Here is a 57,671-nt window from a genome sequence, read left to right as displayed (position 1 = left end):
TGCAGGCCTTCACACCGATCGGAGGACGCGCGTCCGTGTTCGACCTGATCTCGAGGTATGACAACCAAATCCTCGATGCGTTCTGGGTAACAATCAAACTCACCTTCTTCTCCGCGATCGGTGCGCTCGTCATCGGTACCGTCGTCGCCGGCATGCGCGTGTCCCCGATTCCGGTCGCGCGCGGGATCGGCGCGGCGTATGTAGCGGTCTTCCGCAACACCCCGCTCACCCTGATCCTGGTATTCACCTCGCTCGGCCTGTACAGCACCCTCGGGTGGACACTCGGCAGTGACGAGATCAAGATCATCAACTATCGCTGGGCCATCATCGGGCTGAGCGTCTACACCGCCGCCTTCGTCTGCGAATCGCTGCGCTCCGGCATCAACACCGTCGCGCTCGGCCAGTCCGAAGCGGGTCGATCGCTGGGCTTCGGATTCTCCCAGAACCTCCGTTTGATCGTGCTGCCGCAAGCCTTCCGGGCGGTCATCGCACCCCTGGGCAGTGTGCTGATCGCGCTGACCAAGAACTCGACGGTCGCCTCCGTCATCGGCGTCGCCGAAGCCGCGTACCTGATGGGCGAAATGATCGAGAACGAAGCCGCCATTCTCACTATCGGCGTGATCTTCGCACTCGGCTTCGTCGTCCTCACCCTGCCGACCGGGCTGTTCTTCGGCTGGCTGGCCAAGCGATACGAGGTGGCACGATGAGCGGCGCTTCGGTTCTGTTCGACGCTCCCGGGCCCCGCGCGCGGCTGCGTCACAACCTGTACTCGGTTCTGGTCGTCGTCGTGCTGGTCGGCGCGGGGTGGTGGCTCTACGACGCCTTCGCCGACAAGGGCCAGTTCACCGCGGCCAAGTGGAAACCGTTCCTCGAGTCCGAGATCTGGGAGACCTACCTCCTTCCCGGCTTGGAAGGCACTCTCACCGCCGCTGCGATCTCGATCGTCGGCTCGGTGTTCTTCGGCATGATCTTCGGGATCCTGCGCCTGTCCGACCATTCGTGGGTGCGCTGGGTGGCGGGCACGATCGTCGAGCTCGCCCGAGCCATCCCCGTGCTGATCCTGATGATCTTCCTGTTCGCGGTGTTCGGGGACTACGACCTGTTCCCGTCCGATCAGCTCGCACTGGCCGCGGTGGTCATCGCGCTGACCATCTACAACTCCGCGGTCATCGCCGAGATCGTGCGCGCCGGCATCAAGTCGCTGCCCAAGGGACAAACCGAAGCCGCCGTGGCGCTGGGTCTGCGCAAGAACCAGCTCATGCGGTTGATCCTGCTGCCGCAGGCCGTCACCGTGATGCTGCCCGCGCTGGTGTCACAGATGGTCGTTGTCCTCAAGGACACCGCGCTGGGCTACCAGATCACCTATGTGGAGCTGGTGCGGTCCGGTCAGCAAGAAGGCGCGTCGATGCAGAACACGATCCCCGCGCTGATCGTCGTCGCGCTGATCATGATCTCGCTCAACATGGCGCTGAGCTTCCTGGCCACCACGCTGGAGAAGCGGTTGCGGTCGCGGAAGAAGAGCGGGGGGACGGTGCTGGCCGCCGACTCGATCCTCGCCGACGCCACGCCCGGCGTGGACATCACCAAGAAGTAGTCGCACACAACGACAAGCGGGGCCCGATCCGTCTGGATCGGGCCCCGCTTGTTGTTTCCTGGTACATCCGACGCCACTGTCGGTCGAGTGGGACTACGCGCTGTAGCGGTAGAACCCCTCCCCTGTGGCGGCACCGAGCTTGCCCTTGTCGATGTAGTTCTCCTTCAGCCAAGCCGCGAGCTTCTTGTGGTCGTCGTCGCCGTTGATCAGGATGTTGTACGGGGTGGTCAGGCCGACGATGTCGAGGATCTGGAACGGGCCCATGGGGGCGCCGGTGGCGATGCGCCAGGTCTCGTCGACAGCGGCGGGTTCGGCGTATCCGCCTGCGGCGAGCTCGATTCCGGAGTTCAGGAACGGCACCAGCAGCGAGTTGAGGACGTAGCCCGCCTTCTCCTTGTGCAATTCGATCGGCACCATACCGATCGCCTTCGCGAACTCGGCCACCGCGGCGAACACCGCGGGATCGGTCTGCTCGGTGCCCATCACCTCGGCGGTGTTGAACTTCCAGACATGGTTGGCGAAGTGCAGCGCCAGGAAACGATCGGGGCGCCCGGTGTAGTCGACGATATCGCTGGGCAGCAGCGTCGAGGAGTTCGTCGCGAACACGGTGCGGTCGGGCGCGAGCGCACCGAGCTTGCCGTACAGGTCGCGCTTGATCTCGAGTACCTCCGGCACCGCCTCGATGATCAGGTCCGCCTCGGCCACCGCGGCGGCCAGGTCGGTGGTGAGGGTGATGCCCGCCGCGGTCGCTGTGGTGTTGCTCGCGTCGGCGCCTGCCACGTCCTGCTGATACACCGCGGCGAGGCCGTCGAATCGGGTGCGCGCGGTGGTGAGCGCCGCGTCGTCGATGTCGTAGGCGGTGACATCGAACCCGTGGAAGGCGGTCTGGAAGGCGATCTGGGATCCGAGCACCCCTGTCCCGAGGACGGTCACCTTGCGGAATTCGATGGTCATGCGTCAGCCTCCCAGTCTGGACGCGACCCCCCATCGTTGCGCGTCTCGGTTTCCGGTTGTCTCTACCGCCGTCCATCATGGCCCGCGAAGCTGAGTCAGTGGTGTGAGCGACCCACACGTTCCGGACATCTCGGGCAGACTCTGGTAACAGTTCGGCTAACCGACGCGGTAGATCAGCCCGCGGTGACGAGACCTTCGGCGACCATCCAGTCACGGGCGACGTCGGCAGGCTCGCGGCCGTCGATGTCGACCTGACGGTTGAGTTCGGTGATCACCTCGTTGGTGAGTCGCGCCGAGATCGGGGCCATGACCGTGACGACCTGGGGGTGCGCGTCGGCGAAGTCGCGGTGCATGACCAGCGACGCGTTGTACTTCGGGAAGAAGGCCTTGTCGTCTTCGAGCAGCACCAGTTCGAGGGCGGGAATGCGGCCGTCGGTGGCGGCGACCGAGCCGAATCGACACTGTTTCGCATCGGCGGTGGCCTGGTAGACCAGCGCGTCCTGGACGATCTGGCGTTGGGCCTTGCCGAGGTCGATTCCGTAGGCGCCGGCCAGGCCGGGATAGCCGTCCGGGCGGACGTTGAACTCGGTGCCGACGCAGGTGGTCGCGGCGCCGGGATCTTTCGCGACGAGGTTCGCGTAGTCCGACAGTGTGCGAACCCCGGTCTCCTCGGCGTAGCCCTTGCTGGTGACGAGGGCATAGGTGTTGTTCATCGGCGCCATCGCGGCCCAGACCATGTCGTGTTCGGCGAGATCGGCGTCGCGGACCGCCTCGAACTGGGCCGCCTCGGTCGGGATCGGCTTCTCCTTGCCGAGATAGTTGATCCAGCCGGTGCCGGTGTAGTCGTAGGCGATGTCGATCTGGCCGTTCAGTTGCGCGTCGCGCAGGCTGTTGGAGCCTTGGATATTGGTCAGGTCACGCACGTTCGCGCCCGCGGCCGTCAGCGCGAATTCGATCATGTAACCCAGGGTGTTGGCCTCGGTGAAGTCCTTGGAGCCCACCGTGACCGCGACACCGTCGAGTTCGGGCACCGGCGTGATGCTGCCCGGTCCGACAGACAGCGGCACCGAGCCACCCGACTCCAGTCCGCAACTCGCGAGGACCAGCACGCTCAGGACCGGGGCGAGCCCACGCAACCATCCGGCGATCCTCACCGCAACCCCCTCGGCCCGAGGAACTGTTCGGCCAGCGCACCGAGCCAGTCGATGAACAATGCCAGCGCGACAGCGAGTACGGCGCCGAGCGTCAATGTCACGGTGTCGCGCAGTTTGTAGCCGGTGTCGATGAGAATGCCGAGCCCGCCCGCGCTCACCATGAACGACAGGGTGGCGGTACCGACGGCCAGCACTAGGGAGGTTCGCAAACCCGCGAGGATGTAGGGCACCGCGAGGGGGAATTCGATGCGGCGCAACACCAGTGCGGCCGACATGCCCTGTCCCCTGCCCGCGTCGATCAGTGCGGGGTCGACCTGCTGGTAGCCCAGGATCGTATTGCGCAGGACCGGCAGCAGCGAGCAGAACGCGATCGGCGCGACACCCACCCAGAATCCGGTGGTGCGGGTGACCAGGTAGCACAGCACGATCAGCCCGATCGCCGGAGCGGACGCTCCGATATTGGCGATGCCGACGAAAAACGGGGCGAGACGGCGGAATCGGTGCCTGGTGAGCACGGTCCCGAGCGGCACGGCCACCGCGACCACGATGAGCACCACCGCCGCCGTGATCAGCACATGCTGCCAGGTCACCTGGGCGACATTGCTCACGCTGATACTGGCCTGCTGGGTGACGGTGAGATCGCGCCGGAACGCCCAGACGAGCACACCGACGGTAAGGATCAACACGATCACCGGCTGAGCGAGCAGGCGGAGGTATTCGGCGCGCCGGTGGGTGGCGGGAGCAGCGGTCGCGGCGGGGACGTCGACGATCGAACGCGAGGGAGCCGAAACAGTATTCGTCACTGTGGGGCCCTCCACGCATGGTGATGGCCCGGTACCGGTTCAGGATCTCGAGCGGCTTCGCCCCGGGACACCGCGGGTTCGGGGGTGGTCGCGCCGCGAGGCGGCTCGGGCATCATGCCGGTGCCGATTCGGTCGCGGCGAGGTGGTTGATGAGGGTGTCGACGGTGACTGTTCCGGCGTAGGCGCCGGTGTTGTCGACGACGACGGCGGAGGCGGTGCGTTCGGTGAGCAGCCCGGCGAGCGCGTCTTGAAGGGTCGCGTCGGCGGGCAGGGTGGCGCCGACCGGGGTACCGACGTCACGCAGCGAATCCGCGTGGGCGAGTTCGGCTGTCGTCACCCGCCGGAGTGGGCGCCGCCGCTGGTCGAGAACCAGTCCCCAGCTGCGGTCCGCGTCGCGCAGGGCGGTGGTGAGTGCCGCGGCGCCGGTGTCCTCGGTGGCGGTGACGCCCTGGTCGAGGTCCATCTCGGCAAGGACGGTGAGGCCGAGTCGGTCGATGGTGGCGGTGGCGCCGACGAAACCGGCGACCGTCTCGTCGGCGGGGGCCGCCAGGATCGCGGCGGGGGTGTCGTACTGCAGGATGCGGGAGCCGTCGCCGAGAACAGCGATACGGTCACCCAGCTTCACCGCCTCGCCGAAGTCGTGGGTGACGAAGACGATGGTCTTGCCGAGTTCGCTTTGCAGACGGAGCAATTCGTCCTGCAACAGCGCGCGGGTGATCGGGTCGACCGCACCGAAGGGTTCGTCCATCAGCAGGACCGGCGGGTCGGCGGCCAGAGCCCGCGCGACGCCGACGCGCTGCTGCTGTCCGCCGGAGAGCTGGCGGGGGTAGCGGTTGCGGTAGGTGTCGGGGTCGAGGCCGACGAGGGTGAGCATCTCGTCGGTGCGTTCGGCGACACGGCGGCGGTCCCAGCCGAGCAGGCCCGGCACCGTGGCGATGTTCTTGGCGACGGTCATGTGCGGGAACAGGCCGGCCTGCTGGATGGAATAGCCGATGCCGCGGCGCAATTCGTCGGCGTCGATCGCGCCCGCGTCGCGGCCGCCGATGGTGACGGTGCCCGAGGTGGGTTCGATCAGCCTGTTGATCATCCGCATGGTGGTGGTCTTGCCGCAACCGGACGGGCCGACCAGCACCACGATCTCCCCGGCCGGGATGGTCATGGAGACCTCGTCGACCGCTGGTTCGGGCTGTTCGGGATAGCGTTTGGTGACCCGGTCGAGCACGATCTCGACCCCGGACACCCCGGAATCCGCGGCCGCCTTGGTGGTTTCGATGTCAGTCACGAATTCCCCTCGGAATAGTGAGCCGTCCGAGCAGAACCAGGACGCCGTCGAGTGCGAGTGCGAGCACAACGATGAGGACGGTGCCGGTGAGTGCCTGCGGCACCGCGTTCGGGCTGCCGAGGCGGGAGAGTCCCGAGAAGATCACGTTGCCCAGGCCAGGGCCTTTCGCATAGGCCGCCAGGGCCAGGATGCCCATGATCATCTGAGTACTGACCCGCATTCCGGTGAGAATGGACGGCCAGGCAAGGGGCAGTTCGATCTTGGTCAGCAGGCGCAACCGGTTCATACCGACACCTCGCGCGGCATCGGTCACCGCCGGATCCACCGACGACAACCCGAGCACCGTATTACGCAGGATCGGCAACAGCGCGTAGAGCACCAGGGCCACGATCGTCGGCCCCACACCGAGCCCGAGGAACGGAATCAGCAAGCCGAGCAACGCGAACGAGGGCACCGTGAGAATCGCGCCCGCCATCGCGGTCGCGGCAGCGGACCCTAGCGGACTTCGATACACGAGTATCCCGAGCACCACCGCGATCACGGTCGCCAGCACCAGCGACTGCACCACGGCCGACACATGGAGGTAAGAATCGACCAGCAACTGCTCCCGCCGGTTCACCACGAACGACCACAACGCGTCCAGGGTCCACCTCCCCGTCGTTCGGCGGCCGCCTACGGCCCTGCTCCCCGGATTTCCCACCCGAATCAGGGTGAAACATCGACGTTCCCGCACGCCACCGCATCACGATGTGACGAATCAGCCTGCGCGAAAACATCTTTCACCAGCGCGATCATCCTACGCGTCACAGACAACCCCGGTGGGAATTTCGAACTCCCACCTGATCGAGCCACTGCCACCGTGCCAACTCCTCGGCATCAATCGGCGTATGCGGCCCGAGTGCTCATCGGTCTGCCGCCGCCAGTTCGGCTTTCACCACCGCGAACGCCGTCGCCGAGCCGTAGCCTCGGCGGGCGAGCATGTCGACCAGGCGGCGCGTGGCCTTGGTGCGGTCGAGATCGGCGGGCATGGCGCGGAGTTTGCGACGGACCAGGTCGATAGCGGCTTGTTCGTCGCCGGGCGTCGGCCGAGGTGATGTGTGGCCGACAGCCGCGTCCGGCGCCGCTGTGTCGCTGGAGGTTTCCCCGGCGTCGCGCTCCGAAGTCTTCGCGCGGGCCGCCCTGACCTCGGCAGACGTGCGATCGAAGCCCGCTTCGTCCAGTTCGGCGGTGACGACGGCGAAGGCGGTGGACTGGTCGTAGCCGCGGCGAGCGAGCATGCCCACGAGGCGGCGCACAGCCTTGTCACGGTCCAGGTCCGCAGGAAGGGTGCGGAGCTTGCGACGGACCAGATCGGCGGCGCGGGCGTGTTCTGCCTCGTCGGTGACGGTCGCGAGGGCATTCTCGGCGTCGGTGGGTGCGACGCCCTTGTCGCGGAGTTCGCGTTGCAGTGCCTTCTTGCCTTTGCCGGAATAGGTGTGCCGCTCGTGTACCCATTGTTCGGCGAAAGCGATGTCGTCGATGAGGCCGACTTCGGCGAGGCGGATGAGCGCGGCCTCTGTCACCTCGAGGCGGAACCCCTTCTCGCCGAGACGTTTCTCCAGTTCGGCACGGCTGCGAGCACGCACCGAGAGCAATCGCAGGCACACATCCTTGGCCTGTTCCAGGGTTGCGTCGGGCCGGTCGCCCGGGGCGAGCCGGCGTGTGCCGGCCCGCCTGTCGGGCTCTCCCGGCTGGGATCCGGCCGCCACCGGATCCGCCTGCCGTCCGTCGTCACCACCGACGACGGTCGACAGGGAGACTTCGTCGCGCCGCGCGGACCTACGTTCGCGTCGGGCGCCGCGGGGCCGTCGCCGACCCTCACTCCCCCACTCTTCATGATCATCGCCAACCTGCGCAGCGAAATGCGGTGGTTTGTCACCATCGGTGAATCCGGTCGGGTGCGCGCGCTGCGGATCGCCCGCACCCGACCGAATCCTCTTCGCATCCGAATCGGCTCGCTTGTCGCGAGCCGACCGGACGAGTTCATCGGCCGCACCCCTGCCGCGGCCCACCACGGGCATCACCGGCTCCGGCTCGACCTCGATTCCGAGGCGAGCCAGCTGCCTGCGCATCTGTTCGACCGGGTCGGCCGAATCGTGGTGGCCGCCGGGGCTCGGCGTGGTCATCGGCTCAGAAGTCGGCGGGCGCGTCGGCCTCGGCGGTCAGTACGGCGCCGATGCCCAGCTTCTCCTTGATCTTCTTCTCGATCTCGTCGCACACGTCCTTGTTCTCCAGCAGGAACTTGCGGGCGTTCTCCTTGCCCTGGCCCAGCTGATCGCCCTCGTAGGTGTACCAGGAACCGGACTTGCGGACGAAGCCGTGCTCGACGCCCATGTCGATGAGCGAGCCCTCCTTGGAGATACCGTGGCCGTAGAGGATGTCGAACTCGGCCTGCTTGAACGGCGGCGCGACCTTGTTCTTGACGACCTTCACGCGGGTACGGTTACCGACCGCGTCGGTGCCGTCCTTGAGGGTCTCGATGCGGCGCACGTCCAGGCGCACGGAGGCGTAGAACTTCAGCGCCTTACCACCGGTGGTGGTCTCGGGCGAGCCGAACATGACACCGATCTTCTCGCGCAGCTGGTTGATGAAGATGGCGGTGGTGCCGGAGTTGCTGAGCGCGCCGGTCATCTTGCGCAGCGCCTGGCTCATGAGGCGGGCCTGCAGGCCGACGTGGCTGTCGCCCATCTCGCCTTCGATTTCCGCGCGCGGCACCAGGGCGGCGACGGAGTCGATGACGAGGATGTCGATGGCGCCGGAGCGCACCAGCATGTCGGCGATCTCCAGGGCCTGCTCACCGGTATCGGGCTGGGAGACCAGCAGCGCGTCGGTGTCGACGCCCAGCTTGCGGGCGTAATCGGGGTCGAGAGCGTGCTCGGCGTCGATGAAGGCGGCGACACCGCCCGCGGCCTGGGCGTTGGCGACGGCGTGCAGCGCGACGGTGGTCTTACCCGAGGATTCCGGGCCGTAGATCTCCACGACGCGACCGCGCGGCAACCCGCCGATACCGAGCGCGACGTCGAGCGCGATGGAGCCGGTGGGGATGACAGCGATCGGCTGACGCGTCTCCTCACCGAGACGCATGACAGCGCCCTTGCCGAAGCTCTTCTCCACCTGCGCCAGTGCCAGTTCCAGCGCTTTGTCGCGATCGTAGGCCTGCGGTGCCATGATGTATGCCCCTTCTCGAGGTGAGTGTCTCTCTGGTTGGCGCCCACAGTAGAGGCCGGCACCGACAAGTTCTGGCGCCCAGGTTAGTCGAACACCCATTCGAGTCAAGCGACGCGCCCACCAACACGCGAAGCAGCCGTTCCGACCAGCAATCCGGGAGCGAAACCAGCCGTCAGCGCGGCGGCAGCACCGAGTCGTCGCCCTCGGCGCGTGGCCCGAAGATCCGCCGCTGCGACTGCTCGATGCGCACGTCGTTGATGCTGGCCTCGCGCCGAGCCATCCGCCCGTCCGCCGCGAACTCCCACTGCTCGTTGCCGTAGCTGCGCCACCACTGCCCCGACTCGTCGTGCCATTCGTACTGGAAGCGCACGGCGATGCGGTTGTCGTGGAAGGCCCACAGATCCTTGCGCAGCGCGTAGCCGTTCTCGGCCGACCATTTGCGGGTCAGGAACGCCACGATCGCGGCATGGCCGGTGAAGAATTCGTCGCGGTTGCGCCATACCGAATCCTCGGTGTACGCGGCGGCGACTCGTTCGGGGTCTCGGGTATTCCAGGCGTTTTCGGCGGCGAGCACCTTCGCGCGGGCGGAATCGAGGTCGAAGGGCGGCAGGGGTGGTCGCATGGGGAGAGTCCTTTTCGGTGTGATCAAGGGTTGTTCGGGGAGAGTTCGGGTGGTCCCCAGCGCACAGCGAGCGCACCGGGGCGTTCGATCACCTCGTCGACGGTGAAATCGACGGCGCACTGCGCACCGGCGGTGAATGCCGCCGCGTCCCAGACTAATTCGGCCCGGCCGGTGAGCTGGAGCAGCGCACCGGTCGACCAGTCGGCGACGAGCAGCCCGCACCGCGGTTGTACCGCGAGGTTGCCCAATGTCATGAACATCGAGTTGCCGCGGTAGTCCGGCCAGCGCAGCCGAGTCGGCGAAAGAACTTGCAGGAAGCCGGGATTGCCGCCGCGGTGCGAGGCGTCGGCATGCCCGGCACCGTCGGCGGTGGCGACGAAGAAGGTATCGGCGACACCGATCATCTCGACCGCGGCGGCGGTCAGCGTCGTACCGCGCCGCACCGGGCCGGCTGTTCCGAGTACGGAGGCCTCCCGAATCTGTCTGCGCGAGATGTACTTCGGACAGTTCGCGTAGACCTGCTCGGTGGTGATCCGTATCCCACCCGCGCGCACCGCCGACGTGCCGTTGACGCGCATCCGCCGCCGGCGCTGCGGTTGCAGCGCGATCAATCCGACCTCGACCTCACTCGACAGCGCCACCGCCAGCGGATCAGCACCCTCGGGCACCGTGTCGATGTCGATGGTCGCGTCGCCGACCGCGTGCACGAACCCGGCGGGACCGGTGAGCGGACTCACCCACAGGCGCCCCGCCGGATCCGCGGCGCCCAGCACCACCATCGACTGTTCGGCCAGGAAGGACGCGGCGACCGCCGGAATCCCGGTACGAATCGAGCGGCCGACCCTGGCAGCCGCCTCGGCCTGTCCCATGCGGGCCTGCACGGCCAGCTCTCCGGGGTGGAACATCCTCGTCAGAAGAATCCGCAGGTCGGGGCAGGACCGGCCGGTGCGGGTGCGGCATCGGCGCCCAGCGGGGCGAAGACCTCGAGCCGAATACCATCGGGATCAGCGAAGAAGATGCCACCGGAGGACGCCCCCTCACCGTGGGCGACCACACCGTCGTGGAAGAACTCTGCATCGAGCGCACGCAGCGTCGACTCGACGACGCGCACCGTGTCGACGTCGTCGACCTGGAACGACAGGTGATGCAGACCCGGTGTGCTGGTGGAGAATTCGCCGCTGCTCTGCTGCCACAGCGTGAGTACCAACGCACCGCCGCGGCCGAGGAAGGCCCAGCGCCGCTCGCCGTCGGCGCCGCTGCCGAGCACTTCGAAGCCGAGTCCTCGGCGATAGAAGTCGACGGAACGGTCGAGATCGGCGACGTTGAGTCCGATATGGCCGGTGGTGAGCGTAGGTGCGGCAACGGTGGTCATGGTTTCCTCCTGGAATTTTTAACCGTCTATCAATTGTTGAACAGTTAGAACATAGGATGAGTCCACCCACTTCGTCAACCCTTGAAATACTTTTAGACAGTTAGGAGGGTCGTGTTGATAACCTCGGGCATGCGCGATCCCCGTCCGCACACCGGCGAACCCCCTGCTCTCGACCTGCTCAACACTCGGTGGGCGGGCGCCGAGCCGGGCGATCTGCTCGCCGATCTCGACGGGCTGCGCACCTGGCTGGAGCTCATCGGGCTCGCCGGTCGCGTCCCCGTCGACGACCACGCCCTCACCGCGCTGCACGCCGCGCGCGCAGCCGTGCACGACGCCGTGACCCGCGCCGATCACACCGCGCTGAACCGGGTTCTCGACCACGGGCGCATCCGCCGCCAACTCACCGACGAGGGCCCCCGCGACATCCCCGAGGTCGATGACCCGGTGTGGTTACCCGGCTGGCTCGCCGCCGACAATCTGCTGCACCTGATCACCGAGGCACCGCATCGGATCCGCCAGTGCGCGCACCCCGACTGCGTGCTGTTCTTCTACGACACGTCCAAGAACGGCACCCGACGCTGGCATTCCATGGCGACCTGCGGCAATCGCACCAAGGCCGCGCGCCACTACGCCAAGAGCAGTTGAGCAGCGGTTCTCAGAACAGTTCGTCGAGCAGCCGGTAGTAGTCGAGTTTGGTGCGATCGGGTTCGGCCAGGCCGTAGGCGGTGTAGAACGCCGTGACCGCCTCCGTGCCGAAGTCCTCGGCCAGGTCGCGCTCGGCCAGTGCCAGGTCGCGATAACGATCGCCGCGACCGAGTGCCCCGACATCGATCAGCAGGCCACCGGTGAGCACATTGCCCGGCGTGAAGTCGCCGTGTGTCACGACGAGATCATCGGTGACCGGGCGCTGTTCCCGCAGTCGCGCGAGGATGAACGCGGGCGAGAGATGACGGTGATCGTCGTCGAAATCCGCTGCGTCGACAAAGCCTTCGACCACATTGCGGTGGGCCCGCGCCAGGCTGACGTCGAGACCACCGTCGAAGGGGCACTGCGCCACCGGAAGGTCGTGCAACGCACGTAAGGCCTTACCCATCTGCGTGCCGATCTCGGCGGCTTCGACCGAATCGGATTCTCCGGCAAGTGATCCGACCGCGGCATCGGCGAGCACGAGGACGTCCTCGGCGAACGCGGACACCTGCGGAACCGCGATCCCGTTGTCACGCAACCAGGTCAGCCGCTCGTACTCGGCCACCGCCCGCGGACCACGCTTGATCCAGTACCCGCCCGACCGGACAAGATTTCCGCCACGACCCTCGTGCTCCTGCGACCACACGGGCACCGGCCCGAGCAGGGTCTCGATGACCGGCGGGAGCGGCAGGGCCAGCTCGTCGAGGTGGTCGAGGGCCGCGCGGGTGGATTCGATGAGCTCGGAATCGCCGTCGACCACCCGCAGCCGCATGGCCTCCTTGAGCAGCTCACGCGCCTCCCGCGGCCGGTGCTGTTCGGCCAACGATTTGCCCAGGTGGTGGGCGGCGAAGGAGACGAGATCGGGATCGAGCGCGCGACTGGCGTGCAGGGCCCGGCGGTACAGGATCTCGGCGTGCGACGGTTCACCCTGGTACCGGTAGACATCGGCCAGATTGATCCAGACGGTGATCCGGCGCTGCTCGGAATCGGCCAGTTCGAGGGCCTGATCGAGCCGGTCGAGGGCCTCGTCGTAGCGCCCGAGCAGCATCAACGCGATGCCGAGCCTGCGCAGGCCGGGGAAATCATGGGGATCGGCGACGGCCACCCGGGCCGTGAGGGTCTCGGCGTCGACCGGGATCATCCGCAACCGCTCGTCGAACCGATACGGTCGCGTGTCCGAGTTCTGCGTTGTCACGGCCATTGCCTGATCACCACCGGTTCGGGGGGACGTCGAAGTCGACACACAACGCTCGCCACACGTCACGCGGGTCGACACCGTTGTCGATCGCCACCGCCCCCGTGTGCCCCAGTTGGGGTATCACGTGATCGGTCAGCATGGCGTCGGCGCGCGCCACGCCGAACTCGGTGTGCATCAGCTCCTGGAATTCGGTCAATCGCACGTTGCCCAAGATACTCGCGCTGGGCGAGCGCCGACAGGGCCCCGCTCAGTCCAGCAATGTTTGCGACGACCGGCGACTGTCGGCGACGGACTACCGCTTCGCGGCGTCGTGACAGACCTGAACCGGGTCCTCGACCTCCACCAGACCGGCGGCGGCGTGCCGAGCCGCTGCGGCGTAGGCGGGGTCGTCGAGCACCTGCCGCACCGCGGCGCCGACCGCCTCGGGCGTGAGCGGTCGCACGAGCACCGAACTTCCCTGCCGTACCGCACGATTGGCGAGCTCCCACTGGTCACCGCCGCCGGGGACGGTCACCACCGGCGCCCCCGCGGCCAGGGATTTGGCGAGCAGGCCGTGTCCGCCGCCGCCGACCACGACCGCGGCGTGGGTGAGCAATTCGTCTTGGCGGCCGAGGCCCGCGGTAGCCCAGTCGGGAAGTTCGGCGGGTGGGGTGTCGAGGGTCGAGATGGCAGCGCGCACACCGAGTCCGGCCAGGCTGGCCAGGACGATGTCGGCCATGTCGGCGACGCCGGTGTGCGCGGTCGAGGGCGCCACCATCACCAGCGGGGCGTCACCCGGGGGCAGTGGAAGTACCGCGTCGGTGGGTTCCCACAGCAGCGGTCCGACGACGTGGGTGTCGGCGGGCCAGTCGGGGCGGTCCATCTCCAGGGCGGGCAGGGTGGCGACCAGGCGCGCGGCGGGACCGGGATCCTCAGCGGGCAGGCCGATGGTTTCGCGAGCCGCGGAGCGCTGACGGTGGCCGGTGCGGACCGCGCGTGCGGTCATCGTGCGCAGGACACCGTCGCGCATGCGACCACGCACGCCCTCCCCCGGCGCCAGGCCACTGCCGATCGGCGGCAAGGCTTTCGACGGTAGGTAGAGCGGGTGCGGTGACAATTCGACCCACGGCAGTCCCAGTCGCTCGGCCGCCATCCCGCCGCCCGCGGTGAGGACGTCGGAGACGACCAGGTCCGGCAGCATCGCGCTGAGTTCGGGCAGGTTCTCGGTGGCGATGTGGGCGGCGCGATCGTGGATCCGGGCCCCCGCGTCGGTGTCGTCGTCCGTCGGGCGCGGCGCGAGGCCCTTGAGCCTGCGCACGCTGATCCCCGCGGAGCGGGCCTGATCGAGCCATCTCGGCCCGGTGAACAACACGGGTTCGTCCCCCGCGGCCAGCAATCGCAGACACAACGCGATCGCGGGAAACGCATGCCCTGGATCGGGCCCGGCCACCACAGCTATTCGCATCCGCCCACCCTGCCATATCCCCAGGCCGCACCCACCTCGGACAACCGAACTGCGGTTTCTGCGCTACCTTGACCGCCGCACCACAGCATCGAAACCGGCAGGAGCGATCACGTGCCACCCGACAGTCCCGACTCCACCGCGCCCGGCCGGTCGCACAGCCACTACCCCAGTGAATCCGGCAGCGGTGATCGTGTGCGGTCCGGTTCCTTCCCGGTCGAGCCAAGCGGGATCGAGGAAGCCGGTGGCTCTCCCGTCACTCCGATCGACACCGTCGACGACCTGTTCGTACTCCTCGAGCGGTGCGCCGACGCCTGGGACACCGCGGACCGCACCGGCGACCCCGTCGACATCCTCGATCACGATCGACAGTGCGCGCAACTGTTGCGCCGCGACCACCCCGACGACGAAGAACTCCAGGTCGCGGGCCTGATCCACGACATCGGCCACGTACTTGTCCCCGGCGACGACGCCGACCACGGCAGGCACGGAGCCGAAGCGGTCCGCGGCCTGCTCGGCGCACGCGTGGCACGACTGGTGGAACTCCATGTGGTCGCGAAACGCTTTCTGGCGGCGACAGATTCGACCCACGCCTGCGCATTGTCGGCGTCGAGTCGGCGCACACTGATCGCACAGGGTGGCCCGATGACCCCCACCGAGGTCGAAGCCTTCCGCGCCGACCCCGATTTCACCGCCGCGCTGGCGCTGCGCAGGGCTGACGACGCGGGCAAAGTGATCGGTTTACACGTTGCGCCCCTGCGGGATTGGCGCCCGGTCGTCGATCGCGTCGCCGCCCGCTGATCAGCCGCCGAAGGTGAACAGTTCGAAGCCGACGGCGTGTTCGGCGGGGAATCCTTGCTTGGGACCCGTGGCGAAGGTGACGATTTCGCGCACCTGCTCCTCCACCGGCACCGGGCTCAGAACCTGCAGATAACGCCGATGCGCCGACAACGACGCGCGCGCCTGCTCCAGATGAGCGCCCACATCCACCGCGTGCGTGGCGACCGGGCCGACCACGGCCGCCCAACGCGCCGACCACGGTGGCAGGTCGGCGAGTTCGGGGAAGATCCATTCGTTGCCCGCGTCGGAGATCGCGTCCATCGCCGATCGACCGACAGCCCGGTGATCGGCGCTGTTGACCACGCCCGGCGCCCAGGTGTCGCCGAAGTTGAACAGCACCACCATCTCCGGGCGATGCCTGCGCAGCGCGGCGGCCAGTTCGCGGCGCAGGGTGAGACCCTCCTCGATGCGGCCGTCGGGATGGTCGAGGAATTCGACGGTGTGCACGCCGACTTCGCGCGCTCCGGAGATCTCCTCGATCTCCCGCAGCGGCGCGGCCTGCGCGGGCGGCATCCCCGCGATCCCCGCCTCGCCGCGCGTGACGAGCAGATAGCGAATGTCCTTGCCCTGCCCCGTCCATCGCGCGACCGCCGCGGCGGCGCCGTATTCGATGTCGTCGGGATGGGCGACGATCACCAGTCCGCGCTGCCAGTCCTCGGGTACCTGTTCCACCCCGCCATGCTAACCACAGGCGACTAGCTGATCGGGGTCTTGTCGCTTCCCGACACCGCCTTGTACAGCAGGTACACACCGGTACCGATCGCCCCGATCACCAGGATGGGCATCAGCGCCTCGATCAGCGCGCCCAGAATCCAGAACGCGATCAGCGCGACCGCGACGATGCCGATAACTTTCAGAACCATGATGTGACTCCTCGCCAGCTCCGAGACCGCACTCGCGCGATCCGATATCTTCGATGCTGCCACCCCGTGGCCGAGAGATCACCAGGTCAGCACCGATATCCGGGTGTAGATCAGGGTTCACCCCGAGACCGGCGCCGCAGCGGTTACCCGGCTACCGTGTTCGGCATGGACTACTTGGCGTTGCTCTGTGCCAAGCTCACCGCCTTCGGTGAGCTCATCACTGTCGAGACCGATCTCGCCGCGCCGGTGCCGTCCTGCGGCGACTGGACCGTCTACGACCTCGTCGATCACGTCGGGCGCGGAAATCTGTGGGTGGTCACCGCGGTGGCCGAAATGCGCGGCGATTTCGAGGGCGAGCCCGCACCGAAGGATCCCGCGGCCCTGCAGGAGTGGTACGAGTCGACCGCCGACGCCCTGGCGACCTCGCTGTCCGCGGACGAGGACCAGGAGGCCTGGACCTTCACCAGGTCCATGCCGCGCACCGTCGGTTTCTGGCGTCGACGCCGCGCCCACGAGACGCTCATGCACCTGTGGGACGGTCAGAATGCCCTCGGCAAGGCCGACGCGTTCGACCCCGATCTCGCGGTCGACGGCATCGACGAGGTCTTCGAGCTGTTCGCGCCCCGGATGATCCACCGCGGCCTTGCGGTCGAACCGGAGGTGGCGCTGCGGGTCCGGGCCACCGACACCCCCAAGAGCTGGACCTACGGCCCCGGCGAGCCGGTCGCCGAACTCGCGGGCACCGCATCGGACCTGCTCCTGGCCCTGTGGGCCCGCAAGTCCGGCGTCGACCCCGAGTTCACCTGGGACGGCGACCGCGCGGGGGGCGAGCGAGTGCTGGCCGGGCCACTCGTTCCGTAGGCAAACGACTGACGGCAAGCCGGACAAGCGTCCATAATCGGGGCTCACTGCGCGTAGGAGGACTTTCATGGAACCCATCGTCACGATCACGAGCGGCGCGATACGCGGCTACACCGAGGCAGGCGTCACCCGCTTTCTCGGCGTGCCGTTCGCGGCGGCGCCGGTCGGGCCGAAACGATTCCAGCTGCCCGAGGCCGCACCGGCCTGGGAAGGCGTGCGAGAGGCGACCGAGATGGGCGCCACCTGCGCGCAGACGCCGTATCCCGCACCGATCCACGCCCTGCTCGGCAGCGACTACATCCCCGGCGACGAGTACCTCAACGCGAATATCTGGACGCCCGACCCTGCCGCCTCGGGTCTCCCGGTGCTGGTGTGGATTCACGGCGGCGCGTTCGTCCGTGGGTCCAACGCACGCGCGATCTACAACGGGACGGCCTTCGCCCGAGACGGTGTGGTCATGGTGGGGATCAACTATCGCCTCGGGGTGTCGGGATTCGCCGAGATCGAGGGCGCGCCGTCGAATCGTGGACTGCACGACCAGATCTTCGCCTTGCGCTGGGTGCGCGAGAACATCGCCGCGTTCGGTGGCGATCCCGACAACGTGACGATCTTCGGTGAGTCCGCGGGCGCGATGAGTGTGGCGGCGTTGATCGCCGCACCGCAGACGACCGGACTGTTCCGCCGCGCGATCATGCAGAGCGGCAACGGCGCGGTCGCCGCCGACGCCGAGGACGCGCGCAAGGTGTCCGCCGCACTCGCCGCCGAACTGGGAATCTCGCCCACCGCACAAGACTTCGGCACACTCGGCCCCGATGAGCTGCGCACCGCGCAGAACGCCGTCGCGCTGGCCCTGATGACCGATCCCGATCCGCAGCGGTGGGGCCGATCGGTGATCCAACTGGGCGGCGGCATCATGAGCCTGTTCCCGGTGATCGACAACGACATCGTGGAAGGCCCACCGACCGAGGTTCTTCTCGCACACCCGGACCGCGCGGTCCCCCTCATCGCGGGCACCACCTCCGACGAGTTCCGCTTCTTCACCGTCCCCGCAGGGCTCGCCGCCGCCATCACCGCCGACACGCTGCCCTTCGTCCTCACCCGCTACGGCATCGATCCCGCGGTCGCCCAGACGTATTCGACCGAGCGTCCCGATGCCACCCCCGCCGAGATCTTCAACGCCATCCTCACCGACATGAGTTTCCGCGCGGGCACCTACGACTTCGCCGAAGCGAGCGCCGCCACCGTCTCCACCCACGTCTACGAATTCGCCTGGCCCACAACCCTTCCCGGGCTCGGAGCCTGCCACGTGCTGGAAATCCCGTTCGTCTTCGACACCATCGACGAGGCACACTCCCTCACCGGCCCCACCCCGCCGCAGTCGCTTGCCGACGAAATGCACGCCGCGTGGGTCGCTTTCGCCACCGACGGCACCATCGATTGGGCCCCGTTCACCGCCGACGAGAAGAGCGTCCGCATCTTCGACGTCCCCGAATCAGCCACCGTCACCGACCCCCGCGCCGCGGAGCTCGCGGCCCTGCGTCAGGCCGTCGCCCCAGCCTGACCTCCGATCGGCACGCCGCGTCCTCGACCGGCGTGCCGATCGACATGGGGCGTGTCCGAGGGGTCCTAGCGGGCGGAATCCTTTCCGCCGGAGAACAAGTCGGTGCCCTGGTCTGCCATTTCGGTGAGAGCCTGGGCCCAACCGTCGAGGCGGTCGGCGGCTTCGCGCAGGTCGGCGACGATGCCGTTGAACTGGTAGGCGAGCACCGAGTCTTCCGGGACCGCGAGAATGCGGGCCGCGGCGGCGACCAGTTGTTCGTATTCGATCACGCCGGTTTCCAGGCGGGCGAGCACGCCGACGACGGTGGATTTCAGTGCCGCCACGGTGTCGGGGTTGGCGCGGCCGACGGTGTCGGCGGCCTGTTCCATCGCGATCACGTCGGCGGCGAGCGCGTGCAGGGCGCCCGCGCCGGAGCGGGCCGTCTCGAGCAGGTCGCGCAGTTCGTCTTCGGGGAGTCGGCGGGTGCGCGCGATCTGGGCGCCGAGGTCGTAGAGCGCCCGTTCGGCGCGGATCAGGCGCTGGATGGGAGCCCGCGCGGCCGAGCGCAGGCCGGGCGACTTGCGGGCGACGAACGCCGCCTGAGGCAGGGGTTTGCCACGCATCTCCAGATACCGGCGCGCGGTGAGCGCGGTTCCGGTGACGAAGGCGACGGCGCCACCGCCGATCACCACGACCGCCCAGGCGGGCGCCGAGATCACGGCCAGCCCGACCGCGCCGACCGTGGTGATGCCGGACACGGTGCCCAGCTGGAAACTGCGCCTGCGCACCCGGCGCCGGCGGCGCAATTCACGTTCACGCGGGTCGGCCCAGCGCCGCACCGCGACCAGGGCCTGCTCACCGACCCCACGCAGGGTGGCGGGCACCGAGCCCGCCATGGCGGCCTGCGTGATCGCCGCCGGTTCCACGATCTCGGCACGTTCGCGCCGTAGTTTCCCGCTCATCGGTGTCCTTCCCCCGGGTGCCGGTCGTCGCGGAAACCGTTGATGGCGCGGCCACCGGGCGTCACCGCCGGGTTTCCGCGCCCTCGCCGGACTCCACGTACTACTTACTGCTGAGCCGCTTGGCCCTTGTTGATGTTCGGCGCCGGTGCGGCCTGAGGCTGCGCCGGGTCGATCGCCGCGTTATTGTTGCCGGTGGGCAACGCGTCACCGCGCATGGAGGCGCGGATCTGCTCGAGCTTGCTGTGCCCGGCCATCTGGACGCTGGCCTGCTGCACCTCCATCATGCGACCCTGCACCGTGTTCTGCGCCAGCTCGGCCGAACCGAGCGCGTTGGCGTAGCGACGCTCGATCTTGTCGCGCACGGCGTCCAGGCTGGGCGTGGAGCCCGGCGCGGACAGGGTGGAGTCCATCTGCTGCAGCGAGGCCGAGACCTGCTCCTGCATCTTGGCCTGCTCGAGCTGGCTGAGCAGCTTGGTGCGCTCGGCGACCTTCTGCTGCAACATCATCGCGTTCTGCTCGACCGCCTTCTTGGCCTGTGCGGCGGCCTGCAGGGACTGATCGTGCAACACCTTGAGGTCTTCCACCGACTGCTCGGCGGTGACCAACTGGGCGGCGAACGCCTCGGCGGCGTTGGTGTACTGGATCGCCTTCTCGGTGTCGCCCGCCGCCTGCGCCTGATCGGCCAGGGTGACGGCCTGACGGGCGTTGGCGTTGAGCTTCTCGACCTCGTCGAGCTGGCGGTTCAGCTTCATCTCCAGCTGACGCTGGTTACCGATCACCGATGCCGCCTGCTGCGACAGCGCCTGATGCTGACGCTGCGCCTCCTCGATAGCCTGCTGAATCTGGACCTTCGGATCCGCATGCTCTTCGATCTTGGAGTCGAAGAGGGCCATCATGTACTTCCAGGCCTTCACGAACGGATTAGCCATCGATTGATCCCGCCTCCATCTGTGCGTCGCTCGTGCGACTGGTGGTACGCGACCGTCACGCACCAGATACGTGCTCATCCTTCACCATGCGGCACCCGAACCGGAATGACCGGACCGATCGACGCCTGATGAGAATCTATCCGTTCTCATCAGCGGTGTGCAGCGTCTCGCGCGCCGGGCGCAGGATTCGCCGCGTCACATTCCCTTCACCAGTACCAGCATCTCGGCCCTGGGGGCCGGGATGACGATGCGGGTGTCTTCGGCGATGCCGATGCGCGCGCCCTGCTCGGCCGCCGCGCTCGCGGAGGCGGATGCCTCGCCCGCGGCGGGTTCGGGCAGGGTGGCAGGCTCGGCCTCGGTCGGCTCGCGCTCGGCGGCGGGGCCGGTCAGCGCGGGTTCGCGCGGCGCGGAGCCGTCGGCGCCCGCCATCAGGGTGCTCACGTCCCACAGCACGCGCGAGAGCGGCACGTCGAGTGCCTCGCAGATGCTGGCGAGCAGTTCACTGGAGGCTTCCTTGCGGCCGCGCTCCACTTCCGACAGATAGCCGAGGCTCACGCGCGCGGAGGTCGACACCTCGCGCAGCGTTCGATGCTGGGCGAGACGCGCACGCCGCAGACTGTCCCCGATTGCCTCCCGCAGCAGCGTCATCTCGTTCTCCTCCACCTCGTGTCACCGCCGTAGCGGTGCTCACCTCTTTCTGGCACAACGTCGAGCATGGACCGGTGGTTCCCGAACCGACCTACTTCACACTGACACAGCGAAGCAACTCACGCACTGCACTGTGCACAGCGCCGAGTCTGATCGTCCACCGGTCACCGTGCAGTTTCAACCGAACCACTTCGCTGTGACGTGGACCGGCCAACCCGAGGTATACCGTGCCGACGGGATGCCCGTCCTGGGAATCGGGTCCGGCGACCCCGGTCAATCCGACACCCCAGTCCGCGCCGCACTGCGCCCGCGCCCCCACAGCGAGTTGTTCAGCGGTCGAGGCGGCAACCGGACCGTCGGTGCGAAGGAGGTGGTCGTCGACGCGGGCAAGGCGACTCTTGAGGTCGGTGGCGTAGACGATCAACCCGCCCCGCAGCACCGCGCTGGCACCGGGAACTCCCGCCACCGTGGCGGCCAGCAGACCCGCGGTGAGCGATTCGGCCGTGGCGACGGTCTGACCCGCCGCGTTCAGGGCCCTGACCAGTTCGGCGACCGGCGCACCGCCGACGAGCGGATCACTCACGCGCGCGACCGTCCACCCGCCAGCCACACTCTGGTCGCCTGCCCCACGTAATCCAGGCCGGTGATCACCGTCAGCGCCACGGCCAGATACATCAGCCACATGCCCGCGGTGGCGAACACACCCGACAGCGGCAGCACCAGCAGCGCGATCGCCACGGACTGCACCAGCGTCTTCAGCTTGCCGCCACGACCGGCCGGGATCACCCCGCGCCGCACCACCACCAGCCGCAGCAGCGTGATGCCGATTTCGCGGCCGCAGACGACCACGGTGATCCACCACGGCAGATCGCCGAGTACCGAGAGCCCGATCAGCGCCGATCCGATCAGCGCCTTGTCCGCGATGGGGTCGGCGAGCTTGCCGAAATCGGTGACCAACCCGTATTTGCGCGCCAGTTGCCCGTCGAAGCGGTCGGTGATCGCGGCCAGGCCGAAGACCGCCGCGGCGATGACTCGCCAGCGGGTGTCGTGCCCGCCCTCGGCGAACAACGCCAGCACGAACAGCGGCACCAATACGATGCGCGCGATGGTCAACACATTGGCGATATTGAGCAGCGGAACCTGAGTCTCCGGCACCGCGTGCATCGGTGTCGCCGCACTCGACCCACGATCGATCTCTTCGGGTCGCACGCTCATGCCCTGTCCTCGTGGCATGACCGGGCGCCTTCCGTGGCCACGCGAGCTACCGCCTCCAGGCGCTGACCGTTCATGCGCTGCCCTCTCGGCATTCACCGGCACTGCGCCGAAATCCAACGGTTTCGCGAGCTGTTTGCTCGCACGATCGGTGCCACGCGATCCGGTCGTCGAGCCCGGCGCGATGCGAGGAGCGGAACGACAGGATGTGCGGCACACGTTCAGACTATCGGTAACCGGTCCGACTACTCTGCACCCATGACCTCACGGGGACCCTCGAGCAGTCCGACCAGCGAAGCGCATGCTGTCGCGCCCACTGTGGCGCCTGTTTCCGGCGTGGTCGTGCGACGAGCGCGAACCTCCGATGTCCCCGAGATCAAGCGCCTGGTCGACGAGTACGCCGGCCGCATCCTGCTGGAGAAGAACCTGGTCACGCTGTACGAATCGGTGCAGGAATTCTGGGTCGCCGAGCTCGACGGACAGGTCGTGGGCTGTGGCGCGTTGCACGTGCTGTGGGCCGATCTGGGCGAAGTTCGCACTGTCGCAGTGGATCCCGTCGTCAAGGGCCGCGGCGTCGGCGGCGCGGTGGTCGAGCACCTGGTCACCGTCGCCCGCGAACTGCAGTTGCAGCGTGTGTTCGTGCTCACTTTCGAGGTGGACTTCTTCGGCAGGCACGGGTTCGTCGAGATCGACGGCACGCCCGTCACCGCCGAGGTGTACGCGGAGATGTGCCGCTCCTACGACACCGGTGTCGCCGAATTCCTCGACCTCAGCTTCGTCAAGCCCAACACCCTCGGCAACACCCGCATGCTGCTCACCCTCTAGAGAATCCATCGCGAGAAAGTGATCGACTGTGCCGATCTTCGCTGTCCACTACACCTACTCCGAGTCCACCGCGACCGACCGCGCGACCAACCGACCCGAGCACCGCGGCTGGTTGAACGCTCTGGTCGACGCGGGCACGGTGCTCAGTAGCGGCCCCTACCCCGACGGTACGGGCGCACTGCTGCTGTTCCGCGCCGACGACGGGCCCTCGCTGACCGATCTGCTGAGCAACGACCCGTTCGCGAAGCTCGGCCTGATCGATGCCGTCCGCGTGGTCGAGTGGCTGCCGGTGATGGGCGCCTTCGCCGAATAGTCGAGCCACACAGACAACACTGCCCGGAACCCCAGCGGTTCCGGGCAGCGTCGTTGTCGGTCGTGTCAGGCGTTGGTGTGGCGGGTGCGCAGCAAGCTCGCCACCGTCGCGATGACCAGAATGCCGATGATCACGCTCAATGAGACCGCCGTGGAGATCTCCGGGACGCTCACGTGCTCACCGCCGTTGATGAACGACAGCGTGTTCTCGTGCAGCGCGTGCAGCACCAGCTTCACGCCGATGAACGCCAGGATCGCGGCCAGGCCGTAGGACAGGTACACCAGGCGGTCGAGCAGCCCACCGATGAGGAAGTACAGCTGGCGCAGACCCATCAACGCGAAGGCGTTGGCGGTGAACACCAGGTACGGCTCTTCGGTGAGACCGTAGATCGCCGGAATCGAGTCCAGCGCGAACAGCAGGTCGGCGAAACCGATGGCCAGCAGCGCGAGCAGCAGCGGGGTCACCACGCGTTTGCCGTCGATCCGGGTGATGAGCTTGTCGCCGTCGTACTCGTCGGTGGTGGGCAGGACCCGTTTGGCCAGCGAGACGATGTAGCTGTCGCGTTTCTGCTCGTGTTCGGCCTCGTGCCCGCTCTCGCGCAGCAGGTTGATCGCGGTGTAGATCAGGAACGCGCCGAACAGGTAGAACACCCAGCTGTAGGCGCTGATCGCGGCCGCACCGACCGCGATGAACACACCGCGCATCGCCAGCGCCAGCACGATGCCGATCAGCAGCACCTTCTGCTGGTAGATCCGTGGCACGGCGAAGGTGCTCATGATGATGAGGAAGATGAACAGGTTGTCGACCGAGAGCGCTTTCTCGGTGACGAAGCCCGCGTAGTACTCCCCCGAGAATGTGCCGCCCCATTTCCAGGCGACGAACAGGCCGAACAGCAGCGCCAAACTGATGTAGACGGCTGACCAGATGCCCGATTCCTTGAAGGTGGGCTCGTGCGGGGTGCGCACGTGGGCGTAGAAGTCGAAGACGAACAGGCCGAGGATCACCAGTCCGGTGATCACCCACTCGAGCGTGGTCACCTGCATGTGGTGGTCCGATCGATGAAGTTCATGTCGTCCATCATGCCCGAATTGTCCGTTTCAGTTGGCTTGCAGAACGATTGCCCGCCATGATTTCACACACATCGGCGGCAGCGCACATGCCGCGCACACAAAAAAGCCCTATCGCCGCGTCCACGCCCGCTGCTACCGTCACCGCATCACCCGACGACACAGACCCGAGAGGAGCGAGCCGTGAACGAATCCACCGCGCAGATCAAGCGCCGAACCGCGATGCACCGGCTCTGCCCCGGTGTACTGATGTCGGGTACCCGCCTCGCGCGCGCCCGCTTCACCGCCTGAACAGGCGATCGCCGCCCGATCCACCTCCGGGCCTTTCGATGACCACGAGCCGTGCCAGGTCCCTCCTCGTTCGTCGCCGCCTGCTTCCGGCACGGTCAGAGCAAACCGGGAACGGCGTTACTCGTCGTCGGACGCACCCGGATCGCCGCCACGAATCGACCACAGTAAACCGTCCAGCTCATCGGGTTTGATCAACACGTCGCGGGCCTTGGAGCCCTCGCTGGGACCGACCACACCGCGGGTTTCCATCAGATCCATCAACCGGCCCGCCTTGGCGAAGCCGACCCGCAGCTTACGTTGCAGCATCGAGGTGGACCCGAACTGTGAGGTGACCACCAGCTCCACGGCCTGCAGCAACACGTCCATGTCGTCGCCGATATCGGGGTCGACGTCCTTGACCTCGCCGGCCTTGGCCGCGGTGACGCCCTCCTGGTATTCGGGTTCGGCCTGGGTCTTGCTGAACTCGACAACGGCCTGGATCTCCTCGTCGGAGATGAACGCGCCCTGTAGACGGGTCGGCTTGCCCTGACCCATCGGCAGGAACAGACCGTCGCCCATGCCGATGAGTTTCTCGGCACCCGGCTGGTCCAGGATGACGCGCGAGTCGGTGAGCGAGGAGGTGGCGAACGCCAGCCGCGAGGGCACATTGGTCTTGATCAGACCGGTCACCACGTCCACCGAGGGGCGCTGGGTGGCCAGCACCAGGTGGATACCGGCGGCCCGCGCCTTCTGGGTGATCCGCACGATCGCGTCCTCGACATCGCGCGGGGCGGTCATCATCAGGTCGGCGAGCTCGTCGACGATGGCCAGGATGTAGGGGTAGGGCCGGTAGACGCGCTCACTGCCCAGCGGGGCCGTGATCTTGCCCGATCGCACATTCTTGTTGAAGTCGTCGATGTGGCGGACCTTGTTGGCCTGCATGTCCTGGTAGCGCTGTTCCATCTCCTCGACCAGCCAGGCCAGCGCGGCGGCGGCCTTCTTCGGCTGGGTGATGATGGGCGTGATCAGGTGCGGAATGCCCTCGTACGGCGTGAGTTCCACCATCTTCGGGTCGATCAGGATCATCCTGACCTCTTCGGGGGTGGCCCGGTGCAGCAGCGAGATCAGCATCGAGTTCACGAAGCTCGACTTACCCGAGCCGGTGGAACCGGCTACCAACAGGTGCGGCATCTTGGCCAGGTTCGCCGAGACGAACTCGCCCTCGATGTTCTTGCCGAGACCGATCACCAGCGGATGGTGGTCGTTGCGGGTGTGCGGCGACTTCAGCACGTCGGCCAGGCGCACCAATTCGCGGTCGGCGTTGGGCACCTCGATGCCGACGGCCGATTTGCCGGGGATGGGCGCGAGCAGGCGCACGTTCTCGGTGGCGACGGCGTAGGCCAGGTTGCGGGCCAGCGCGGTGATTTTCTCGACCTTGACGCCGGGACCGAGTTCCACCTCGTAGCGGGTGACCGTCGGGCCGCGCACGAAGCCGGTGACCGCGGCGTCGATCTTGAACTGCACCAGCACCTCGGTGATCGCCTCGATCATCGATTCGTTGGCCGCCGAACGCTTCTTGGGCGGATCGCCGTCGAGCAGCAGGGTGAGCGGGGGCAGCGTGTAATCGCCGTCGACGACGCGGTCGGTGACGAACTCCGGTTCCGGTGGCGGCGGCGGGGTCTGGTCGACCGGCTTGACCACCGGACGCTTGCGCGCCGGTTTCGGCGCGGGCGCCGGCGGTTCCTCGATCGGCTTGGCATCGCGCAGCGGCGGTTCGCCCAGCGACTCGGTGACCGCGTCGGAGCCGCTGAACTCCTCGGGTGAGTAGTTGTCGTCGGGGTTGCCGCCGCGGCGACGGGTTCGGTTGCGGTGCACCGGGAATCCGTCGGCGTCGTAGTTGGCCGGATCGTAGGGGTCGCTGTCGTCGGCGTATTCGCCGAGACCGAAGTATTCGCGCAGCTTGGTGGGCACCTCGCGCACCGTGGTTCCGGTGAGCAGCAGCACGCCGAACATCATGGCCAGCAACAGGATCGGCAGCGCGAGCCAGGGCGTGAGGCCCTGGCCGAGCGGTCCACCGATCGCGTATCCCAACGCGCCCGCCGCCGTGGAGCGGCCGTCCGCATCGGTCGGGGACCCGGCCGCCAGATGCCACACACCCAGCGCGGGCAGCACCACGAGCAGCCCACCGAGGACCAGCCGCGGCCGGATCTCCGGATGCGGTTCGGTGCGCATCAATACCACCGCGAGCGCGACCAGCAGAATCGGCGCGAGCACGGCCGCCGAACCGGCGATCGCCCGCACGACGTCTTCGAGGAAACGGCCGACCGGTCCGCCCGCCGAGAGCCACATCGCGGCGGCGATGATCGCGCTCAACGCGATGAGTGCCAAGCCGATGCCGTCGCGACGGTGCCCGTGGTCCAGTTCGCCTGCCCGGCTCAGCGTGCGCGTGGTGGCGCCGACCCCGCGCGCCAGCATGGTCCAGCTACTGCCGATGCCGCGGCTGATCACGGCCAGCGGGGCGGTGTTGGAGGCGCGTTTGACCGGCCTGCGCACGGGTGTGGTGCGCCCACGTGGAGCCGCCGTCGCTCGCGGGGTCGCCGAACGAGACCGCGCCGCCGGCGTCTGCCCCCTGGTCGATCCCGCCCGCGCACGAGAGGTCGTGGTGCTGCGGGACTTACCTGCCATGACCTCAGGCTAGCCGCTCGAGCACCTCCGAGACCATCCGCAACACTGGTCCCACCCCGCTCGCCGGGGTGATCCAGGGTGGATGCGCAGGTCGCAGCGCCCCGGTCAGCGCGGGGAAATCTCGCCGTGAACCGCGTTTCGCCGGCCCGAACTTACGGAATCCTTATCGATCGCCACTGATTCGGGCGCGAGGGGGCTCTCCGTCGACGGCAATCTCGAGGCGAACGCCGATGTGACCATCGACGGCACCCCGGTGAAGGATGCCTTCGTCGACTTCGTCGCCGAGGACGATTCCTGGAAGGTCTCGCACGTGTTCGCGTGCAACATCGTGAAGTCGGCCCAGCTCGACTCCGCGGCCTGCCAGGCCTGAGAACCGGTCCGAATATCGTTTCGAACATCGGTCCGAATATCAAGAAAACCGCTGGGCGACTATGTCGCCCAGCGGTTTTCAGTTGATCAGTTGATCAGCCGATCAGTCGGATCAGACGATCAGACGGCGACGACCGTCGGCACGATCATCGGACGACGACGGTAGACGTCGGCGACCCAGCGGCCCACCACCCGGCGCACGCCCTGGGCGATGCGATGGGTGTCGGTGATGCCTTCACCGGCCAGGCGCAGCAGCTCCGCCTCGACCAGTTCGTTCGCGCCGTCGAGCGCGGTCCGGTCATCGGAGAAGCCGCGCCCGTTGAGCTCGGGCGTGCTGACCGCTTTTCCGGTGGTCGAGTCGATGACGATGGTGATCGAGATGAAACCTCCCTCGCCGAGGACCAGACGGTCCGACAGGGTGGACTCGCCGACGTCACCGACCGAGAGGCCGTCGACGTAGACGTGCCCGACCGGCACGCGGCCGACGATGGAGGCGATGCCGTCGACCAGGTCGACCACCACGCCGTCCTCGGCCAGCATGACCCGCTCCTCGGGCACACCGGTCGCCACGGCCAGTGCGGCGTTGGCGCGCAGGTGGCGCCATTCGCCGTGCACGGGCATGGCGTTGGTGGGGCGCACCGCGTTGTACAGGTACAGCAGCTCACCGGCGGAGGCGTGCCCGGAGACGTGCACCTTCGCGTTCTGCTGGGTGATCACGGTCGCGCCGAGCCGGGCCAGGCCGTTGACCACGGCGAACACCGAGTTCTCGTTACCGGGAATCAGCGAGGACGCCAGCACCACCAGGTCGTCGGCACGGATGTTGATCTGCCGGTGCTCGCCACGCGCCATCCGCGACAGCGCCGACAGCGGCTCGCCCTGCGAACCGGTGGAGATCAGCACCAGGCGGTTGCCGGGCAGGTTCGCGGCCTGGTCAAGGGTGACCACGACATTGTCGGGCACCGTCAGGTAGCCCAGGTCTTGCGCGATCTCCATGTTGCGCACCATCGAACGCCCGACGAAGCAGACCTTGCGGTTGTACTTCTGCGCGACGTCGACGACCTGCTGGATGCGGTGCACGTGGCTGGCGAACGAGGCCACGATGACGCGGTTGGTGGCCTTGCCGATGACATTGTCGAGCACGCCACCGATCTCGCGCTCGGGGGTGACGAAGCCGGGGACCTCGGCGTTGGTGGAGTCGACCAGGAACAGGTCGACGCCCTCGTCGCCCAGGCGCGAGAAGCCGGCCAGGTCGGTGAGGCGCCCATCCAGGGGCAGCTGGTCGAGCTTGATGTCACCGGTGTGCAGCACCACGCCCGCGCCGGTGCGGATCGCGACCGCCAGTGCGTCGGGGATCGAGTGGTTGACCGCGAAGTATTCGATCTCGAACGGGCCGTGCACGGTGGTCTCACCCTCGGCGACCTCGCGCAGCTTGGGCTGCAAGCGGTGCTCGCGAGCCTTCGCCGCCACCAGGGCGAGGGTGAACCTGGCGCCGATCACCGGGATGTCCTGGCGCAGACGCAGCAGGAACGGCACGGCACCGATGTGGTCCTCGTGGCCGTGGGTGAGCACGATGGCCTCGACGTCGGCCATCCGGTCCTCGATGGGCCCGAAGTCCGGCAGGATCAGGTCGACGCCGGGCTGCTGGTCCTCGGGGAACAGCACACCGCAGTCGACGATCAGCAGCTTGCCGCCGTATTCGAACACGGTCATGTTGCGGCCGATTTCGCCGATACCGCCCAGTGCGAACAGGCGAAGACCGTTCTTCGCCAGCTTCGGCGGCGGGCCAAGCTTGTCGTGGGCGGCCTTCTCGCGCGGCTCGGCGACCGGTGCCGCACCGCGACCGCGACCGCCGCCTTGCCTCCCACGACCGGCGCCGCGGGACTGCTCGGCGGGCTTGCTCTTGGCTTCGGCCTGCTTGCCCTTGGCTTCGGTGGCCGGCTTCGTCCTGGCACGGCGCGGCGCGGTCTTCTTCGCGGTGACGCCTTCCTCGGCGACGCCGCGCAGGTCGGTGCCCGCTTCGGCGGAACCCGCCAGGTTCGCCTCGGCGGCGACCTCGGCGATCGGTTCGGCGATAGCCGGAGCTTTCCTTGCGGGGGCTTCCTCGGTCGGAACCACCTTCTTCACCGCGGCCTGCGGACTCTCCACAGGTATCAGCTCGGGCGCACCGGCGGCGCGCGATGCCGAACGGCGACGGGGCTTACGGGCTACGGGTTCGGTCATGCCGACACCCCCGCTGCCTGCAGGTCGAGCATCAGTTCCTCCAGTTGTGCCTGCGTCGGCATCAGCTGGGGCAAACGGGGCTCACCTACGTCGATGCCGAGCAATCGGAGTCCTCCCTTACACATCGCCACACCTCCCAGGCGGGTCATGGCCGCGTACAGCGGCAGTAGTGTCGCGTTGATCTCTCGCGCCCTGGCCACGTCACCGGTCGTGTAGGCCTGGTGGATCTCGCGCAGTCGTTCCGGCACGAGGTGGCCGATGACGCTGATGAATCCGATCGCACCGACCGAGAGCCAGGGCAGATTCAGTCCATCGTCACCGGAGTAGAAATCCAGATCGGTGGTCGCGATGAGATCGGCTCCGGAGACGAGATCGCCTTTGGCATCCTTCACCGCGACGATGTTGGGATGCTCGGCAAGGCGCCGGATCGTGTCGATGGCGATAGGCACCACCGACCTCGGTGGAATGTCGTAGAGGGTGATCGGCAGCGCGGTAGCGTCGGCGACCGCGGTGAAGTGCGCGATCAGCCCCTCCTGCGTGGGCCGCGAGTAATACGGCGTCACGACGAGCAGACCGTCCGCACCCGCGTTCTCGGCGGTACGCGCCAGTTCGATCGAATGCGCGGTGTCGTAGGTACCCGCCCCGGCGACCACGGTGGCCCGGTCGCCGACGCCGTCGACGACGGCCCGCAGCAGGTCCGCCTTCTCGGTTTCGGTGGTGGTCGGCGACTCGCCGGTGGTACCCGAGATGATCAGCAGGTCGACCCCACGGTCGACCAGGTGTGCCGCCAGTGCGACACCGGCATCGACGTCGAGCTTGCCCGCAGCGCTGAAGGGGGTCACCATCGCGACACCTACCGTGCCGGACGCGTGCAGCTCCGTTGGCGTCGATTCACCGTTCGTCATGGTCAGAAAGGCTACCCGGTCGCCGGATGTGCCTCGACACCCTAGCGGCCGAAGCGGCGGCCGCTGGGCGCTTTCCACCTTGCGTGATGTCATTTATGACGTCACACTGATGTCATGGATCTGAATGCTCATACCGCGCGGTTGCGCGAGGAACTGATCGCCGCCGCCGCGCTCGGCGACGAGAAAACGCAGGCCACCGCCGCCGCCCTCGCCGCCGCGGTGGAGAGTTCGAGTCGGCTGGTACTGCTCTCGGCGCTGTCGGAACTGGCCGCCGAGATCAGCACCGAGCTCGGTGACCGCACCGTGCACGTCCGTCTGGAGGGCACCGAGGCGAAGGCCGACGTGCGCAAGAACACCCCGTCGGGGGCGGAGGAGCCCCAGACCTTCGAGGAGATGACCGGTGACATCAGCCGGGTGACCCTGCGACTGGTCGAACAGCTCAAGTCGCGCGCGGAGGAAGCGGCCCAGCAGAACGGTCAGTCGCTGAACTCCTGGCTCTCCGGTGCCGTCAGCGGCGCGTTGAAGGACCAGATGCGCGGATACGGCGGCAAGGCCTGGTAGGCGCGGTCGCCATCACAGCAGCGGGGCGAGATCGCCGCGTTCGCCGATAACGACTTCGTCGAGTTCGAGCCAGTCGGCCATTTCCCGCAGCGCCCCGCGCAACGCCTGGGCGGTCTCGGCGGTGGCGTAGCCGGGCTCGGCGAACGCGGCGGGGGCGAGCAGTCGGCCGGTGGCGCGTTCGGCGCGCAGATCCACCCGGCCGACGAGCTTGCCGTCGACGAGCAGCGGGAAGACGTAATAGCCGTGCACCCGTTTGGGTTCGGGGGTGTAGATCTCGATCCGGTAGTGGAAGTCGAAGACCCGCTGGGTGCGCGGGCGGAAGAAGATCAGCGGATCGAACGGGCACAGCAGTGCGGTGCCGGTGATCCGGCGCGGGGTGGCGGCCTCCGGGTGCAGGTAGGCGGGCGCGTCCCAGCCGTCGACGTCGACCGGCACCAGTTCGCCCGCGTCGACCAGGTCGGCGATCGCCGGGGCGCTCTGGCGACGGGCAAGGCGGTAGTAGTCACGCAGGTCGGCCTCGGTGCCGATACCGAGGGCGCGGCCGGCGCGGCGGATCAGCTCGCGCACGGCGTCTTCCTCGCCGATCTCGCGGCCGAGCACGTCGGCCGGGACGACTCGTTCGGTGAGGTCGTAGTGCCGGGTGAAGCCGACTCGACGCGCGGTGGAGAGCTCACCCGCGGCGAAGAGCTGCTCGCAGATCATCTTGGTGTCGCTCAGGTTCCACCAGGTCCCTTTCGGGCGCGGCTTGTCCAGTTCCAGATGGCGTTCGATCTCCCCCGCGCTCGCCGCGCCGACCTCGGTCACGACATCGAGAATGTCCTTGCCCAGTGTCGGATTGCGTTCGACGACCTTGCGCATCCCCGACCAGCGCCCGTGCCGGTACTCCGCCATCCGCCAGCGCATCAACGGCCAGTCGGCGACCGGGATCAGCGCGGCCTCGTGCGCCCAGTACTCCACCAGTCCCCGCCGAGCCTTCGCGCTGTCGCTCCAGGCGGCGCCGTCGAGCAGGCTGCGATCGTAGGGGCCGATCCGGCTGAACACCGGCGCGTAATGCGCGCGCACCACCGCCGATACCGAATCTATTTGCAGCAGACGGGTTCTGGCGACCACATCGAGTATCGCCCGCCGCTTCGGGTTGGTCGGCTTTCGCTTGCCGAAGCCCTGCGCGGCCAGCGCCGTTCGACGGGCCTGCGCCGCATTCATCCGCTGCATTCCCTCAGCCTGGCACAGGGGTCCGACAGGTTTTCGGCGCTCAGGTGGAGACCCGAACCTCGCCCGCGGTGTCGATCTCGGTCCGTCGATCTCCGCCCGGCGCGGCAGCCAACACAGTCGCCACCCAGCGTCGACCGACCGGGAGGACTCGTACGGTCACCGAGCCCGCTCCCGCCATGTCGAGTTCGTCGACCGCGGCCTCGATCACGTTGTGGCGCACCCACTCCGGCACGCCGAGGAAGCCGCCGTCGTCGAGCAGGGTGACCTCGACCCCGCGCGATCGGGCCGCGCGCGCCGCGGCGCTGAGCCGGTCGGTGACCAGTTGCGGCGCCCGAAGACCGTCGCGCAGTTCGGCTTCGAGCAGCCTGCACTGTTCGCGTTCGGTGTCGGTCAGCTCGATCCCCGCGGCGATGCGGGCGAGCAGCGGCCCGGCCACCCGGTCGAGCGCCCCCAGCTGACGATCCCGCTCGGCGTTGGCCGCGGCCAACGCCGCCTCGGTCGCCGCCCGGCGATTGGCCTCGCTGCGCAGTTCCCGCAGCGAACGCTGGGTGGGCCGCACGATCGACATGAATACCGTCACCGCGCCGACCGTGGCCACCGGCGTCAGCGCACGCACCACGGTTTCGGGATGCCAACTGGTGAACACGCCCATCGTCACCAGCACCGTCGCGGCGGCCGCCACCCCCACCCAGGCCGACAGTATCCGCCCGCGCAGCACCAGCATCGCCAGCAGATACGACGTCGGGTAGGCGGTCCACATCTGGTGGGCGAACCCCGAGGAGCTCTCGAGCCATGGCACGGTCAGCGCCATCGCCGCGGGCCCCGCGGACGCCACGAAGATCGTGACCGGCCACGGCAGCGGATCCACCGGGAACACCAGCACCACCAGCGCCGCCACGGTCATCAGCACCAGCGCGGCGAATGCGGCCGCGGGCGGCGCGATATCGAAATTCACCCGCAGATACATCACGATGGTGGCTTCGAAGATCACCACGAACAGCCATGCCGTGCCGTCGCTGAGGCCGAACAGGTCGCGCATCGCGAACGGCAGATCACGCTCGACCATCAACTCCCCCACACCAGAGTCACCACGGTTCCCGCGCCGGGCGCCGATTCCACGAAGGCCGCGCCGCCGGCGAGCGCGCGCATCCGGCCCAGAATGCTGCCTGCGATCCCCATCCGGTCGGCCGACACCCGCGCCGGGTCGAACCCGGCGCCGTCATCGGAGAGCACCACCCGGATGCCCCCGGTCGCGATGGTCACCGATACACCGCGCCGCACCGTCCGACCCGCGACGTCGGCATGGCGCACGCTGTTGCGCACCGCCTCCGAGAGCGCGGCCCCGAGCACCTGCGCGGCCTCGATCGGCAGGCACAGATCCGCCGCGCGTCGCGAGGACACCTGCACCGGCAACTCGGACTCCGCCTCGCGCACCGCCTCGCGCAGGAATTCGATCGTCGCGGCGGCGTCGAGGTGGTCGATCTCGGGCGCGGTCCGCGACAGCTCGAGCTGTTCGAGGGTGCGCGCGGCCTGATTGCGCAGCACCGACGAGGACTCCTGCGCCCGCGAGGCTTCCAGCAGCGTCGAGAGCACCGCGTCGTGGATGAGCGCCGCGAAGCGCGCGCCCTCGCGTTCCCTGGCCGACGTCGCCGCGACCGCCGCCGCTCGGCTGCGCTGACGGACCGCTTCCCGGTCGACGCGTTCGGCGGCGGCGCGCGCGTACACCACGCACCACAGGAACAGCGCCGCCACACCGAGTCCCCTGGTGATGTCGCCGAACAGCGCCCACATCGAACTGCCGGGCACGACAAGGGCATTGGACACACTGGTCGCCACCGCGAGCAGGGCGCCGAATGCGGCCGCACCGCGCCGGGGCCACGCCAGCCCCGCGGCCATCACGCCCACCGCCAACCCGCGGTAGGGCCAGGACGCGAACGAACCGATGTGCACCACCGAATACACCAGCGGCGTCGCCAAGGTCGCCGCGAGATAACACACCGCGGCCACAGCGGCGGTGCGCCGGATCGCCTCGGCGGGGCCGCGCGTGGACACCAGCGCCAGCACCCCGAACATCACATACGCGGCCACCAGATGCAGTTCCGGCCAGATCGACTGGTTGATCGGCTGAACCAGCACCGCGGGCAGTTCCAGCACCATCACGATCGTGGCGCCGGTTCCGATCACCAGCCCGAGTCTGCGCAGGATCTGTTCGGTCGCCGCCCGCGAGAATTCGACGTCGCCGACCGGTGCGGGCGCCGTCGCGACCGCGAGGTCACTCACGTGCGCTGCTGCCTTTCCGGCACGGGCAACCACCCGTCTTCGACGGCCCGTTTGTAGAGATCGGTCTTGGTCGGGGCGGGGCGGCCCGCGTCGGAGTATTTCTGCCGGATGCGGCCGAGGTAGTCGTTGACGGTCTGTTCCGACAGACCGGTCAGCCGAGCCACCCGCGAGGCCTTCTCCCCCGAGGCGTACAGCATCAACACTTCCTCCTGACGCGGGCTGAGCCCGACGTCGGAGAGCTGGGGATCGCCGTCGATGGCGGCGGCCCAGTCGGTGGTCACCACCTGCTCACCCGACGCGGCCCGGCGCACCGCCGCGACCACCGTCGCCACACTCTCCGACTTGCGCAGCACGCCGAGCACACCGGCCTTGGCGGCGGAGCGGACCAGAAAGGCGTTGTCGGCGCCGGTGAACACCAGCACCTCGATGCCGCGTTCACGTAGCGCGGTCACATTGTCCTCGGGCGTCGACCCGTCGGGCAGGCGCAGGTCGAGGACGACGAGATCGAGATCGGCGGTCTCGGCGAGCAGCCCGGCGACGGATTCCGCCACCGCCACCAGTTCCAGATCGGGTTCGGGGCCGAGCATGGCCGCCAATCCGATCGCCACGGACTCGTGGTCCTCCACCAGCCCGACCCGTCGCACCGTGCGCGTTTGCTCCAACTCGCTCACCGACCACTCCCCATCTGAAGAACACCCACCGCGGCCAACCCGCAACACGTCGGTCTCGAGTTCTACCGCATCCCTAGGCGCGTGTCAGCCCACCAATATTCGGGGCGGGCCCACTCCGGCGGACCAGCTACTGCATCAGGCCTGCGGCGATGGTCGCGCCGAGTTCCCAGCATTTCTCCAGATCGGCCTTGCTCGGCGGTCCCGAGACGACCACCGCGTCGGCGGCGCGCTGCCAGCCGAGGCCCGTGGTGATTCGCTCCACGCTGCTCTCTGCCCCCTCGGTGCCCTCGTTGCCGTGCAGATAGAGCCCGTAGGGACGCCCCCGCGTGGAGTCCAGGCAGGGGTAGTAGATCGTGTCGAAGGCATGTTTGAGCGCACCGCTCATGTACCCGAGGTTGGCCGGGGTGCCGAGCAGGTAGCCGTCGGCTTCGAGCACATCGACAGCGGTCACCGCCAGCGCGGCCCGGCGCACCACCTCGACCCCCTCGATCTCCGGGTCGCTCGCTCCGGCGAGGACCGCTTCGAACATCGCTTGGGTGTGCGGGGACGGGGTGTGGTGGATGATCAGCAACCGGGCCATGCTCGCTACTCTCCTGGGTCGCGTTCCAGTTTTTCCAGTGCCACCGCGCGGCGCATGGTGTCGCGGGCGCGGCCGCGGTCGCCGGCGTAGTCGTAGGCGCGGGCCAGCCGATAGGAGGAGCGCCAGTTGTCCGGGTCGGCTTCCCATTCGGTCTTGATCTGCGCGAACAGGGCGTCGGCCGCGTCGCGTTCGATCCGGCCCGAGGGTCGGCGCGGCAGCTCCGAGGTGTCGACCTCGAGGCCCTCCTCGTGGATACGCCGGGCCAGCCGTTGATGCGCGAAGGCCGCGCTCAAGGTCGCCCACAGGATCCAGATACCGACAACGGGCAGCAGCAGCATGCCGATGCCGATCGCGATACCCGCGAACCCGCCGTCGGCGATGTAGGCGATGGCGAGACCACCGAGCCGGACGAAGTAGAACAGCAGCGCGACAACCAGAAATGCCACGACCGCAACGATTTTCAGAACCTGCCGATCAGGTCGCTGGTCGGCGGAGGCGCTCACAGATCCAGGAACGGGTCGAGCCCGACGGTCAGGCCCGGCCGCCCGGCGATCTCGCGCACCCCGAGCAGCACGCCCGGCGCGAACGAGGACCGGTCGATGGAGTCGTGGCGGATGGTCAGGGTCTCGCCCTGGGTGCCGAACAGCACCTCCTGATGCGCGACCAGCCCGGCCAGCCGCACCGAATGAACCCGCACACCGTCCACGTCGGCACCGCGAGCGCCCTCGAGTTCGGTGGTGGTGGCGTCGGGGCTGATCCCGACCCCGGCCTCGGCGCGGGCCGCGGCGATCACCGCGGCGGTGCGATAGGCGGTGCCGGAGGGGGCGTCGGCCTTGTTCGGGTGGTGCAGCTCGATGACCTCGACCGAGTCGAAGAACCGTGCCGCCTGCTCGGCGAAGCGCATCGACAGCACGGCGCCGATGGCGAAGTTCGGCGCGATCAGCACCCCCACCTCGGGCCGCTGTGCCAGGTGCCCGCGCACCTCGGCGAGGCGAGCCTCGTCGAAGCCGGTGGTACCGACGACCGAGTGGATGCCGTTCGCGATCAGGAATCTCAGGTTGCCCATCACCACATCGGGGTGGGTGAAATCGACGACCACCTGGGTGCCGTTCTCGGTGAACGTCTCGAGCGCGTCACCCTTGTCGACCTGCGCCACCAGCTCCAGATCGGGCGCCGCCTCCACCGCCGCGCAGATCGCCTGCCCGACCTTGCCGCGTGCTCCGAGCACTCCGACCCGAATGGTCACCGCATCTCCTCGTCCTCGACTCAGCTTGCTCGGGCAAGCCTATCGAGCAGCCGACGGGGCCGCGGCGCCGACCTCACGCCATCGAGCCGGGCGAGGCGTCAGTCGAAGACGATGACCTGCCGTAGCGCCGCGCCCGCCGCGAGATCGTCCATCGCCTTGTTCACCTGGTCGAGTCCGATGCGGGAAGAGACGAGCCGCTCCAACGGCAGCTTGCCCGCGCGCCACATCCGCACATATTCGGGAATATCGCGGGCGGGAACCGCGGAACCGAGGTAACTGCCGATGATCGTGCGGCCCTGCGCGACCAGCGCCAGCGGCGAGATCGTGGCGGTGGCCGTGGGGGCGGGCAGGCCGACCGTCACGGTGACGCCACCGGGTGCCGTTGCGGCGACGGCGGTTTCGAACGCGCGAACATTGCCCGCCGCTTCGACCACGACCTCGGCCAGTACCCCTTGCTCGGCGACTTCGCCCGGCGTGCAGGCCACCGTCGCCCCGAATTCGCGTGCCAGCGCCAGCTTTTCGGGAACGGTATCGACGGCGATCACCTCACCGAGCCCGAGCGAGACCGCGACGAGCACGGCCGCCATCCCCACGCCACCGAGGCCGACCACCATGATCCGTTCTCCCGCACCGGGTTTCGCGGCATTGAGCAGCGCGCCACCGCCGGTGAGCACCGCACAACCCAGCACCGCCGCCAGCTCGGGCGGCACGTCGTCGTCGACGGGCACCACCGAACGCCGGTCCACCACCGCGTGCGTGGCGAAGCCGGAGACGCCGAGGTGGTGCTGCACCTGCTCGCCGTCGCGGGTGAGCCGTCGCCCGCCGCCGAGCAGTTCGCCCGCGTTGTTGGCCACACTGCCCGGCCCACACGGCGTGCGCCCGTTGCTCGCGCAGCCGGCACAGTCACCGCAGCGCGGCAGGAACGTCATCACGACCCGCTGCCCGAGCGTCACATCGACGACACCGGCGCCCACCGATTCGACGATGCCCGCGGCTTCGTGGCCGAGCAGCATCGGCACCGGGCGCACCCGATTGCCGTCCACCACCGACAGATCCGAGTGGCACAGTCCGGCCGCTTCGATCCGCACCAGCAATTCACCCGGTCCCGGTTCGGCCAATTCCAGGTCGCACACGGTGATCGGTTGTGAATCGGCGAACGGCGCCGGGTCGGCGATCCGTTCCAGAACGGCTCCACGAATCTTCATGCTCGCGACGCTACCGCGAGAGCTCTTTACAGGTTCCGGGATCTGTCGCTAACCTCGATCTCGGTGATGGTGCTCCTGTCGGCCGCCTCGTACCGTGCCCAGGGTCGGCGCCATCACGAACAAGGAGAAATCCCCTGTCAGTGCAGTTCAATCACACCATTGTCGGATGTCGCGATAATCGGGAAACCGCCGAGTTCTGGGCGGACATCCTCGGGTTGGACATAGGAAAAGAGTGGGGGCCGTTCATTCCGATCGCCCTCGATCACGGAGCGGCCTTCGATTTCGCCAAGGTTCCGCCCTTCGTTTCCGAGATCCAGCCACAGCACTACGCGTTCCTGGTCTCGGAGACCGAGTTCGATGCGGCCTACGCCAAGATCCAGCGCTACAAACTGGACCATTGGGCCGACCCCCAGCAACACGGGGTCAACGAGATCAATCACAACGACGGCGGTCGTGGCGTCTACTTCCTCGACCCCAACGGCCACTTCCTGGAACTGATCACCGTTCCGTACGGCGGTTGGCCCGAGTAGAACACGCAGGCCGGTCCCGATTCCGTCGGGACCGGCCTGTTCTACACCGGTTTCGCGGCTGCCCGGATCCCGCGCAGACCCAACAGTGCGGCACCGACACAGGCCACCGAAACGATCACGATGAACCACGGGAACACTGTCGCGATCCCCCACGTCGTCGCTGCCCAGCCCGCCGCCAACGTCGGCAACGCCATCGCCGAGTAGGCCAGCAGGTAGAACGCCGACATCGTCTCGCCACGGCGATGCGGCGGAACGACTTCGGACAGATGGCGCAGCGACCCACCGAACCCGAGTCCGAAGGTGGCGCCGAGCACCAGCCCCGCGAGTACCACCACCGCAGGCTGTTTCGTGGCCAGCGCCGGAATGGTGGCGAGCAGCGCCGCCGCCATGCCGAGGTCACCGATCACCGCGGCGCGGCGGGCCGGAACGCGGGTGGCGAACAGCTGGACCAAGGCGGCGACCAGCGCGGTGCCCGCGACGACAACGCCGCCGAAGACCAGGTTGTGCATGCCGGTCTCGGCCGCGGCCAGCGACGGATACAGCGACAGCAGCACGCCGAGCACCGACCAGGCGGCCATCACGCCGATCGCGGAGAACCAGAAATCAGCCCTGATCTCTTGCGGCACAGAGGGTTTCGCGATGGTGATGCGCGCCTTCACTCTGGCAGTATGCGGTTCGCGAAGGGCGAGGATGCCCGCTCCCGCGGCCAGACACACCACCGCGATCACCACATACGGCGTACGCAGCGGCGACGGCGCGTATTGCGCGAGGACCGCGGTGCCGAGGACCGCGATCGCGATGCCGACATTGAACGCCACACCGGTGAGCTGCCCGGATCGCGCACCTCGTTCGGGCCGTAGATCCAGCAGCGCCGCAGCGCCCGCGACAACGGTAGCCCCGACGGCCGCGCCGTGTAATGCCCTGGCCAGCAACAACATCGGCACCGAATCGGCGAGCAGGAACACGACCAGCCCGAGAATCATGGTGACGAAGGCGCCGATCATCACCGGCTTGCGGCCGACCACGTCGGAGATCCGGCCGGAGACCAGCACCGCGCCGAGCGCCGCGAAGGCGTACACGGCGAACACCATGGTCGTGGTCAGCGACGACAGATGCCATTCGGTCTCATAGATACCGTAGAGCGGAGCGGGCGCCCCGGAAACACCGAGTGCCACCGCGCTCGCGGCCAGGACGAGCCCGTACGCCCAGCGCTGCCCGGCCTCGACCGGAGCCATCGTTGTCGCTGCCACAGCAGCCCCCATCAGCAGAGTTTGATATCCATCGAACGAGCCTCACGCTACGCCGAGTATGATGATTATCAAACCCCCGAGCGAGGTGAATCATGACACAAGCTAAAGATCTTCCCCCGGCGCCGACCATACCCGTCGCCGCGCTCCCCACCGTCCTCGGCGCCCTGCACGACCCCGTTCGCCTGGAAATGGTCCGCCGTCTGAGCAACGCGGCCGCCCCGATCCGCTGCGCGGCCCTCTACGACGCGATCAACAAATCCACCGCGACCCACCACTTCAAGATCCTGCGCGAAGCGGGCCTGATCGAGCGCCTGACCATCGACGGCCAGACCTACCAGAACCTGCGCACCGAGGCCGTCGAGCACGCCGTCCCCGGCCTGCTCGGCTCGATCGTCGACGCCGCGAACCGCGCCGACACGCATTCGGCGTGAGCTAGCGCGGCGCGGTGGGCTCCGCGCTACTCGGTAGCGGCCTGATCGGTGTCTGCAGCAATCGGCTCGGGATCGTGGTCAGCGGGCGACGCGTAGTCGTCGGCGCTGTCGGCGCCACCACCCATTCGCGCCCGCGCACTTCTCCGTCGACGATCTCGCCGCCACCCCACCGCACCGCCAGACCTGCCCCGGCCAGCAGCACCAGCACGCCCAACGCCACCACCGCGAGCCCCCAGGTGTGGCGGAACGCGCGCCGGTCGAGCCAGACCGTGATCCCGGCCTCGATCAGCAGGGTGACGAGCACGACGCCGAGCACCGCGACCAGCGCACCGAACACCGCGGGCTGACGCGCCCACCCCCGCACGAACCCCGCGACGACAACCAACGGGATCACGAACATGCCGAGTACGACGATCTGGGTTGCGGCGAAGTCCACACCGTCATCGGGATCGGGATCATCCAGACCACGCCGCATCCACGCCGTGAACAGCAGCAGATGTCCGAAGGCGGCACCGAGGGCGCCGAGCACCAGCAGAACGCATCCCAACCGCACCAGCCCGGCGAATTCCGACCGCGTCACGATCGCACCCAGATCCACGATCAGTCCCGACACCGCCACCGCGGCGAGCGCCAGCAGCACTCGCGGTCGCCGCGCCACCCTGGCTCGCAGATAACCCGGTGGTAGTTGCTCGCGCACCTTGCGAAACACCCCGTACCAGGCGAGCGGCAGGGCCGCGAACAGCATCGGGGAGACCACCCGCAACACGATCGGTGGCGCCCACATCGCCACGGCCGCAAAGCAACCCGCGAAAGCCCAGACCCACGCCGCCAGTCGGAGCAGTGCCCGCCAGTGCATTTCGGCGAGTAGGCGTCGCGCCTCGGTATCGGTCGGCGCGTCGGCCAGGAGGCCGCGCAGGGTCGCGATGGCGGCCTTGCGGCCACCGTCGAAACCACCGATTTCGAATTCGGCTCGCGCCTGCATCCGCAGCAGGTCGACGTGCAGCGGGTCGATCGCCAGCCCGGCCGTGATGTGGCGCCGAACCCCGTCGCTGTCGACGAGCCGCTGGTAGGTCTCGGCCGCCGAACAGTGGACGAAGGCGTCGTCGGGTGCCAGCGCGACCGCGTCGACCACCGCCGCGCGCGACCGGTCCGGATCCTTGCGTGGGCCGTTGCTGTACAACCACGCCAGCAACAGCAGGGTTCCCGCGTCGTGTGGCCGCAGCCGGGCGGCGGTGTGGCCGTGTTCCAGCGCCAGGTCCCACTCCTCGCGCATCGGGTAGGCCATCGCCACCAGCTGGTGCGCCCGGGCGGAGTCGGGATCAGCGTGCAGCGCCTGTCCGGCGAAGCGCACGGTGTCGTCGTACTCGTCGAGGTCGTAGGCGATGTCCGCCAGTGCGACCAGCACGCGCGGGTCGTCGGGCGCGTCCGCCAGCGCCGTCCCGAGAATTCGCCGCGCCTCCTCGATCCGCCCGATCTCCTGGGCTACGCGAGCCCGCTCCAACGCCACCTGTACCGGCATGACCGATCCCCTCCCCCGAGCGTTCGGCTCCCCGAGCCGAATCGCTCAGCGCTCGACGAGCTTTCGCACCGAGGCGGGCAGGTCGCGGGTGCGCTGGTACGGCCCCGACACCGCCGCACCGTAGGGGCGGGCGAGCAGGGTGGCGGCGATGTCGCAGACTTCCTCGGTGGTCACGGCGTCGATGCGAGCCAGGGTGGCCGAGACGCTGCGGTGATTGCCGTAGCTGAGTTCGCTGCGGCCGATGCGGTTCATCCGCGATGCCGAGTCCTCGAGACCGAGCACCAGTCCGCCACGCAAAGAGCCCTTGGCCCTGGCGCATTCGGCGTCGGTGACACCGTTGGCCGCGATGTCGTCGAGCACATCGCGCGCCAATGTCGTCACCTGGCCGAGGTTTTCGGGCTGGCAGCCCAGCGAGACCGAGAACGAGCCGGTGTCGGCGAAGGTGTCCACGCTCGAGTACACCGAGTACGCCAGGCCGCGTTCTTCCCGGATGCGTTGGAACAGACGCGAACTCAGGCCACCGCCGACGATCGTGTTGAGGATCGACAGCGGCCAACGCTGCTGGCCTTCGTGCCTGCCGAATGCCCGCACGCCGAAGGCGAGGTGGGTCTGTTCACTGTCGCGATTGATCCTGATCAGTCCGGGGGCACCCTGGGCGCGGAACTTCCCCTCGCGACGCGGCGCGGGTTCGGCGGCGGTGTCGAGATGGGGCCCGAACGCGCGGTGCACCAGTTCCACGACGCGTTCGTGAGAGACGTTGCCCGCCACCGCGACCACCATGCGCTCGGGTCGGTAGCGACGCTGGTGGAAGCCGCGCAACTGTGCGGCCTGCATGTTCTCGATGGATTCGACGCTGCCGATCACCGGGCGACCGATGGGGTGGTCGCCGAACATGGCGGTGAGGAAGGAATCGGCCACCAGGTCTTCGGGATCGTCGTCGCGCATCGCGATCTCTTCCAGGACCACCTGGCGCTCCACGTCGACGTCGGCCGCGCGGCACAACCCGTTGAGCACCACGTCGGAGACCAGGTCGACCGCCAGCGGCAGGTCCTCGTCGATGACGTGGGCGTAGTAGCAGGTCTGTTCCTTGGCGGTGAACGCGTTGAGTTCGCCGCCGACCGCGTCCATGGACTGCGCGATGTCGAGGGCGGTGCGCGTCGGTGTCGCCTTGAACAGCAGGTGTTCGAGGAAGTGCGCGGCGCCTGCCACGGTGGGGCCTTCGTCGCGTGAACCGACGCCTACCCACACCCCGATGGAGGCCGAACGCACGCCCGGCACGTGTTCGGTGACCACTCGCAGGCCACCGGGCAGCACGGTGCGGCGCACCCCACCGTCGGTGGACACGGCGTCAGCGGATTCGGAACTCGACTCGGTCAACTTCGGCTCTGCCACCCGATCCTCGATAGCGGTGTCCTCATCTGGCTTGGTATCCGACTCGATGTGCTTCGACCTCGTCACCCGGTCTCACCGGACGGCTGTTCTGGCATGGGTCCTCAACCTCTCGAACGGGAGCTGGCGACGTGCGCGTATTGCCTCACTATGCAGGCAGCAGGCACGACGGCCGGCTCCTGGATTCTAGGCGCCCATCGCCCCCGCCCGTGCATCGGCCCTCGTCGTCGGGGCCTCGCTCGCACCGGATCCGCTCCCGTCGATGACATCGGCGATCCGGGCGAGCGCGGCCTCGCCCGCCATCGCCCAGTGCGTGGCGTCGATGCCGTGCCGGTGGACGGCGCCCTCGACGGCGTCTGCCCAACTCGCCGCGCCGCGCGACCCGCTGGGGTCGTCGACGGTGGCGGCGAAGTAGACGAGGTCGCCGTCGAAGCGGCGCGGACGGTAGTCGTCGACCATCCGCATCGAGGCGGTGGCGGCGTCGATGATGCGGGCGATGCGGGCGCGGTCGAGGGCGGCCAGTGGTCCGCCGATGTTGGCGGCCGCGTCGGCGAGACCGTCGGTATCGAAGGCGAGATCGTCACCGGCGAGGCCGCCGAGCAGGTCGCCGACGGTCGGCATCGGGGTCTGTTCGGGTCCGTCGCCGAGCCAGCTGTCCATCATCGCCAGCTGTGCCACCTGCTCACCATCGGCTTGCAGACCGGTGGCGACGGCGTGGGCAAGGAGCCCGCCCAGCGACCAGCCGAGCAGGTGGTACGGCCCTTCGGGCTGCACTTCGCGGATGGCCGCGATGTAGCGCTGAGCCCAGTCCTCGATGCTGACGGGCAGCGGTTCGTCGGCGGTGAGGGCAGGCGACTGCAACCCGTAGATCGGGCGCTGCGGGTCGAGGTGGCGGGTGAGCCCGGCGAACGACCAGGACACACCGCCCACGGGGTGGATGCAGAACAGTGGTGCGCCGGTGCCGCCCGCACGCAGCGGCAGCAGTACCGCGAACGCGTCGTCGGTCGAATCGACTTCGGCGCGTAGCCGTTCCACGACGACAGCGGGTGTGGGATCGGTGAAGAACCACGCCACCGGCACCGCGCTGCCCAGCGCTTCACTCAGTCGCGAGGACAGCTGGACCGCGGTCAGGGAGTTGCCACCGAGGTCGAAGAAGTTGTCGTCCATGCCGATTCGGTCCAGGTCGAGTACCCGGGCGAAGGCACCCGCCACGAGTTGCTCGGTCTCGGTGATCGGCGCCCGGTAGGTGGCTTGGCGCAGTTCCGGTCGGGGCAGCGCGCTCCGGTCGAGCTTGCCGGACGTGTTGACCGGCAACGCGTCCAGCTCGAGCACCACCGTCGGCACCAGGTAGCCGGGCAATTCCGCGGCCAGCGCCGAACGCAGTGCCACCGCATCGAAGCCCGAACTATCCTGCGCCGCACCGGCTCCGGCACGGTCGAACTCCTGGCGGCGCGCCATGACGACGTAGGCGACCAGCCGGTCGGCGCCGACCCCGGCCACCACCGCGGCCGCGGCCTGCGCGACCCCCGGCCGGCGCTGCATCGCGGCTTCCACTTCACCGAGTTCGATGCGCTGACCGTTGAGCTTGACCTGGAGATCGCCACGGCCCACGTATTCCAGTGCGGGAGCGTCGGTTCCACGCAGCCGCACGAGGTCGCCGGTGCGGTACATCCGAGCGCCGGGCGCACCGAAGGGATCCGGCACGAACCGCTCCGCGGTGAGCTCGGCCGCCCCGACATACCCGTGCGCGAGCTGCGCACCGCCGACATACAGTTCCCCGGTCACCCCGGGCACCACGGGTCGCAGCCGCGCATCGAGCACGTAGAGCCCGGTATTCCACACCGGTGCACCGATCGGCACCGTCACGACGTCGCTTTCTGTCACCACATGCGAACTCACCTGCACCGCGGTCTCGGTGGGCCCGTACAGGTTCACCACCTCCGCGCCGGTCAGCGCCCGCACCTGTTGCGCCAGCGCCGCGGGCAGTGCCTCGCCGCCCGCGAACACCCGCCGCAGCGGACCGACGGCTCGGTCGGTGTCGGCCCGGTCGGGGCGTGCCCGCAGGTGCGCGATGTAGGCCGCGAGCAGCGTGGGCGCGAACTGCACGGTGTCGATGCGGTGTTCGGTGACGAGTTCGGCCAGGTAAGCCGGATCACCGTGGCCGCCCGGGCGGGCGATGACCGTTCGCGCGCCCACCCGCTGCGGCAGCAGCAGTTCCCAGATCGAGGCATCGAAGGTCGTCGGCGTCTTGTGCAGCACGGTGTCGCCGGCGGCGAACCCGAAACGCTGTGCCAGCCAGTCGAGTTGGTTGACGATCGCGCGATGCGGAACACCGACGCCCTTGGGCAGACCGGTGGACCCGGAGGTGAAGATCACGTACGCCGTGTGCTCCGGGAGCAGGGGCGACACCCGCTCGGCGTCGGCGATCGGCCCGGCCGGGAAGCCCGCGAGATCGACGGTGTCGAGGGCGACCACATCGTGCCCGCGCACCGGGAGGTCCACGACATCGCGGCTGGTGGTGAGCACGCACACCGGTTGTGCGATCCGCAGGATGCGGGTGATCCGCTCGGCCGGATGATCAGGATCGATCGGCACGTAGGTTCCACCCGCCGCCAGCACCGCGTACACGCCGACAAGCAGGTCGGCCGAGCGCCGAACGCCCACCGCCACCGCGTGATCCGGTCCGACACCGTGTTCGATCAGATGACGGGCGAGCCGGTTCACCCGCGCCGCGAACTCGGCGTAAGTGAGAACAGTGTCGCCGTCGACGAGCGCGACAGCCTCCGGTGTCGCGGCGACCTGGCGGTCGAAGGCACTCGGCAGAATGCCCACCGCGTCGGCATGCGCGGTGTCGCGCCAACTCTCGAGCATCCAGCGGTCGTCGGCGGTGAACAGGTCGACATCGCCGACCCTTACCTCCGGATTTGCCGTCACCGCATCGAGCATCCGCACGTAGCCCTCGGCGATGCGTGCCGCCGTCGCGGCGTCGAACAGGTCGGTGGCGTAGGTCAGACTCACCGCGCAGCCACCGTCGGCGGTGTCGGCGAGTACCAGGTCCAGGTCGAACTTGGCGACGGCGGCATCGGCTTGCAGTCCGGTCACGGTGAGGTCGGGCAGGACCACCTCGACCGGGCTCGCGGCCAGGTTCTGGAAGGCGAGCATCACCTGGAACAGTGGGCTGTGCGCGGTCGAGCGGGTCGGGTCGAGCACATCGACGAGCCGCTCGAACGGCACCTCCGCGTTCTCGAACGCGTCCAGGTCGACCCGCCTGGCCTCGCGCAGCAGCGCGGTGAACGAGGCGCCGGGATCGACACCGGTCCGCAGCACCAGCGTGTTCACGAACATGCCGACGAGATCGTCGAGTGCCTGCTCACCGCGGCCGGCCACCGGAGTGCCGATCGCGATGTCGCCGGTGCCGCTCAGTCGTGCGAGCAAAGCGGCCAGCGCGGCGTGGGCGACCATGAACTCGCTCCCGTCGGCGCGACGAGCCACCTGCCCCACCCGCTGCCATACCGTCGGCGGCACAACGGTGTCGACGCTCGCGCCGCGATGCGATGCGAGGGCCGGACGCGGCCGGTCGGCGGGGATGTCGAGCAGTTCGGGCAGCCCGGCCAGTTCGCCGCGCCAGAATCGCAGCTGTCGTGCGGCGACCGACTCGGCGTCGTCCTCACTGCCGAGCACCGCCCGCTGCCACAGCGTGTAGTCGGCGTACTGGACTTCCAGTGGCGCCCAACCGGGTTCGGCACCCGCGCGGCGGGCGAGGTAGGCGGCGGTGGTGTCGCGCAGCAGCGGCCCGGCGGAGAATCCGTCGGCGCTGATGTGATGTATCACCACCACCAGCACCACTTCGTCAGTGGCACAGCGCAGTACGCGCACCCGCACGGGCGGGGCGGCGGTGACATCGAATCCGCGCCCGATCTCCGCCGCGACGATCGCCGGTACGGCGATCGGATCGACCGTCTCCACCACCGGCGTCGGCACGAACTCCCACACCGCCTGATGCCCGATCCCATCGATCGCCGGGTAGGCGGTGCGAAGCACCTCGTGCCGGTCGAGCACATCGGTGACCGCGGCGGCCAGCGCGACGGCATCGACATCGCCGGTGAGCCGCACCGCGATCGGGATGTTGTAGGCGGCGGTTTCGGGATCGAGGCGATTGAGCAGCCACATGCGCTGCTGGGCGGCCGACAGCGGAATCCGCGCGGGTCGCGCACCCGCTGTCAGCGCGATCCCCACGCCACTGCCTGCCTGCACGGCGAGCGTGGCCGCCAGGTCGATGACCGTGGTGGCTTCGAACAGGGTCCGCACCGGCACCCGGGTCGACAAGGCCGCACCGAGTCGGGCGGCGACCCGGGTCGCGATGAGCGAGTTGCCGCCGAGTTCGAAGAAGTCGTCGTCGAGACCGACCACCTCGCGCCCGAGCACCTCACCGAACACCTCGGCTACCGCGCGCTGGGCCGTCGTGACCGGGGCACGGAAGGGCCTCGCCACGAATTCCGGTGTGGGCAAGGCTTTCCGATCGAGCTTGCCGGACGTGTTGAGCGGGAACGCGTCGAGCACGACGATCACCGACGGCACCATGTAGGACGGCAACACCGCGCCCACGGCCGACCGCAGCGCGGCCGGATCCAGCTCGACGCCCGGCGTCGGCACCACATAGCCGACGAGCCGGTCACCGGTCGCGCTCGCCGAGACCACCGCCGCCGCCTGACCGACCCCGTCCGATCCCCGCAACGCGGTCTCGATCTCCCCGAGCTCGATGCGCTGACCGCGGAACTTCACCTGGAAGTCGATGCGCGCCAGGTAGACGAGCACGCCGTCGCGAGTCCAGCGCACCAGGTCGCCGGTGCGATACATGCGGGCGCCCGTCGTGCCACCGGAGCGTGACCCCGCGCCGGCAAAGGGGTCCGCGACAAAGCGATCCGCGGACAGATCGGGCCGACCGAGGTAACCGCGAGCCAATTGCGCACCGGCCAGGTACAGCTCACCGGCGACGCCCGGAGCCACCGGCCGCAACCGCTCGTCGAGCACGTAGACCCTGGTGTTCCACGCGGGCACACCGATCGGGACGGTCTGTCCGGTCGCGCCGTCGGCGGGCCAGGCGGTGACCGAGACGGCCGCTTCGGTGGGCCCGTACAGGTTGTGCACGGGGGCCGACGATTTCGCACGCAGTGCGCCGACCGCCTCCGGGGTGAGCGCCTCACCGATCGCGAGGACCAGCCGCAGACTCGCCAGCTGGTCGGCGTCGGCGTGCGCGGCGAACATCGCCAGCATCGACGGCACGAAGTCGACGACGGTGATCTGCTGCGCGGCGACGAGTTCGGCCAGGTAGATCGGGTCGCGGTGTCCGTCTGGGGTGGCGAGCACCAGTGTCGCGCCCGCGGCGAGCGGGGCGAAGAACCCCCATACCGACAGGTCGAACCCGGCCGCCGACTTCTGCAGGTACACGTCGTCACCGTCGAGCTGGTACCGCTCGATCAGCCATGCGATCTGGTTGTGGATCGCGGCATGGCTCATCGCCACGCCCTTCGGCCTTCCGGTCGAGCCGGAGGTGAACAGGACGTAGGCCGCATTCGAATCCCGCAGCGGTGCACGGCGTTCGCCGTCCGCCACCGGGTGGCCGGGGTACCTGCCGGTGTCGATCTCGTCCACCGTGACGACCCGCGGGTCCGAAGAACCGCCGAACTCGTCCCCGCTGGTGGTCAGCACGAGCCGGGGGGGCGCGGTGTCGAGGATCTGGGCGATGCGGTCGGCCGGGTGGTCGGGGTCGACGGGCACGTAGGCGCCGCCTGCGGTGAGCACCGCGTACATGGCGACGACGAGGTCGATCGAGCGCCGCATCGCCAGGGCGACGAGGACCTCGGGGCCGACGCCTTCGGCGATCAGGTGACGGGCCAGCCGGTTCACCCGGTCGTCGAACGCCGCGTAGGTCAGTTCCGTGCCGTCGAAGACCAGTGCCGTAGCAGCAGGATGCGCCGACGCCTGGGCGCGGAATGGCGTGAGCAGCGTTGTGGTGCGGTCGATTTCGTGCGCGGTGGCATTCCAGTCGTCGAGAATGCGGTGCCGCTCGGCGGGCTCGAGCACATCCAGGGAATCCAGCGGAGTGCGCGGGGTGGCGGCGACGGCGGCGAGCAGCCGTTCCAGGCGCGCACCGATCGTGGTGGCGGTCTCGGTGTCGAAGACGTCGTGCGCGTAGGTGAGCACGCCCGTGACGCCGGCGGCGGTCCCGTCGGCCGCGTACTCGTCGCTGACGATGAGATGCAGATCGAACTGCGACAGCTCGTTCTCGGTGTCCAGCCCCGACACGGTGATCCCCGGCAGCGCCAGTTCGGCACGTTCGAAGTTCTGGAACGAGAAACCGACCTGGAACAGCGGATGCCGAGCGGTGGAGCGGGTCGGATCGAGCACCTCGACGAGTCGCTCGAACGGCACCTCGGCATTCGCGTACACCGCCACATCGGTGGCGCGCTGGCGAATCAGCAACTCCTCGAAGGACTCTCCCGCGCGCAGGCGAGTACGGAAGACCAGCGTGTTGACGAACATGCCGATCAGATCTTCGAGCGCGGCCTCACCACGCCCGGCGACCGGCGTACCGACCGTGATGTCGGCACTGCCGGACAGCCGCCCGAGCAGCGCGGCGAACGCGGTGTGCACGACCATGAACAGCGTGGCCCCGGCGTCCCTGGCCAGTGCGCCGAGTCGAGCGTGGGTGTCGGTGTCCAGGGTCACCGGCACGGTGCCACCGGCGAGGCTGCGCACGGCCGGGCGCGGCCGATCCAGCGGCAGCGCCAGCTCGTCGGGGAGGTCGGCGAGTTCGCCGCGCCAGAAGTCGAGCTGGCGGGCGGCCACCGAGCCGGGATCGGCTTCGTCGCCGAGCACGGCCCGTTGCCACAGCGCGTAGTCGGCGTACTGCACCGGCAGTGGCGTCCACTGCGGTGCCGCACCGTCGCGACGTGCGAGGTAGGCCGTCATCAGGTCACGCACCAGCGGCGGCATCGACGAACCGTCGGCACTGATGTGGTGCACCACCATGGCCAGCACTGCCTCGTCGGCGCTGATCCGATACAGCACCACCTGCCACGGCACACCCGCGGTGACGTCGAAGGTGGTGGCGGCCAGCGCCGTCACCGCCCCCACGATCTCGGCCGTGTCGACATCGCGAATCCGCAGTGCGACACCGGCTTCGCCGACAGGCAGGATCCGCTGTTCCGGCCCGTCGGCGGTCTCGGGGTAGAAGGTCCGCAGTACTTCGTGCCGACCGACGAGATCATCCACCGCGGCGGCGAGCGCGTCCAGGTCGAGCACGCCACTGAGTCGTACCGCGATCGGCACGTTGTACCCGGCCGAATCCGGATCGAACCGATTGAGGAACCACATGCGTTGCTGGGCGGGCGAGAGTGGAATCGAAGCAGGCCGCTCCCCCGCCACCAGCGCCAGTCGGGCCGCGCCGCCGTCGGCATCGAGCGCGGCGGCCAACTCGGCCACCCTCGGCGCCTCGAAGATCCGCGCCACCGGCACCTGCCGGTTCAACGCCGCCCCGAGCCGCGCCGCGACCCGGGTCGCGATCAGCGAGTTGCCGCCGAGATCGAAGAAGTCGTCGTCGGCGCCCACCAGTTCGACACCGAGAACCTCGGCGACGACTCCGGCCACCAACTGCTCCGACGGCGTCGCCGGAGCACGGAATGCACGAGCGACCAACTGCGGCGCGGGCAGCGCCCGCCGATCGAGCTTGCCGGAGGCATTGATCGGCAGCGCACCGAGGACTACGAACGCGCTCGGCACCATGTAGGCCGGAAGTGCCTTCTGCAGAGACGCTTTCACCAGGTCGAGGTCGATCGCCGCGATACCGGGTGCGGTCGCGTCGGCGGACCCGCCGTCCCTGATCTGTCGCGCGGGAACGAGGTAGGCGGTGAGGTACTCGCCCGTGCCGTCGTCGCGGACGGTGACCACGGCGCGGTCGATGGTCTCGAGCCCCGCGAGGACAGCCTCGATCTCGCCGAGTTCGATGCGCAGACCACGGAGTTTCACCTGGAAGTCGTTGCGGCCCAAATAATCCAGTTCACCCGAGCGGGTACGGACCACGAGGTCGCCAGTGCGGTACATGCGCTCGCCAGGGGCGCCGAGGGGGTTGGCGACGAAGCGGTCGGCGGACAGGTCGGGGCGGCCGAGATAGCCGCGCGCCAGTTGGACGCCGGCCAGGTACAGCTCGCCGGGCGTACCGACGGGAACGGGCCGCAGGCGCGCGTCGAGCACGTGCAGGGCGGTGTTGGCGACCGGGGCGCCGATCGGCACCGTCACGGTGTCGGCGTCGGTGACCTCGTGGAAGCTGACGTCGACGGCGGCCTCGGTGGGCCCGTACAGGTTGTGTACCGCGACACCGGGGATCAGCGCGCGCAGGCGCTGGGCGTCCGCGGCCGGCAGCGCCTCGCCGGAAGCGAACACCTGCCGCAGCGAAACACAGTCGGCGGCAAGCGGTTCGGTGAGGAAGGCCGCCAGCATCGACGGCACGAAGTGGGCCACGCCGACTCCGGTACGGGTGATGAGCTCGGCCAGATACGCCGGATCGCGGTGCCCGTCCGGGCGGGCGATCACCAAGGTGGCGCCGATCTGCAAGGGCCAGAACAGTTCCCAGACCGAGACGTCGAAGGTGATCGGCGTCTTCTGCAACACGGTGCCCGCGGCATCGAGCCGGTAGGCGTCCTGCATCCAGACCAGGCGGTTGACGATCGCGGTGTGGGTCACCGCGACGCCCTTGGGCTTGCCGGTCGAGCCGGAGGTGAACAGCACGTAGGCCAGGTCCGCGCCACGCAGGGGCCGGATCCGATCGGCATCGGTCACCGGGTCGGTAGCGAACCCGGACAGGTCGAGCGCGGCGGGCTCGACCACGCGCGTGCCGGTTTCGGGGAAGTCGGAAGCTGCCAGCACACAGACCGGTACCGCGGTCGCGAGAACATCGGCGATCCGGTCTGCCGGATGATCGGGGTCCAGCGGAAGGTACGCGGCGCCGGCGGCCTGCACGGCATAGATCGCGACCAGCAGATCGATGCCGCGCCGCAGCCCGACACCGACAACAGCACCGGGTCCGACCTGCTCGTTGATCAGCCACCGAGCCAAGCGGGCGACGCGAACAGCGAACTCGCCGTAAGTGATCCGTGCCTCTTCGAATTCGAGCGCCACCGCGTCGGGAGTACGCACGGCTTGGGCGGCGAACAGCGAGACGAGTGTCGCGTCGGCATCCAGCGGGGCCGCGGTGTCGTTCCACGCCGCGAGTTGGTCGGTCTCTGCCGCATCCATGAGATCGATCTCGCCGACCGCCGTGCTGTCATCGGCGACGACCGCGCTCAGCACCCGCACGAAGCGCGCACCGAACTCGGCGACCGTGTTGTGATCGAACAGGTCGGTGGCATAGCGCAGCCATCCACGCATACCTGGTTCACCTGCGGCACCGACGATCTCGTTGATCGCCAGCGACAGATCGAACTGGGTGGTCGCGGCGGGCAGCGCGAACTCGTCGATCCGCAGCCCGGGCAGCTCGATGGTGGTGTCCTCGCGATGCTCGAACGCCAGCATCACCTGCACGATCGGCGAATACGACGTGGAGCGCACCGGATTCAGCTCGTCGACGAGCCGCTCGAACGGTAGGTCCGCGTTCGCGAAGGCCCGCAGATCGGCCGCTCGCACCTCGGCGAGCAACTCGGCGAACCCGGCACCGGCGTCGACCGCTGTCCGCAGCACGAGGGTGTTGACGAACATGCCGACGAGATCGTCGAGCGCGGCATCGGCCCGCCCGGCGACCGGCGTGCCGACGAGAACATCCGCGCCGGCGCCCTGACGAGACAGCAGCACCGCGAACGCCGCGTGCACCACCATGAAGGTGGACACCCCGTGGCGTCGGGCCAAGGTCTCGATCCCGGCGACCACCTCGGCGGGCACATCGAACCCGACCGCGCCACCCCCACCGCCGCGCACAGCGGGCCGGGGCCGATCGGTCGCCAATTCGAGAGCCGGCGCGACCCCGGCCAATTCGTCGCGCCAATGCGCCAGCTGCCGCGCCAGCCGCGACTCCGGCTCGGCGGCATCGCCGAGTACGGCGTGCTGCCAGAGGGTGAAGTCCGCATACTGCACCGGCAACGGCTCCCACACGGGAGCTGTCCCCGCAGCGCGCGCGGTGTAGGCGGTGATCAGGTCACGGGCCAGCGGCGTCGTCGACACACCGTCGGCGGCGATGTGATGCACCGCGAGCACCAGCACATGCTCGACCTCGTGCGAACCTGCGTGATCGACCGCACCGGGGCGTGTCACAGCGTCGCCCGATCGGCTACCGGCAGGTTCGATGTGCGCAGCGCGACGTAGCAGCGCGGCGCGCAACGGGGGCTGGGTGGTCAGGTCGTAACCCTCACCGATGATGGTGCGCACCGTGTCGGCCAGATCGGCCTCGGTGATCTCTCGCACGACGGTGGCGGGCAACACCGCGTCGACGGGGAGAACCACCTGGGTCGGACCGTCGGCGTCTTCCGGGAAGACGGTGCGCAGTGATTCGTGCCGGTCGAGGACATCGGCGAGCGCCGCCCACAGGGCATCGGCGTCGAGGTCACCGGTCAGGCGCAGCGCGATCGGCATGGTGTAGACGGCCGAGTCGGGGTCGATCCGGTTCAGCAACCACAGGCGAGTCTGTGCCAGCGACAGCGGGATTCGATCCGGGCGCGGTCGCACGACGCTCAGCGGGGGCGACTGCTCGCGGCCGGTGCCCGCACGCTCGGCGAGTCCGGCGACGGTCGGGGCGTCGAACACATCGCGAACGTCCAGCGCACTGCCGAGGGCCGCATTGGCTCGGGCCACGAGTCGCATCGCGAGCAGCGAGTTGCCGCCGACGGCGAAGAAGTCGTCATTGGCACCGACGCGCGCCACCCCGAGCAGTTCGCCGATCACACCGGCGAGCGTGGTCTGCGCTCCCGGTCGCGGCGCCACGTATTCGGTGGTGGTGGACAGATCGGCGGCCGGCAGCGCGGCTCGGTCGAGCTTGCCCGCGGAGTTGAGCGGCACGGTATCGAGCACCACCAGGTGCGAGGGCACCATGTAGGCGGGCACCCGGCCCGCGACGTGCGCGCGCACCGCCACGATGTCGACATCGCCCGCGACGTACCCGACCAGGCATTGGCGGCCCGCGTCGTCGGTGGCGGGCAGCACGGTCGCGTGGGTGACGCCGGGTGCGTCGCCGAGGGCGGCCTCGATCTCGCCCAGCTCGATCCGCAGTCCACGAATCTTCACCTGGAAGTCGTTGCGGCCCAAGTAGACCAGTGCGCCGTGGCGATCGCGGCGCACGAGGTCGCCGGTGCGATACATGCGGGCACCGTCGACCCCGAACGGATCGGCGACGAAGCGGTCGGCGGTCAGGTCGGGCCTGCCGAGGTAGCCGCGCGCCAGCTGATCGCCCGCGAGGTACAGCTCGCCCGCGACGCCGCCGGGCACCAGGTGCAAGCGCTCGTCGAGAACATAGGCGCGCACATTCCAGGTCGGCCTGCCGATGGGCATCTCGGTCTGCTCGACCGGCGCGGTGATCTGCTGGAACGTGCTGGTGATCGCCACTTCGGTGGGGCCGTAGGTGTTGTGCAGCTCGCCGGGGATCGTGGCGAGCACGGTCGCCGCGAGCGGGGCGGGCAGTTCCTCGCCACCCACGTGCAGCATCCGCAGTCCGCTCAGCGCATCGCCGAGCCCTTCGGCCAGCATCGCGGCCAGCACCGACGGCACGATCTCCATGATGGTGACGGCCTGTTCACGGATCACTCGCGCCTGATACGCCAAGTCGAGGTGTCCGCCGGGCCGAAGAAGCACCAGCGGGGCGCCGAGCAGGGCGGGGGCCAGCAGTTCCCAGAGCGAGACGTCGAAGGTGAGTGGCGCGCGCTGCAGGAAGCGGTCCGCCGCCGTCATGCCGTATTCGCCACGCAGCCAGCAGATTTCGTTGACTACGGCACGATGCGAGATCAGCACACCCTTCGGCATACCGGTGGAGCCGGAGGTGAACAGCACATAGGCCGGGTGCTCGGGGCGCAGCGGCGCAAGGCGCTCGGCATCGGTGAGCGGTGCGCTCGCGATGGCGCCCGGCACCGATTCCTCGAGCTGTGCGACGGTCAGCACCGGGAACCCGGAACGCGACGCGGCAGCGAAATGCACCGAGGCCGTGGCGGATCGGATCCCGCTGTCCACATGGTCGAGGTCACCGGCGCCCGCGACTACGACGAGTCGCGGGGTCGCCGTCGCCAGCACATGACCGATGCGTTCGGCGGGCTGGGTCGCATCGATCGGCACGTACACCCCACCGGCGGCGAGCACACCGTGCAGCACCACCAGCAGTTCGATACTGCGTGGAACAGCCACGGCCACGGGCGTTTCCGGGCCGACTCCGCAGTCGATCAACCTACGGGCGAAGCGGTTGGCCCTGGCGGCGAGCGCACCGTAGGTGATCTCGGCACCTTCGAATATTGCCGCGACGGCCTGCGGATCACGCGCGGCCGCCGCATCGAGCAGGTGCGCGGCCAGCGGGGCGCGCACGCCCAGCTCGGCCAGTGCGCCATCGAGTGCCACCACGTCACCGTGCGGACGCGGCGTGATCTCGTCGGCGTCCGCGAGCAGGGCGAGGTCGCCGACCGCGGTGGCGGGCGCCGTGACCGCGTCACGCAGCAGGCGCTCGAGCATCCCCACCATCGTCACGACGGTGTCGGCGTCGAAAAGGTCGGTGGCGTAGCGCAGTTCGAGGTCGAGGCCGTCGGGCGCGCCGTCCGGGGCGAAACGGTCGACGAAGGTGAAGTCCAGGTCCACCTCGATCGGCGCGTCCGGCAGGGTCAGCCCCGACAGCGTGAGACCGGGCAGTTCGAACGCGGTCCTGCGCTGGTTCTGCAAGGCGAGCGAGATCTGATACAGCGGTGAGTAGCCCTGTGAGCGAGCCGGATTCAGCGCGTCGACCAGGCTTTCGAACGGCACATCGGCATTGTCGAAGGCATCGAGGTCGCCCGCGCGGACCTCGTCGAGCAGATCGCCGAAGCGGGTATCGGCGTCGACCCGCGCACGCAGCACGAGTGTGTTGACGAACATGCCGACGATGTCGTCGAGCTCGCGATGACCGCGACCGGCCACGGGTGTGCCCACGACGATGTCGCCACCGGCCGAGAGCCGTGCCAGCAGGACCGACAGTCCCGCGTGCAGCACCATGAACGGGCTGGCACGGTGTGCGCGAGCCAGTTCCTCGATGCCGCGATGCAGGTCGGCGTCGAGGGTCGTCGTGAAGGTGGCGCCCCGGTTGGACGCGATCAGCGGCCTGCGCCGGTCGGCGGGCAGCGTCAGGACATCGGGCAGGCCCGTGAGCCGGTGTGTCCAGTAGTCGAGCTGGCGAGCCAGCGGTGCGTCCGGGTCGTCGGCGCTGCCGAGGCCCTCGGTCTGCCACAGCGCGTAGTCGGCGTAGTGCACGGCCAGCGCGGGCAGCTGCGGTTGCGTGCCCGCCGCGCGGGCGGCGTAGGCGGCCACCAGATCGCGGGTGAGCGGGCCCATCGACCAGCCGTCGGCCGCGATGTGGTGCACGACGAGCACCAACACGTGCTCCGTCGCCGTCACCCGGAGCAAGGCGGCGCGCACCGGCACCTCGGTGGTGATCTCGAAACCACCGGCGAGGACGTCGACTACCGCCGCGTGGACATCTTCGGCCTCGACCTCGGCGACAGCGAGGTCGGGCACGAAGGCGGGTCCGACGAGTTGCGTTGCCTGCCCGTCGAATTCGGGATACGTCGTGCGCAACGTCTCGTGCCGCGCGATCAGGTCGCCCAGCGCGCCACGCAGCGCGGTGGTGTCGAGTTCACCGCTGAGGCGGATCGCGACCGGGATGTGGTACGCGGCGGAGTCCGGATCGAAGCGGTGCAGGAACCACATCCGCTGCTGGGCGGGCGAGAGCGGAATCCGCTGTGGCCGTTGGCCCGCCACGGGTCC

47 protein-coding genes and 1 pseudogene (1 of these 48 cut by a window edge) are annotated in these 57,671 nt (G+C 68.7%); 12 read left to right on the top strand and 36 right to left on the bottom strand.

Annotated features, from left to right (window positions below):
- The first annotated feature begins 35 nt into the window (after positions 1–35).
- Both IBJ82_RS02510 and IBJ82_RS02505 read left to right on the top strand, forming a co-directional pair.
- Positions 36–707: an amino acid ABC transporter permease gene (locus IBJ82_RS02510; protein WP_194824312.1), complete on the top strand. Its 672-nt coding sequence runs from the start codon at positions 36–38 to the stop codon at positions 705–707.
- Positions 704–1,594 (top strand): amino acid ABC transporter permease, encoded by an 891-nt coding sequence (locus tag IBJ82_RS02505; protein ID WP_194824311.1) that lies wholly within the window; start codon positions 704–706, stop codon positions 1,592–1,594. Before IBJ82_RS02510 ends, IBJ82_RS02505 begins: the two co-directional genes overlap by 4 nt.
- Positions 1,595–1,687: 93 nt before the next feature.
- Here the strand turns inward: IBJ82_RS02505 and IBJ82_RS02500 are convergent, their stop codons facing one another.
- The 10 genes and pseudogenes from IBJ82_RS02500 to IBJ82_RS02455 all read right to left on the bottom strand — a co-directional run bounded on the left by IBJ82_RS02500 (position 1,688) and on the right by IBJ82_RS02455 (position 10,988).
- A complete protein-coding gene (locus IBJ82_RS02500) occupies positions 1,688–2,548 on the bottom strand; it encodes a 3-hydroxyacyl-CoA dehydrogenase (protein WP_194824310.1) in 861 nt (286 codons plus the stop codon).
- Between the two features lie 173 nt (positions 2,549–2,721).
- A complete protein-coding gene (locus IBJ82_RS02495; protein ID WP_194824309.1) occupies positions 2,722–3,702 on the bottom strand; it encodes a glycine betaine ABC transporter substrate-binding protein in 981 nt (326 codons plus the stop codon).
- On the bottom strand, positions 3,699–4,472 hold the full coding sequence (locus tag IBJ82_RS02490; protein WP_194825133.1) for an ABC transporter permease: 774 nt from the start codon (positions 4,470–4,472) through the stop codon (positions 3,699–3,701). The genes IBJ82_RS02495 and IBJ82_RS02490 overlap by 4 nt, the downstream gene beginning before the upstream one ends.
- Before the next feature lie 145 nt (positions 4,473–4,617).
- Positions 4,618–5,787 carry a betaine/proline/choline family ABC transporter ATP-binding protein gene (locus tag IBJ82_RS02485; protein ID WP_194824308.1) on the bottom strand — a complete coding sequence of 390 codons (1,170 nt, stop codon included), beginning with the start codon at positions 5,785–5,787 and terminating at the stop codon, positions 4,618–4,620.
- Positions 5,780–6,430: an ABC transporter permease gene (locus IBJ82_RS02480; protein WP_194825132.1), complete on the bottom strand. Its 651-nt coding sequence runs from the start codon at positions 6,428–6,430 to the stop codon at positions 5,780–5,782. The genes IBJ82_RS02485 and IBJ82_RS02480 overlap by 8 nt, the downstream gene beginning before the upstream one ends.
- Before the next feature lie 574 nt (positions 6,431–7,004).
- Positions 7,005–7,451 (bottom strand): annotated as a pseudogene (locus IBJ82_RS34445) (regulatory protein RecX); the annotation flags it as partial.
- A gap of 505 nt (positions 7,452–7,956) precedes the next feature.
- A complete protein-coding gene (gene recA, locus IBJ82_RS02470) occupies positions 7,957–8,994 on the bottom strand; it encodes a recombinase RecA (protein WP_194824307.1) in 1,038 nt (345 codons plus the stop codon).
- Between the two features lie 172 nt (positions 8,995–9,166).
- Positions 9,167–9,616: a nuclear transport factor 2 family protein gene (locus IBJ82_RS02465; protein ID WP_194824306.1), complete on the bottom strand. Its 450-nt coding sequence runs from the start codon at positions 9,614–9,616 to the stop codon at positions 9,167–9,169.
- Positions 9,617–9,639: 23 nt separating this feature from the next.
- Entirely contained in the window at positions 9,640–10,521 is an 882-nt protein-coding gene (locus IBJ82_RS02460) for a pyridoxamine 5'-phosphate oxidase family protein (RefSeq protein WP_194824305.1), read from the bottom strand.
- Between the two features lie 5 nt (positions 10,522–10,526).
- A complete protein-coding gene (locus IBJ82_RS02455) occupies positions 10,527–10,988 on the bottom strand; it encodes a VOC family protein (protein WP_194824304.1) in 462 nt (153 codons plus the stop codon).
- A 129-nt stretch (positions 10,989–11,117) separates the two neighbouring features.
- Between IBJ82_RS02455 and IBJ82_RS02450 the strand changes: the two genes are divergently transcribed.
- Positions 11,118–11,633: a CGNR zinc finger domain-containing protein gene (locus IBJ82_RS02450; protein ID WP_194825130.1), complete on the top strand. Its 516-nt coding sequence runs from the start codon at positions 11,118–11,120 to the stop codon at positions 11,631–11,633.
- A 10-nt stretch (positions 11,634–11,643) separates the two neighbouring features.
- Here IBJ82_RS02450 and IBJ82_RS02445 read toward each other — a convergent pair whose 3' ends face one another.
- The 3 genes from IBJ82_RS02445 to IBJ82_RS02435 form a co-directional block, all read right to left on the bottom strand.
- Positions 11,644–12,876, bottom strand: coding sequence for a phosphotransferase (locus IBJ82_RS02445; protein ID WP_194824303.1), 1,233 nt, complete (start codon positions 12,874–12,876; stop codon positions 11,644–11,646).
- 7 nt (positions 12,877–12,883) lie between these two features.
- Positions 12,884–13,075: a DUF3046 domain-containing protein gene (locus IBJ82_RS02440; protein ID WP_194824302.1), complete on the bottom strand. Its 192-nt coding sequence runs from the start codon at positions 13,073–13,075 to the stop codon at positions 12,884–12,886.
- Positions 13,076–13,165: 90 nt separating this feature from the next.
- Positions 13,166–14,317 carry a glycosyltransferase gene (locus IBJ82_RS02435; protein ID WP_194824301.1) on the bottom strand — a complete coding sequence of 384 codons (1,152 nt, stop codon included), beginning with the start codon at positions 14,315–14,317 and terminating at the stop codon, positions 13,166–13,168.
- A 111-nt stretch (positions 14,318–14,428) separates the two neighbouring features.
- On the opposite strand from IBJ82_RS02435, the gene IBJ82_RS02430 reads away from it, so the two are divergent.
- On the top strand, positions 14,429–15,115 hold the full coding sequence (locus tag IBJ82_RS02430) for an HD domain-containing protein (protein ID WP_370585113.1): 687 nt from the start codon (positions 14,429–14,431) through the stop codon (positions 15,113–15,115).
- On the opposite strand, the gene IBJ82_RS02425 is transcribed toward IBJ82_RS02430, so the two are convergent.
- Both IBJ82_RS02425 and IBJ82_RS02420 read right to left on the bottom strand, forming a co-directional pair.
- The gene (locus tag IBJ82_RS02425; RefSeq protein ID WP_194824300.1) at positions 15,116–15,826 is read right to left on the bottom strand and encodes a PIG-L deacetylase family protein; all 711 of its coding nucleotides are present in this window, start codon (positions 15,824–15,826) and stop codon (positions 15,116–15,118) included. It abuts the gene before it with no gap.
- 23 nt (positions 15,827–15,849) lie between these two features.
- Positions 15,850–16,017, bottom strand: coding sequence for a hypothetical protein (locus IBJ82_RS02420; RefSeq protein ID WP_194824299.1), 168 nt, complete (start codon positions 16,015–16,017; stop codon positions 15,850–15,852).
- 165 nt (positions 16,018–16,182) lie between these two features.
- On the opposite strand from IBJ82_RS02420, the gene IBJ82_RS02415 reads away from it, so the two are divergent.
- Both IBJ82_RS02415 and IBJ82_RS02410 read left to right on the top strand, forming a co-directional pair.
- Positions 16,183–16,878, top strand: coding sequence for a maleylpyruvate isomerase family mycothiol-dependent enzyme (locus IBJ82_RS02415; RefSeq protein ID WP_194824298.1), 696 nt, complete (start codon positions 16,183–16,185; stop codon positions 16,876–16,878).
- 67 nt (positions 16,879–16,945) lie between these two features.
- Positions 16,946–18,439, top strand: a complete 1,494-nt coding sequence (locus tag IBJ82_RS02410; protein ID WP_194824297.1) for a carboxylesterase/lipase family protein — start codon at positions 16,946–16,948, stop codon at positions 18,437–18,439.
- Positions 18,440–18,504: 65 nt separating this feature from the next.
- Here the strand turns inward: IBJ82_RS02410 and IBJ82_RS02405 are convergent, their stop codons facing one another.
- From IBJ82_RS02405 to pgsA, 5 genes are all read right to left on the bottom strand, one after another.
- On the bottom strand, positions 18,505–19,380 hold the full coding sequence (locus IBJ82_RS02405; protein ID WP_228536397.1) for a hypothetical protein: 876 nt from the start codon (positions 19,378–19,380) through the stop codon (positions 18,505–18,507).
- 104 nt (positions 19,381–19,484) lie between these two features.
- Entirely contained in the window at positions 19,485–20,309 is an 825-nt protein-coding gene (gene pspA, locus IBJ82_RS02400) for a phage shock protein PspA (RefSeq protein WP_056811431.1), read from the bottom strand.
- A gap of 195 nt (positions 20,310–20,504) precedes the next feature.
- Positions 20,505–20,957, bottom strand: coding sequence for a helix-turn-helix domain-containing protein (locus IBJ82_RS02395; protein WP_063004535.1), 453 nt, complete (start codon positions 20,955–20,957; stop codon positions 20,505–20,507).
- Positions 20,958–21,048: 91 nt separating this feature from the next.
- Entirely contained in the window at positions 21,049–21,540 is a 492-nt protein-coding gene (locus IBJ82_RS02390) for a CinA family protein (protein ID WP_194824296.1), read from the bottom strand.
- Entirely contained in the window at positions 21,537–22,172 is a 636-nt protein-coding gene (pgsA, locus tag IBJ82_RS02385; protein ID WP_194824295.1) for a CDP-diacylglycerol--glycerol-3-phosphate 3-phosphatidyltransferase, read from the bottom strand. The genes IBJ82_RS02390 and pgsA overlap by 4 nt, the downstream gene beginning before the upstream one ends.
- A 255-nt stretch (positions 22,173–22,427) precedes the next feature.
- Here pgsA and IBJ82_RS02380 point away from each other — a divergent pair, with 255 nt between their 5' ends.
- Positions 22,428–22,994, top strand: a complete 567-nt coding sequence (locus IBJ82_RS02380) for an amino-acid N-acetyltransferase (protein ID WP_131816631.1) — start codon at positions 22,428–22,430, stop codon at positions 22,992–22,994.
- A 28-nt stretch (positions 22,995–23,022) separates the two neighbouring features.
- Complete coding sequence (locus IBJ82_RS02375; RefSeq protein ID WP_194824294.1) at positions 23,023–23,307, top strand: YciI family protein; 285 nt, start codon at positions 23,023–23,025, stop codon at positions 23,305–23,307.
- 65 nt (positions 23,308–23,372) lie between these two features.
- Here IBJ82_RS02375 and IBJ82_RS02370 read toward each other — a convergent pair whose 3' ends face one another.
- Together IBJ82_RS02370 and IBJ82_RS02365 are read right to left on the bottom strand one after the other, a co-directional pair.
- Positions 23,373–24,350, bottom strand: coding sequence for a TerC family protein (locus IBJ82_RS02370; RefSeq protein WP_194824293.1), 978 nt, complete (start codon positions 24,348–24,350; stop codon positions 23,373–23,375).
- Positions 24,351–24,782: 432 nt separating this feature from the next.
- Positions 24,783–27,329: a DNA translocase FtsK gene (locus IBJ82_RS02365; RefSeq protein WP_194824292.1), complete on the bottom strand. Its 2,547-nt coding sequence runs from the start codon at positions 27,327–27,329 to the stop codon at positions 24,783–24,785.
- A gap of 232 nt (positions 27,330–27,561) precedes the next feature.
- Here IBJ82_RS02365 and IBJ82_RS02360 point away from each other — a divergent pair, with 232 nt between their 5' ends.
- On the top strand, positions 27,562–27,699 hold the full coding sequence (locus tag IBJ82_RS02360; RefSeq protein WP_194824291.1) for a hypothetical protein: 138 nt from the start codon (positions 27,562–27,564) through the stop codon (positions 27,697–27,699).
- 119 nt (positions 27,700–27,818) lie between these two features.
- Here IBJ82_RS02360 and IBJ82_RS02355 read toward each other — a convergent pair whose 3' ends face one another.
- Together IBJ82_RS02355 and dapA are read right to left on the bottom strand one after the other, a co-directional pair.
- Positions 27,819–29,918, bottom strand: coding sequence for a ribonuclease J (locus IBJ82_RS02355; protein ID WP_228536396.1), 2,100 nt, complete (start codon positions 29,916–29,918; stop codon positions 27,819–27,821).
- Complete coding sequence (gene dapA, locus IBJ82_RS02350) at positions 29,915–30,823, bottom strand: 4-hydroxy-tetrahydrodipicolinate synthase (RefSeq protein ID WP_194824290.1); 909 nt, start codon at positions 30,821–30,823, stop codon at positions 29,915–29,917. Before dapA ends, IBJ82_RS02355 begins: the two co-directional genes overlap by 4 nt.
- Positions 30,824–30,937: 114 nt before the next feature.
- Between dapA and IBJ82_RS02345 the strand changes: the two genes are divergently transcribed.
- Positions 30,938–31,384, top strand: coding sequence for a hypothetical protein (locus tag IBJ82_RS02345; RefSeq protein ID WP_194824289.1), 447 nt, complete (start codon positions 30,938–30,940; stop codon positions 31,382–31,384).
- Between the two features lie 12 nt (positions 31,385–31,396).
- Here the strand turns inward: IBJ82_RS02345 and IBJ82_RS02340 are convergent, their stop codons facing one another.
- From IBJ82_RS02340 to IBJ82_RS02305, 8 genes are all read right to left on the bottom strand, one after another.
- Positions 31,397–32,596 (bottom strand): winged helix-turn-helix domain-containing protein, encoded by a 1,200-nt coding sequence (locus IBJ82_RS02340; protein ID WP_194824288.1) that lies wholly within the window; start codon positions 32,594–32,596, stop codon positions 31,397–31,399.
- A 40-nt stretch (positions 32,597–32,636) separates the two neighbouring features.
- Positions 32,637–33,662 (bottom strand): hypothetical protein, encoded by a 1,026-nt coding sequence (locus tag IBJ82_RS02335; RefSeq protein WP_194824287.1) that lies wholly within the window; start codon positions 33,660–33,662, stop codon positions 32,637–32,639.
- Positions 33,662–34,876, bottom strand: a complete 1,215-nt coding sequence (locus tag IBJ82_RS35255) for a sensor histidine kinase (RefSeq protein ID WP_370585112.1) — start codon at positions 34,874–34,876, stop codon at positions 33,662–33,664. Before IBJ82_RS35255 ends, IBJ82_RS02335 begins: the two co-directional genes overlap by 1 nt.
- On the bottom strand, positions 34,873–35,547 hold the full coding sequence (locus IBJ82_RS02325; protein WP_194824285.1) for a response regulator transcription factor: 675 nt from the start codon (positions 35,545–35,547) through the stop codon (positions 34,873–34,875). The genes IBJ82_RS35255 and IBJ82_RS02325 overlap by 4 nt, the downstream gene beginning before the upstream one ends.
- 127 nt (positions 35,548–35,674) lie before the next feature.
- Positions 35,675–36,127, bottom strand: a complete 453-nt coding sequence (locus IBJ82_RS02320) for a flavodoxin family protein (RefSeq protein WP_194824284.1) — start codon at positions 36,125–36,127, stop codon at positions 35,675–35,677.
- A gap of 5 nt (positions 36,128–36,132) precedes the next feature.
- On the bottom strand, positions 36,133–36,573 hold the full coding sequence (locus IBJ82_RS02315) for a hypothetical protein (protein WP_370585111.1): 441 nt from the start codon (positions 36,571–36,573) through the stop codon (positions 36,133–36,135).
- 53 nt (positions 36,574–36,626) lie between these two features.
- Complete coding sequence (dapB, locus tag IBJ82_RS02310) at positions 36,627–37,373, bottom strand: 4-hydroxy-tetrahydrodipicolinate reductase (RefSeq protein ID WP_194824282.1); 747 nt, start codon at positions 37,371–37,373, stop codon at positions 36,627–36,629.
- Between the two features lie 98 nt (positions 37,374–37,471).
- Positions 37,472–38,578: an alcohol dehydrogenase catalytic domain-containing protein gene (locus IBJ82_RS02305; protein WP_194824281.1), complete on the bottom strand. Its 1,107-nt coding sequence runs from the start codon at positions 38,576–38,578 to the stop codon at positions 37,472–37,474.
- 134 nt (positions 38,579–38,712) lie between these two features.
- Between IBJ82_RS02305 and IBJ82_RS02300 the strand changes: the two genes are divergently transcribed.
- Positions 38,713–39,108: a VOC family protein gene (locus tag IBJ82_RS02300; RefSeq protein WP_194825126.1), complete on the top strand. Its 396-nt coding sequence runs from the start codon at positions 38,713–38,715 to the stop codon at positions 39,106–39,108.
- 41 nt (positions 39,109–39,149) lie between these two features.
- On the opposite strand, the gene IBJ82_RS02295 is transcribed toward IBJ82_RS02300, so the two are convergent.
- Positions 39,150–40,343 carry an MFS transporter gene (locus IBJ82_RS02295; RefSeq protein ID WP_194825125.1) on the bottom strand — a complete coding sequence of 398 codons (1,194 nt, stop codon included), beginning with the start codon at positions 40,341–40,343 and terminating at the stop codon, positions 39,150–39,152.
- Between the two features lie 107 nt (positions 40,344–40,450).
- Here IBJ82_RS02295 and IBJ82_RS02290 point away from each other — a divergent pair, with 107 nt between their 5' ends.
- Complete coding sequence (locus tag IBJ82_RS02290; RefSeq protein ID WP_194824280.1) at positions 40,451–40,789, top strand: helix-turn-helix transcriptional regulator; 339 nt, start codon at positions 40,451–40,453, stop codon at positions 40,787–40,789.
- A 1-nt stretch (position 40,790) separates the two neighbouring features.
- Here the strand turns inward: IBJ82_RS02290 and IBJ82_RS02285 are convergent, their stop codons facing one another.
- The 3 genes from IBJ82_RS02285 to IBJ82_RS02275 all read right to left on the bottom strand — a co-directional run.
- A complete protein-coding gene (locus IBJ82_RS02285; RefSeq protein ID WP_194824279.1) occupies positions 40,791–42,308 on the bottom strand; it encodes a lipopolysaccharide assembly protein LapB in 1,518 nt (505 codons plus the stop codon).
- A 45-nt stretch (positions 42,309–42,353) separates the two neighbouring features.
- Entirely contained in the window at positions 42,354–43,685 is a 1,332-nt protein-coding gene (locus IBJ82_RS02280; RefSeq protein WP_194825124.1) for a pitrilysin family protein, read from the bottom strand.
- A 198-nt stretch (positions 43,686–43,883) separates the two neighbouring features.
- Positions 43,884–57,671: the 3' portion of a non-ribosomal peptide synthetase gene (locus IBJ82_RS02275; RefSeq protein WP_194824278.1), read on the bottom strand. Its footprint extends 8,670 nt past the window's final position; only the last 13,788 of its 22,458 coding nucleotides appear in the window; its start codon lies beyond the right edge, outside the window; its stop codon occupies positions 43,884–43,886.

It is taken from the genome of Nocardia sp. XZ_19_231, assembly GCF_015355705.1.
GTDB lineage: Bacteria > Actinomycetota > Actinomycetes > Mycobacteriales > Mycobacteriaceae > Nocardia > Nocardia salmonicida.
The sequence above is the reverse complement of the archived record's forward strand: the minus strand, read 5'-3'. Positions and strand labels throughout refer to the sequence as shown.

Excerpts from the sequence above, each read along its gene's own strand:
- IBJ82_RS02365 (WP_194824292.1), bottom strand. The coding sequence starts at position 27,329 with ATGGCAGGTAAGTCCCGCAGCACCACGACCTCTCGTGCGCGGGCGGGA.
- IBJ82_RS02345 (WP_194824289.1), top strand. The coding sequence starts at position 30,938 with ATGGATCTGAATGCTCATACCGCGCGGTTGCGCGAGGAACTGATCGCC.
- IBJ82_RS02335 (WP_194824287.1), bottom strand. The coding sequence starts at position 33,662 with ATGGTCGAGCGTGATCTGCCGTTCGCGATGCGCGACCTGTTCGGCCTC.
- IBJ82_RS02410 (WP_194824297.1), top strand. The coding sequence starts at position 16,946 with ATGGAACCCATCGTCACGATCACGAGCGGCGCGATACGCGGCTACACC.
- IBJ82_RS02355 (WP_228536396.1), bottom strand. The coding sequence starts at position 29,918 with ATGACCGAACCCGTAGCCCGTAAGCCCCGTCGCCGTTCGGCATCGCGC.
- pgsA (WP_194824295.1), bottom strand. The coding sequence starts at position 22,172 with ATGAGCGTGCGACCCGAAGAGATCGATCGTGGGTCGAGTGCGGCGACA.
- IBJ82_RS02505 (WP_194824311.1), top strand. The coding sequence starts at position 704 with ATGAGCGGCGCTTCGGTTCTGTTCGACGCTCCCGGGCCCCGCGCGCGG.
- IBJ82_RS02295 (WP_194825125.1), bottom strand. The coding sequence starts at position 40,343 with ATGGCTCCGGTCGAGGCCGGGCAGCGCTGGGCGTACGGGCTCGTCCTG.
- IBJ82_RS02290 (WP_194824280.1), top strand. The coding sequence starts at position 40,451 with ATGACACAAGCTAAAGATCTTCCCCCGGCGCCGACCATACCCGTCGCC.
- IBJ82_RS02285 (WP_194824279.1), bottom strand. The coding sequence starts at position 42,308 with ATGCCGGTACAGGTGGCGTTGGAGCGGGCTCGCGTAGCCCAGGAGATC.
- IBJ82_RS02380 (WP_131816631.1), top strand. The coding sequence starts at position 22,428 with ATGACCTCACGGGGACCCTCGAGCAGTCCGACCAGCGAAGCGCATGCT.
- IBJ82_RS02405 (WP_228536397.1), bottom strand. The coding sequence starts at position 19,380 with ATGAGCGGGAAACTACGGCGCGAACGTGCCGAGATCGTGGAACCGGCG.
- IBJ82_RS02465 (WP_194824306.1), bottom strand. The coding sequence starts at position 9,616 with ATGCGACCACCCCTGCCGCCCTTCGACCTCGATTCCGCCCGCGCGAAG.
- IBJ82_RS02500 (WP_194824310.1), bottom strand. The coding sequence starts at position 2,548 with ATGACCATCGAATTCCGCAAGGTGACCGTCCTCGGGACAGGGGTGCTC.
- IBJ82_RS02320 (WP_194824284.1), bottom strand. The coding sequence starts at position 36,127 with ATGGCCCGGTTGCTGATCATCCACCACACCCCGTCCCCGCACACCCAA.
- IBJ82_RS02415 (WP_194824298.1), top strand. The coding sequence starts at position 16,183 with ATGGACTACTTGGCGTTGCTCTGTGCCAAGCTCACCGCCTTCGGTGAG.
- IBJ82_RS02450 (WP_194825130.1), top strand. The coding sequence starts at position 11,118 with ATGCGCGATCCCCGTCCGCACACCGGCGAACCCCCTGCTCTCGACCTG.
- dapA (WP_194824290.1), bottom strand. The coding sequence starts at position 30,823 with ATGACGAACGGTGAATCGACGCCAACGGAGCTGCACGCGTCCGGCACG.
- IBJ82_RS02420 (WP_194824299.1), bottom strand. The coding sequence starts at position 16,017 with ATGGTTCTGAAAGTTATCGGCATCGTCGCGGTCGCGCTGATCGCGTTC.
- IBJ82_RS02460 (WP_194824305.1), bottom strand. The coding sequence starts at position 10,521 with ATGTTCCACCCCGGAGAGCTGGCCGTGCAGGCCCGCATGGGACAGGCC.
- IBJ82_RS02455 (WP_194824304.1), bottom strand. The coding sequence starts at position 10,988 with ATGACCACCGTTGCCGCACCTACGCTCACCACCGGCCATATCGGACTC.
- IBJ82_RS02370 (WP_194824293.1), bottom strand. The coding sequence starts at position 24,350 with ATGCAGGTGACCACGCTCGAGTGGGTGATCACCGGACTGGTGATCCTC.
- IBJ82_RS02395 (WP_063004535.1), bottom strand. The coding sequence starts at position 20,957 with ATGACGCTGCTGCGGGAGGCAATCGGGGACAGTCTGCGGCGTGCGCGT.
- IBJ82_RS02340 (WP_194824288.1), bottom strand. The coding sequence starts at position 32,596 with ATGCAGCGGATGAATGCGGCGCAGGCCCGTCGAACGGCGCTGGCCGCG.
- pspA (WP_056811431.1), bottom strand. The coding sequence starts at position 20,309 with ATGGCTAATCCGTTCGTGAAGGCCTGGAAGTACATGATGGCCCTCTTC.
- IBJ82_RS02435 (WP_194824301.1), bottom strand. The coding sequence starts at position 14,317 with ATGCGAATAGCTGTGGTGGCCGGGCCCGATCCAGGGCATGCGTTTCCC.
- recA (WP_194824307.1), bottom strand. The coding sequence starts at position 8,994 with ATGGCACCGCAGGCCTACGATCGCGACAAAGCGCTGGAACTGGCACTG.
- IBJ82_RS02305 (WP_194824281.1), bottom strand. The coding sequence starts at position 38,578 with ATGAAGATTCGTGGAGCCGTTCTGGAACGGATCGCCGACCCGGCGCCG.
- IBJ82_RS02445 (WP_194824303.1), bottom strand. The coding sequence starts at position 12,876 with ATGGCCGTGACAACGCAGAACTCGGACACGCGACCGTATCGGTTCGAC.